The following is a 56344-nucleotide window of genomic DNA, read 5'->3' on the forward strand; positions in this document are numbered from 1 at the left end:
GTAACCGTCCGAGCAACACATCTTCCTGATGCCATCGGTTAAGGCGATGGTGTCCACCTAAATTTAAGTGGACACCATTTTTAGCCTTTTTAAGCGGACGCCCATGCCACAAGAACGCCGTTCCTATTCCAAGTCCTTCAAGGCCCAGGTCATTACTGAGTGCGCCCATCCTGACACTTCAATTGCCAATGTCGCCTTGACCCACAACCTCAATGCAAACCTCGTCCATAAATGGATTCGGGTGCATGCGCAGAAAAACCTGGCACTGCAAACTGCCTTCATCCCGGTCAAGACTTCGCCGCCGGTGCCGATGCATCAGGCCCTTCCTGCCACGATCCGAATCGAAGTGCCGCATCCAAAAGGTGTAGTCGTGGTGAGTTGGCCAGCAGAAAATGCAGCGGCGTGTTCTGCTTTCCTACGAGACCTGCTGCGATGATCCGCGTCGATTCCATCTGGCTCGCCACCGAGCCCATGGACATGCGCGCCGGCACTGAAACCGCGCTCGCACGAGTCGTGGCGGTGTTCGGTGCGGCGAAGCCGCACTGTGCCTATCTGTTCGCCAACCGCCGCGCCAATCGAATGAAAGTGCTGGTGCATGACGGCGTGGGGATTTGGCTTGCCGCCCGGCGTTTGAATCAAGGACGCTTCTTCTGGCCGGGTGTGCGACACGGCTCCGAAGTTGAGTTGGATGCCGAGCAACTTCAGGCCCTGGTGCTCGGTTTACCTTGGCAGCGCGTCGGTGCAGGCGGAATCATCTCGATGCTTTAACATCTGCCATGGCGTGCTTGCCAGCGCAATTGGCCCATCAGTCTATCGTCGCCATCAGCCCTCTCTGGCAAAATCGGCGGCATGACTTTGCATCCAAATCTCGATCAATTAAACCCTGAACAACTGCGTGCCCTGGCGGCGCAGTTGATCCAGCGCGTCGAGACAATGGACAAGCAAATCACTCATCACAAGTCGGTCAACGAGAAACTGGCCCACGAGATCGCGCTGCTCAAACGCTTCAAGTTTGCCAAGCGCAGCGAGCAGTTGAGCCCGGATCAAGCCAGCCTGCTCGACGACTTGATCGATACGGATATCGCCGCTATCGAAGCCGAACTTGAGGCGCTGCAACCGGCACCTGTCGAAGCCAAAGTGCGCCAGCAACCCAAGCGCGCACCGCTGCCACCGCAGTTTCCTCGCACACTGATCCATCACGAACCGGACAACAGCCACTGCCAGTGCGGCTGCGCCCTCAAGCGCATCGGCGAAGACGCCAGCGAAAAGCTCGACTACACGCCCGGCGTATTCACCGTCGAGCGTCACATCCGTGGAAAGTGGGCCTGCGAGCAGTGTGAAACGCTAATCCAGGCGCCGGTACCGGCGCACGTCATCGACAAAGGCGTCCCGACCGCAGGCCTGCTGGCCCACATCATGGTGGCCAAGTTCGCCGACCATCTGCCGCTGTATCGCCAAGAGAAAATCTTCGGCCGCGCCGGGCTGCCCATCGCCCGTTCGACACTGGCGCAGTGGGTGGGTCAAACCGGCGTACAACTGCAACCGCTCGTGGAAGCACTGCGCGAGGCAGTGCTGGCCCAGCGAGTCGTCCATGCCGATGAAACACCCGTGCAGATGCTGGCACCGGGTGAAAAGAAAACGCACCGAGCGTATGTCTGGGCCTACTGCACGACACCATTCTCGGCACTGAAGGCGGTAGTCTACGACTTCAGCCCGAGCCGTGCTGGCGAACATGCGCGCAACTTCCTGGGCACTTGGAACGGCAAGCTGGTCTGCGATGGCTTCGCAGGCTACAAGGCCGGCTTCGAAGGGGGCATCACCGAAATCGGCTGCATGGCCCATGCTCGCCGCAAGTTCTTCGACCTGCATGTGGCGAACAAAAGCCAACTGGCCGAACAGGCGCTGCACTCAATCGGCGGCCTATACGAGGTTGAACGAAAGGCCAAAGAGATGAGCGATGAAGATCGCTGGCGATTACGTCAAGAAATGGCGATTCCTATCGCGGAGAAGTTGCATGAGTGGATGCTGGCTCAGCGCGAACTTGTGCCCGAGGGCTCGGCCACAGCCAAGGCTCTGGATTACAGCCTGAAACGCTGGGTAGCGCTGACGCGCTACCTCAATGATGGTGCTGTGCCCATCGACAACAATCGGGTCGAAAATACGATCCGGCCTTGGGCCCTTGGCCGTTCGAATTGGCTCTTCGCCGGATCACTGCGCAGCGGTAAACGAGCGGCGGCAATTATGAGCTTGATTCAATCGGCACGCATGAATGGGCATGATCCGTTCGCGTATCTCAAGGATGTACTGACGCGGTTGCCGACACAGAGGGCCAGTGCAATTGACCAATTACTACCGCATCAATGGGCACAGGGCTCCTAACACGCTATGAGCTACATTCAGTCCGACGCGTCTGAATCTAATGGTGTCGATGGAGGTATTTGCCATGCGGGTTTTTTGTCATCCTGACTGTCGAAAATACGCCGCGCCTTGCGGAAATCCTCAACGTTCTCGACAACCCAAGTCCAGATAGGTGACATGCGGATCAACAGTCCCATACCCAGCGGCGTCAGCTCATACTCGACACGTGGCGGAATCTCACCGAACTCCCGCCGAACCACTAGCCCATCCCGCTCCATGGAGCGTAGCGTCTTGGTTAACATCCGCTGAGTCACCCCAGTCATCTGCCTTTTTATTTCGGCATGGCGCATCGTGCCGTAAACCCCCAGGGCATGCAGAATACCTAACGACCAGCGGCTACCTGCGTGAGCAAGCACTTCTCGTCTGACGCCATCATCGTCTTCTCTAAGCGTTCGGCAAATTGTTTCTGCCTGGCTGAGAGCCTCCTGATCGGTCATTTCATTCTCTGGTATCACAGGTGTGCCTTCTTACGAACGTTGCCTAATCGTGCAAGCATTTGTTCATCTTACAGGCAACAGGTCTCAGGAGAAATCATGACCGAAGTGACCCAGCTTTCCCCCCAATCCATTCTCGTTCTAGGCGCCGGTGAGCTTGGGCTGCCGGTTCTGCGCAATCTTGCGCGAGTAGCAAAGCGCGCGCCCGGCTCCACAATCAGCGTCCTGCTCAGGGATTCGACCATCAACACTCAGGTGCCCGAGAAAAAGGTCGAAATCGATGAGCTTCGAGATCTTGGCATCCAGATGGTGGCCGCAGATCTCGTGAATAATTCAATCGATCAGTTGGCTGAAGTGTTCGCACGGTTCGATACCGTAATAGGCTGCGCAGGCATGGTTGCAGGCCGGGAAACCCCGATGAAGCTGGCTACAGCAGCTCTCAAGTCCGGTGTGAAGCGCTACTTTCCTTGGCAGTTTGGTGTCGACTTCGAGGTAATCGGTCGGGGCAGTCCTCAAGATCTGTTCGATGCTCAGCTTGATGTACGCGAATTGCTTCGCGCCCAGGATAAAACTGAATGGGTAATCATCTCGACGGGTATGTTCACCAGCTTTCTATTCGAGCCAGTATTCGAGGTGGTTGACTTCGAAAACGATACCGTGAACGCGCTAGGCAGTCTTGAGACCAGCGTGACGCTCACGACTCCAGAAGACATTGGTGCGTTGACAGCGGAAATTGTTTTCTTCGAACCTCGCTTCCGCGATCAGATTGTGTACCTCTCGGGAGATACAGTGACGTACGGAGAGGTTGCGAGCCTCCTCGAACGTGTACTGGGTCGCCCGTTCAAACGTAACGTGTGGACTGTTCCGTACTTGCTCCAAGAATTGGAGAGAGACCCAACGCATCACATCAAGAAGTACCGCGCTGTGTTCGCCCAGGGCAGAGGCGTGGCCTGGCCTAAAGCAGGCACTTTCAACGCGCAGCAGTCGACTCAAGTCACGACCGCTGAGGAGTGGGCCCGTGCAAATCTGGCAACCTCATCAGCATAAGGGCAGTAGCTGAACGAACGTTCTCGCGCTCGGAGTTGACCTGCTAAAAAGCTCCTCAGTCTGATAATGGGCGCTGATAACCGAAGCTAAGGCGCGGAGAATGGGTCTGGTAATCCAAGACGACCGAATCTTTATCTTATCCGCACCATCTGCCGAGGTCTGAGGCGTCCCACTTCACTATCTATTGAGTTTTCTAAGCGCGAATTCCGAACCACGGTGACTTAACCAAGCGCTTACTAAAGCCTTGCAAATGAGCGTGGTTTTGAGGAGCACGGGGGAGAATGGTGTGGTCAAGGTGTGTCTGCCGGACGCTTACCTAAAGGACTTCGCCATGCCCCAAGTTATCAGCGCCGCTTACTACCGACCTAGATTCGCCAGGAGCGCTTGCGCATGGTTAATGATTGACGGCATTGGAATTGAGCAATGGCTGTCCACTCATCTCGAATGGTCAGACGTCGCAAGCCTTGGTCTTTCTCTGATCTGGCTTATCGACGAAGACGAAGGCGCTCTTGCGAACCGTCGCATCATCCCGGCGGAGGATGGAAGCTCCACAATAGTGCCGTTGCTGGTCTGTAGCGATGACATGAATTTCGACTGTATCGTCTTGGTCGCTGAGCAGGTAATCGAAGGTGACACCGTACACTGGCGGCGCTTTGGTCGTAGTATTTCGGACAAACTGGAAGTTGGAATCTCGACAAAATGGATTGCGGAGAGCAAGCCGATAAGCTTTGCGTTGGAGGACTTCCAAAACGCATTGGAGCAGTTCACTCAGCTGTCGAAGACGAAGCCAGACAACCATAGCGATGCACCCTTAAGCCCTCAATAGCCTAGCTTACGTTGCATCATTCTTATCGCTATCCGGCCCACTACCATGCTGAAATGTTGCGAGCACGTAGCCCGAATTAACAGTGGTCATACATGCTTCCAGAGGACACGCTGGAGCAGCCATCCTAGTAGAATTCGTCGATCTGATTACCGCCCCCTTTGAGATGTTCTATGAGCTCTGAATTAACTGAAGAAGAAATGCGTCGTGCCCTATTCGGTACGCCTCAGCCCGAAGACCAGGTGTCTGCGCCTCAAGTACAGGAGCCTGAGCCAGAAATGGTACCTACAAAGCCAGCAGAAGCTCCCCAAGTGAAGAAGAAAGTGGCGAAAGCATTTACGCCAAGGCTGAGGGTCACGTTACGTGTTGGAAACGAGTTTGAAGGGAAAATGATCGAATTGATTCACGAGGCTGATACGTTGAGCTCGTTGCTTGCTGAGCAAGAGGCTGTGAAGGCTGCTAGGAAGAAGTACAAGTACGTGGATGTCGTATCGGTTAAATCGATGTAGACGACGCAACTGGGCCGATGAGCTCTCTATCTCTAACGAGCGCCCTCCTTGGCTCTGCTCTCTATCTGCATCAACTCGGTGGCGTTGTCGACGAACAGCCCGTCACTTGTGGGTAAGTCTGGCAAACAAGCATAATTTTATTTTTGGGCTCAAAGCCATGATCAATCATGCAGCGTTGCACTTCTGCAGTGCGCCCGATGCTGGCGACGTCCAGATTCGACCCAAGTGGTTTCGCATAGCCGCACGCATACATCACTGGCAGGGCTTCACTATCGTTGGCTACCTCGAATTCGAAATGGCGTGATGCTCCCGCTTTACGCCATGAGACCTGCATACGTTCATCCCGACCAGAATTAGGCTTGATTGGATGAAATGCTTCATCTTCTACAAACGGTAACGCTTCGAGCTGCGACAAACTAAGCGGACGACCCTGCCTTTTTTCGACGCAGGCTGGCATATTCTCCATTATTTCACAGTATTCAAAGCCGTCCTTGCGAGTAAAACCGAGGCGCTGCATACATTGAAAGTGAATTATCTGTTCGTTTATTGGGAAATGGTTTTGTGGCCCTGCCACAGGGTCGCCACATTCTGCCATTGCGGCTCTTACACCATCTACAGAGGTCGAAGTGCGTTCCCATCGGGTGAATTCCGGTGATGGGGGGCAGCCGGTGAGTAAAAGTACCGATGAGATCAGGACTGGGATGGTTATGATCTGAGACTTGCTGAACATATTTTTTCCTTAATTTATGTCAGGCCACACGAATGATGCCCAAATCCTGGGGGCACCCACTGAGTTGAAAGGCTCAGCAGCGCCGCAGTTGCCTTCCATCAACGTTACGATACGTACCGCGCAGGTTAATCATTCTTCGACTTCTGACTCCCCCGGGAGCGCCTTAACAAGTTCTAGGCCCTGATTACGGACGCTACCGGCCAATAACAGTCGTTCAGGAGAGTGCACCCATGGAGTTCGCGGAGATGATGCAAGACTTCAGCGAAGCGGGTGTATCGATCAAGCAGCTGCGATCGAAATCGGACAAAGGGATTGCCAAAACTGATGACGACCAGCACCGCCGTGACCCAATGCGCGACTAGTCGCATCACCGGGACAAACTCGAAGCCCCAAGTCTGCCGCAAAACGCTGGTCGCGGATTGAAGCAGAGGCATGCCCAACGATGATCAGCTTCTGCTGCAGATGGCGTACGAGATGCCAGGCCAAAGGTTCGCGGATCTCCAAGCAACCTTGGATCTGATGGAAACCATTCGAACGCTGTGTAACTAGGGCCTCTCGAAGCGCTGTAAAGCCATCAACTCCGATGACCGACTTGTGAACACGGATAGGATTATTCAGCCCAGGACGACGCTCGTTGGCGCTTACATTCGATCGAAGGATTACAGGGAGATCATCCCTATAAGCTTCGCAGGCAAGAGACCAGACCGGGCTATCAGACAGTGGGGTCATAGGATCCGAGTCGGCTCGCATTATCTATAATTGGCAACATAGCCCCATGCGCGGTCAGAATTCAGGTGCACCCTATAAACCAATTTTTTAACGTGTTAATCACAGCAGTTTACAGTGTAGAAATTTGGTTTACAGGCCAGAATTTTCAACGTGCGTACAGGGTCAGCAAATGCGTTTCGTTAGAAATTTGACGGTGACGGACGTTTGCAGACGCCTGTTGTACGAGACGGGTGGAATTTCAGACGGACTGATCCCCGCAAAAAAGCCCTAGTGGTTTGACGTCAAAGCGTAAGCAGCAGCCTGCGGCTGCAAAGGAAAGCGATTTCTCCTTGGCCCCCGGCTCACCCATTCCAACCTCAGCTTCACACCAGCCCCTCAAACCGTGTGATCTAGAAGCCGTAAATATCAGATGTAAAAGCCGGTGGGATCCTTTGAGAAAAGCGGTGCCTGGGCCACTGCAGTTTTTCTCTTGCTCTCAAATATAAGAACTCCGTCTCGCTTAAAAATTTTCAAGAGGGGGGGGTGAATAAGTTGTCGCAAATTTGAATCTTTTGTCGCATTAATGAACTTTTGTCTGGCGCCGTCCGAGAAACTCACCGATCCGAACTATCGAGGATGACTTCAAATGGATACGACCAAGGCGGATCACGTTCAAGTGCCGAGCCTCACACCGGATAGTGAACAGTTGCCTTAGCTAAACGGTACCGTGAGCAGCAAACTGCGATGACTGGGGGATTGATGGGGGCATATTTGACGCGTTGTACCGCGCTCCGACGAGACCAGGAAATGGCTGCCATGCCCCAATCCGCCCGGCCAAATCCGACGGTTGTTGAGTGTCAGCGTCAACTGGACACTTATGACCAAGTGCGCGAGCGGGTGTCGTCAGCCAACTCAACGCTAAGTGAGGTGCCAAATTTCCACCTTTCACACGCCCAAATCAGCCGCAAACAGGACGTCTCGGAGCGCCGGCACGACTTGATTGCCTAGTACGAGGCGGCGAAGCAGGTACTGTTCGACGTGCTCTCTGAGGCGACCACGCAATTCAACATAAGCGTGCGAGCTCTGACCATGGCCGTGGGGCCACTGGCGCATTAGCGCTTGCCTTAAAACCTGAAAAGCCTCGTCACCTACTGCACTCGGGTACAGGCGCTGCATCTCATCGAACCCGGCGCTGCGCTTATAGCTAGCCAAGGCCTCACCCAACACCTTGCTCAGAGACTTGCCGAAGACCTGCCAAGACTGTTCCCAGAGCAACTTTACTACCTCATCCTGCACGCTAACCTCATTTATTATATTTCGCCGTTCCCAGCCCACAGCTGGTTGCCCTTCACTTTCTCAGAGCAAGCTGATGAAAATCGAATTCGATCTTAACCAGAACGATTTAGAGGCCCTCCTACATCACTGTCAGTCGCACACGCCTGAAAGCGGTGATCCTCGGGAAGACCGACGTTTGGAGTACGCCCTCGCAGTTCTAAAAGAAGCGCTACTCGAAGCTAACGCACTGAAGTGACCATGAAGCCCGCCCAATATATCAATAACCAGAACTACTTCGATCTAGGCATCGTGAATCGCTCAGCAACCTGCACTTTGCCTGACACGCAAAAGTGTCAAGACAGACTTACCCCGGTCAAAAAGTTTGCGAGATTGCGATGTGTTTTGTAATGAACGCAAAAGCAACGTCTTTTGGCAGAAATGACGATCCCCGGCCAGCCCCTTGCCTTGCCTACCGGCAAGACCTGCAAGGGCCGGAAAAACCAAAGATCAAAGCCCAAATCAGCCTTCATATACCGCGTGGTGACCCATGCTCAGCAGTTGACCGAGCTCCACCATCAAGCCCACTCGCTACCGATCCCCAAGTGCGTGTGCTCGGGGTCATCGCACTATCAACTCGGGCCAGGGTTGGGAGGAGAGTTATTGGCCCATTTGCGTGCCGGTAGTCCCGCACGCCTCTGCGGCTAATGTCTGTACTTCGGCATAGGACAGACCCTAAGATCTAAAGCCATCAAAAACCCATGGAGTGTTGATCTTGCCAAGCGTATTTTTTTCATACTGCCATGCCGATGAAGCGCTCCGTGATCAGCTGGAAAAGCAGCTATCGATGCTCAAGCGCCAAGGCGTTATCGACACCTGGCACGACCGCAGGATCGGCGCAGGTCAAGAAATCGATTCAGCCATCGACAACCACATCAACAGTGACGAAATCGTCCTTCTCCTGGTTAGCCCGGACTTCATCGCCTCAGATTATTGCTACAACATCGAGATGACTCGCGCTATGGAGCGCCACTCGGCAAATGAAGCGATCGTCATTCCTGTGATTTTGCGCGCGTGTGATTGGCACCATGCTCCCTTCGGCAAGCTGCTTGCCACGCCCGAGGATGGTAAACCCGTCACCCTTTGGCCTGACCGTGATGTAGCTTTCCTGCAAGTAGCGCAAGCGGTACGCAAAGCTGCAGAACGATGCCGCCAGGATATGACCAGTCCTGCATCGCAAATCTCGCGCGCGGCGCCGGCCACTCCACAGCCCCCCTCCCAGTCAGCGATTACTAGCCCCCGGTCGAGTAACCTTCGAGTTGCAAAAAGCTTCACCCAGCGGGACAAAGATCAGTTCTTGATGGACACCTTCGAGTACATCGCACGCTACTTCGAGAACTCCCTGCAAGAGCTTCAAGCCCGTAATCCTGGCTATGAGGGCGTGTATCGTCGAGTCGACGCCAATCGCTTTTCTGCGGTCATCTACAAGGACGGGCGGGATGTTGCTAGGGGGACGGTGTTTACAGGAGGTCAGATGGGTGCCGGGATTTACTACAGCCAAGGCGATACGTTCGCGGGCAATAGCTACAACGAATCTCTTTCGGTAAATGCAGATGATCAAACCCTGTACTTGAAAACTCTAGGCATGTCCCACTATTCCGGACACGACCAGAAGCTGTCTCAAGAAGGTGCTGCGGAGGCGCTCTGGGGAATCGTCATTACACCATTGCAACGCGGGAGGTAACCCTTCCTGATCAACCTCAGAGGCGTAGTCATGCCGTAAAGGCGTGACGAGCACCTAGTGTGCTGACCGCTTCGTATGATGTTTAACATCACTTGGGGCGCTTCGAAGAAATAAGGGCATCGAAGGCCTCTTGGCGGGAACATCCCTCCCGCATCCTCGCGATCAGGAATTCCGCATCCAACCCCGCGGGGTCAAAAAACTCTCTGGCATGCCGGACGATGTCCAACCAGAGCTCAAAAGGGACTGCTGTGCTATCACCATTTCTGTACCGATAACTTGGACGCTGAAGCAATAACGGCACTCTTACCACTAGGTCGTCACACAGCCGTTGAAAAATTTGGAAGGGTGTGTCGCTCATCCCGATTATGGAGGGATGGGTGAGGCGGCTGATCGATTGGATAGCGGACTCGGTATCGACGGTGTGCAGGTTCGATAAAAATCGTACATCGGCCTCGAACGCCGCTGGCCCGATTGACGCTAGTAGTCGTTCAACAGATTCGAGTTCTGAAAGGTTGTCACGCCCCAGCGTTCTTACGTGCTGCTCCATCATTCTCCTCCCGCTGACTAATTCCCTGCTTTCCACACTCAATAGACCACTTTGACCTACTGGAGGAGCATCGCGGGCATTTGGGGAATTGCTTTTATTCGTCATCGAGTGCCGATCGATGTTGTTCGACGTGAGCGACTTCGCGCTCCCAAGCCTCTAAAAAATCAATCCAATCATGCCAGTAGAATCCTGCCTCCACACGAGCTGCGGGCCCCAGAGCCACCGCAAAGCGGGATTTCCAAGGTTCTGGGATATCTGCGTTCCGAATAATCCAGCACCCTACAGGATGAGCCTCCCTAGGCAGCCAAACCAGCTCAGCGTGGTCGAGATGGCAGGCGCTCAATGGAACTTCACGATCAAGTCGTTCAAGCTCATCCAATCGTTCCAGGATCGCCCGTGCGCTTTGATCGCCTGGTACCAGTTCAGCGAGCTGCCATAGCGCCTTCCTTCGTTCTCGTTCTCGTAGCCAGATATCACTCATCACGACGCCCTGGGAGCACGTAAGTACTCATGGTTAGTTGAGTTGGTGCGGCGCAGTGTCAGTTAGCCTTATCCATGGATTGCTAGTCCAGCTACGCCACCCAAGCGAAGGTCGGACGGGAGGTAGGGAGTCAGCTTCATAAGTTAGCGGCCTCTCGACTACCGCAGCCGAAACGCATGTCCAAACGACATTGGCGGAAATTAACGAACGTTGATTCCGTGCTTCGCGAAATCGCTGAGGAGTGTTTTGCGACTCAGCATTGCAGGAAGCTTGAAAATGTTCCTGTATCCGTACCAGAGGCCCATTGGCATGATCACCAGACCAAGGCCAAATGTGGCCGTAGCAGCGATAATGGCCGCAGGAATTGAACCGAGCGAGAACACCACGCCTTTCAATACTGTCGACCTAGCGATCAAGCGGATGTCATCCAAATCGTATTCGACTTTTCCGTTTTTGTTTTCAAACGCTAGCACCACAATGGACTTTTTGGAGGTTCTTTTGAAATACCAGGTTCGTGGAATCTCGGTCGCCATCGCACCATGAGTTTTCAGGTATTTCGGAACGACTACCTGCTTAAAATAGAAGGTTTCGCCGTTTTCATCTTCAAGTCGCACTCGACTGTAAAGAGCATCAAGATCGCCTTGCGCTTGTACGTCATAATTCTTTATTGTCACTGTTATTTTTTCGAGGTCAGCCATTTTTCATCCTTATGCGCATTGGTTCTCTACAGGCGCGGCTATCTAAAGATCCATCGAACGCTGCCTGATGGCGTCGTTCATGCGGTAAACGTTGGGAATGAAGTTGAGGTTAATTGTCCTTTTCTTCATCCGGCTCGGTGCTACAAATAATCGGGGCCTCTAGACTTTCAACAGTCGTGCTCGCTTGTGATCACGTAGTGATCTCCTCCGACAGTACGAACCAGCTTGAAGCCATCCCTCTCGTCGACGCATTGCACAGGATGCGTCGCAACTGTCATACCGTTTTCAGACACTCCCGATTGGTCGCTGTAGACAAGCGCGACGTATCGCTCCCCTACCCTTGCAGCATTGAAAAGATAAGCGTCGACAACGACCGCCCAGTCGACGTGCTGCGCCCGGATGACCTCTGGGGGCATATCTTGGAGGGCGCCCTGACGCTCCTCGACCACCCGGCGGTCTGGCACCCAATCACAATTAGACATCTGCTTGATTCTCGACAATTGATAAAACTATTACGAACGACGAGCGATTACACCGCCTCCTCTTCCAGTAGGCTCGCTGTACGCGGTGCGATTTAGTAAATAATTGGAAGAATTGAGTGAGCCTCCAACCGTAGTCACGCTGCGTACGCAAAACCATACCCAAGGCTGTGCATGCTGAGCCCGCAGTGCCCTAACACGCCGCTGATTGGCGCGCCGGCCAGTGCAAGCGAGATCACTGACAGCAACCGGTACAGTTTTATACATCATATGACGTGTAACTGTACAAGGCAACGTGGCTACATCCTCTCTTTTGAGGACATCATCTTGTTGAAGCCAGCACTGGCAGCGGTCGTTCGAGCAGTTCGAGGGAATCTAGGCTTCACTCAGGAAAACCTTGCCCATGCAGCATCGCGCACATACCTGAGCAAAATCGAGAACGCCGAAAGCAGCCCCACCATTGATAAATTCGTGGAACTTGCCGAGGCTCTCGGCATGAGCCCTTTGGCTTTCATGGCACTGATTCTCTCGACACGGGATAAGACCCCCTCCTCGGCTTTGCTCGCAGAGGCAGCAGAGGAGCTGAAGGCGCTACAAAAACGCGTCAGCGACGACGATATTGCCGCGCACCTTGCTGGAATTGATCTAGTGAAGCGGCCTGCTGCTAGACCACTGAATCTGGTAAAGCTGAAACAAGTGCAGGAGTGCAAAGAGATTGGCTTGAGCAAATCAGAGACCGCGAGGCGGCTCGGGATAAGTCGATCAACAGTGGGGTTTCTTTGGGAGCGATCGGTGCCAGTTGAAGGCTGAGTCAGAGAGAAGCTTGAAGCATGCTAGGGCATACCAAGCCTAAGGAGTCAGCCACCGTTACAACGGAAGATGGTCTGCAAACTTGGCCACAATCACGTGGGCCAGCAAGCCGGTGGTGGGGATGCCCTTGTCGATCACCTGTGCCGGCAACGGTGCTTGCGCTCTACTCCCTAGCAGTAAGATCAGACCGACTCTTCACAATCACCGTGGCAAAAGACGTAGGCCTAGCGTCTGACTTCCACCTTGTAAAACAAAGTCTCAATCATCAGTCGACGTCGGTCGGACAACACAGCACCATCGATCTGGCTTGCCAGTCGCACGTAAAATTTGCATTCCCGCTGGTTGGCCAGGTCAGAAATTGGACGTGCGGCTTGAAGAAAGTCTTCATAGGAGCGCGTCGTTTTGGCCATAAGTGCAGTGAAGTTTGGCAGCGCTTCCGCGTCTGCTGTCCGCGTCGATGGCCAGGCCGGCTCGAAGCTAACGGAGTCATCTTTCAGAAATACTGTGAGGAACATTTCTGCTTTGCCCGCCTCATTAGCCCAGCAAGGCGGGAGATCGCCACCTTTGCCTTTGTTGAGCTTGTTTTGGAGGAACTGAACCTGCCCCTTCAAATCGCTATTTGTTTTCTGCAGCGTCGCAGGGTTGGCACCTTGCTTTTCTGCCAATGCGAAGGCGTCAGCATTTTTCACCACTTCTGAAATTTGCTCTGCCGTCAGGTCACCTTTCTGCCCCATGGCGGACTTCAGTGATTGCTGGGTCTCTTGAAGAGCTGCAACTCGCTTAACGACGTCAGTGGGCCGAACACCTCCATCGGGGTCAGCCACCAATTTTTTGAGCTGCTCAAAAGACATCATTGTCTCAAGAACCAACCGCTTGGCCTCCTCTCCTTTAGAACCACCGCTCGCTTCTTGCAACGCCTTGTCGATAGCAACCATCGTTGAGAGTTGCTCATCTTTTTGAGTCAGCAACACCTTCAGCCGGCCAGCCTCTTCTTTGGCTTTGGACGCGTCGATGAGCTTTGAAATGATTTCGTCAGGATTCTTCATTCCTATGGATTTCAGCCGTGCTCTGAGATCATCAGTCGCAGCCTTGATTGCCAGTTCGCGCTCATCAAGACTCTGCACGCTGGCGAGCTTGCCCGCCATCTCGTCGTTTTTCTGGGTAAGTTGCCAAACCTTGTACCCCATGAGCAGCAATAGGATGAAGCAAAGGATGATCCATATTTCGGTGAGCGATAGCTGGAAAACCTGATCATTTTTAGAACTCATCAAGCAGTTCTCACGTCAGCCACGCCATCACTGGTACGCGTTGAATCGACCACATTTTCGCCGCTAGAGAAATGGGCTACCTCATTGATCACGCCTGGAAGAGACACCGGATTGGCGCCCTGCTCAATCGCGCTTCTTAGCTCATCAAGCATTTGAGATTGAGCCGCTCCCAATTGTTGAGTACTGAGCTCAATGTGGCTAACGAGCGTTCTTTGCACTTCGTTGCTGGCTACAACTGCATCGACTAGGGGAGCCAGGTTCGTCTGCATGGAGTCAGCAAGTGTCTCGACATTTTTCATGCCGGTTTCACCGATGGTTTTTAGAGACTCCGCCACTTCACGCGCAAACCCTTCTACAGCTCTGTTATCCGTTACACTGAGGCGCAGCTCATCAATTTTCTGAACGATTTGAGAGAACACCTCCTGGTTGGCTTTCATGTCAGCCATGAATTCCTCCCGTTGATCGTCCAAGGAGTCCAGATACTCTTTCTGAATGCGTTCAACTCGCTCCATGACGTCATGACTCTGAGACTTCATCGATTCGATCAGTCGGTCTTGGCTTTCGACGATCGAGCCGACTGCTACAACGGCGTCGCCGATAGTCTGCGTTTTGGTATTCAGACTGCGGATCGCAGTGCCGACCATACGAGCAGAAGTTTTGACATCCAGGGCTAGCGCGGAGATGTCCTCGTTGAGGCTATCCGTAGCGCCGGATAGGGTAGTTATCGCGGGATTGAGTTTTTGAGTGAACAGATTATCCGGGAAAATCGTGTGCTCCAGCCGCTCACCCGCTTTCTTGCCAAAATCGAGCGCGTGCCCCTCCATAAGCGTTAGCGTAAGCGCGCTCTTCTCAGAAAGCCCAGCGATGGTGTCCAGCATCTGCTCGCTGGCCTCGCTGGCATGGCTAAGCATGCGCTCAAAAGCTTGGTTGCTTTGAGCGGTCGCGTTGCTGAAAAAAGCATCCATGGAATTAGTGCTGTGTTGAGCGATAGCCGTAATTTGCTCATGAACGCTCTGCACTGCTTCCTTGGAAGCTGCCATCACTTGGTCTCTGAAGACGGCAAGCTGTTGACTCGAAGCGTCAAAAGCCATGGTCAGCTCTTCAGCTGAGCGTACTGCGCGCTCCTCGACACTCTTGACCGCATCGTTGGTATCGACTTTAAAGCCTGTGTGCATCACTCGGGCAAGCATACCCAAAGCAGTACTGCACATGGCTGCGCCGAAACGCATGGCCATGCCATACAGGTTGTCACCCATCGACTCGATGTCGAGCAGGCAGATGATGATGCTGACGACGGTGAATAGAAACCCGAGGTAGTAAACAGAGTCTGCAAATTTGGCGAGGGTGAGTTGAGTATTCCACTTTTCTCTGACGTGAAAACCCACTACCCAATAACCGACCATCACAATCAGCGGGATGATGAATCCGAGCCAGAACGGCTCTTTGAGTGCAAAGCTCGCTGTAGCGAGTAACACCTTGAGTACGAACGCGATGAAAAAATACGTTTGAACTCGCTGCACCAGCTTCTGAGCGTCCAATTTACAGTCCCTCCATGGAGCTGATTCCGTCCACCGACGCTTCGTTGGCATCGAAGTAATTCGCCCAGAAATCTCCGAGGCGATTGGTTTGAGCGGTTTTATGTTCGTTGGCAAGTAGGTTGATCGTCACCACCGCCCCTTTCAATCCTGGTGCCTGCGCATTTCGACCATATGGCGTTTTGGCGAACTCTCCAAAAGACATCAGAGCGCCTTTGTACATCGAAAAATCAGGCATGTTCGCGAGCATGTCCGAGTAGATGATGAGCTTGCGATCGCCGTCTACGTTCGCATGGGAAAAGCCGTTGATCCCCACCAACTGAAGCATCTGAAAAATCGGGGAAAGCTTGCTGTGTTGGTCGAGGGGAATTTTGCGTACAACCTCGTGCAACGGATTCTCAAATTTTTCGTTAAAATCTCGATCTACAAATTTCTTGGTCGCTGTTAACTGACTTCGGTCTTTCCACTGTCCCGGGTTGCAGCGTTCAAAAATCGGCTTTTCATTTTGCTCAAATTTCTCCCCGAGCAGAAAAACGGACAGCAGATATCCCTCAGGAATGTCCGTCGCAATCATGCTTTTGAGGCGCTGGGTGAGAGCAGCCTTCTGAGTGAACGGAAAAGGAGAGGTGTTATCAATCAACACAACGACATGGCCCTTTGGGCCCTTGGTCGGACACAGGGTAACCTTGTCCATAGTGTCTTGCGCGAGCTTGAAATTAACGTAGGCCCATGCTCCAGCCGATAGCGCAATGAGGATCACTACAGCCAAAATCCATGTGCCAGCGTTACTCTTGCGTTTGGCGTAAACCGACATAACTAATTTCCTTACACCAAATCTTGCAATGGTTGAAGCTGGATATTTTGCTGATTGAACGAGGCTTGTATCTTTCCTCTCATCGGCTCGACCTGGGCCACCATCCTGCCCAGCAGGCTCTCTTGCTCTTCGAGTTTTATCTCGTCACGCGAGACATCGAAATCTGGCATCTCAAGCTCACCAAACACGACTGGCTGATCAAAGTACTCGGGCGCAGGGCTGCCTGATGGACGCGCCATCATATTTTCGTTCTGATAAAACCTGGTCAGGCTCTGCAACGTTTCGTCAGCCATAACCAAAGTTTCAGCAACCTGCTTTTTCACGATTGCCTTCTGATTCATGTTGTATCTAAACGCGTTGATCTCTTTTTCGGCCCCCTGTACGGCGTTGTCAATTTTCTGCAAAACGTCGGTTTTCTCAACTTCTAGCCTGCTACGCAACTCGTCAACGAGCTCGATATAAACATGATGGGCTTCAGAATATTGCTTCCAGACGGGTGCATATCCTGGGTAACTATCAAGTAGCCGGTAACCCTTCCATAAGCCGACAACTCCAAAGAGGAGTGTCCCGAAAAACAGAACCAGGGATTCTAAGTCTTGGATGGGAAATGTACCTGACAGAATATTCTGAACTGCGAGTGGCAACGGATTTTGGGAGCCATCTTCACTTACGCTTAGCACATGACGAACAGCGGAAATCAATATCGCGAGCGCCAGCGTCACGGTCGCGGCAAATGAAAAGGACACCCACCCCCAGAATCGAAAAGTAGCTTTGACGTGGTTCTTGTAGCGAAATACAAAACCGCACAAGAAGCAGATGAGAACGTTGAAAAAAGAGAGAGCGAAGGCCATCGAGAAACCGCTGAGCAGTCCCCCCTCAAGACCAGAGCCAAAAAACGTCGCATTGAGCGCACCTTCTGCGACGCAGCATGCGATGACGATCAAGACTTGCAGGAAAATATAGGCGCCGCTTGGGGTTTTCGCAGAGATGTCTAATAACCGATGCTCTTTACGAAAGGCTGTCAAAATTTGAAACTTCGTCTTCACATCGGTGGCGAAACTTGTCATACGCCCTTCCTCACGAGTGAGGTGATGATCAGATGAGCGCACAAACTCATTCCCCAGCTCAATCGCGCGGTTCATGTCCACCGTAATATCGATGGAGTCAAGACGATTTTGGATCTGTTTAATGCGCTGCTCACCGTACTTTACAGTCTGCTCGCGCATCCTTCCGAGCTCTCCCCGGACAGCATGCTCAGCATGAGTCAACTGAGTGGCACTATGTGCGGGAATCCCTTTGGCACCGTTTTCCTTAGCGATCCTCTGAAGATCGAGTTTCTTCTTCAGCTTTTCAGGGTCGATTTTGGGAATGAGGGGCTCGGTAGCCTCTGTTTCTTGTCGTGAAAAAAAAGCGACAATGGCTGCGAGGACTTTTTTAAGAAAACGCATCGAAAATATCCATACTCATTTATTTTTAACGTCGCTTCACATTCCACCGAGCAAGCGAAGCGAGCAGCAGGCCGCCGTTTCGTGTTTTCAGAGGGGGGATTCGGTTGCGCTCGTTGTCCGTAACGCATGAGGCCAGCAAGTAGCCATCATGATATCGAAATGATGACCTCAGCAGTTCCCGGTGGCAAGTGCGAAACGGACATTGTCGACTGATGGCTGCAAATAATGAGCCGCTCGTAGGGGCGCTCCTCGCATCAATGTCTTTTAACTGTCGTCCAAGAGGAACGGTCGTCAAGGGTTCAGAAATCGGTTACTCGACAATACATATCAATATTCCTTGACCAACACGTTCAGTTGAGCAAAACCTCCAGCCCCATGCCTATTAGGAAAACCCTGCCCTTCTGTCCTATACCACTGCTGTCAGCCAAGGACGGGGCGTGAACAGTTGGCTAATTCATGCCAAACGTCACTCAGCAAGTCACTCAAAAAAAATCGTTGGAATTTTTCCTTCCAGCACTACTCATTTGGCTATGAGCATAAGGAGGAACTAATGATCCAAACTGATATTTTTGTCATCGAATAGTGGGCTAGGCTAAGCGGCATGCATTAACAGAGGCCTTGATATGAGTTTGGATAAGCAATCCCGCACCATCCACCTCCATTGCCCGACCTGTGCTGGCACGACGTTCGAAAGCGAGTCGCCCGAAAGCCACAGCGTAACCTGCACTGGTTGCGAGCGCGTGATCAGCAGGGAAGAGTTGCGCCGCGAGAACGAGGAGAACATCCAAGTACATCTTGGCGAGATCAAAAAGGAGGTTTCGAAGGCAATGGCTGAAGATTTGCGTAAGCGTCTTCAAAAAGCGTTCAAGGGCAGCAGAGGGTTCAAGCTCAAATGATCAACGTCACCTTCGAATCCGGAGACATCATCGCCACCCTGGCTCTGTTTTTTTCCGTGTACGCCACTTTCAAAACCGTTCAGTTCAACAACCGACAGCAAGAGGTCATCAAGAGCCAAGCGCAACTGAATGAGCTGCTCCTGAATAAAGAGACCGCTGGTGTAGAACTGGACAAGCAAGCTGACCTAGGGGCGACATTCTTGAAGCTGGGCAATAGCAAATATCGGCTAAAGGTCTTCAACAAAGGAAAAGCCCCTGCGCACCATGTAACGATTTACTTCCCCGAAGGAAACGAAGTCATCCTTGAAAGTGACATTGCAAGCAAATTTCCGCTTCAACTGCTCGATGTGCATCAGTCGGTAGAGCTAATTGCCGCCGTTCATTTGGGTACAAAATCAAAGCACTTGGTAAAGCTTGAGTGGGAGGATGGGCGTACGGGCAGGGTCGCGAAGGAGTTATGGGCTACCTTGTGAAAAATTGGCAGCCGTAGGTAATCACCCTCAATTCAGCAGTGTGCAAGTCAGCACGCTACTTCGAACCGTCACCAGCCATAGCTCCCGATTGATGGAGGGCTACTGGATTCGCGGCAGATCGGTTCCCTCAAGTAGACCCCAGCGGAGATCATGGCAGCCCGAGGGCGTTGGACAAATGGGAGATGCGGGCATAGGTTTTGATGGCCTTTTGCCACCCTTGCAGCTGCGTGGCCTGACCGTTCCGGGCACCCTCTTCGCAGACAACACAACTAACCAGTTCAGGGAGGCTGGGGTGCTGCAGAGCGCTTGGCACTGAGCCAGGGAAGCCCAGTTCGCGCGGTCAATCTAGGCATGCCTGGAGCTGAGTTGCCAACGGTAAGAATTCCACTTTACAGTACTCGTTTCGCTCACTAGGGCTTGGATCATGGAACAGCCAAAACGGACTTTGCACGAGCTCAAGATTGCACTCGCGATCCTTCGTATGAACGCTATAGCGGGGTCTTCCCGCCATCGGGTGATCAGTTCAAGTGCGCTGTTTTTCTGCTGGAGAAAAAGTCCACCTGATACCCTGATTGAGGTGCTTCGGGCCCGCATAACGGGACGATACGCAATAGACACCTTTGAAGATCTTCTGAAAAGGGTTGAAGACATCAGCCTTGGACAAAGGGCCGTTGATGTAGAGGCATTTCTAAGCGCCCGGATGCCCAGCGGAGCTAAAATTTCGTCAGCAGTCAGAAATACTGATTACAAGAGAGCTTTAGAGGAAGCAGTCGATATTCCACAGGAGCTTCACCCGCCCCAAGAGTGCGGGATACACTCTAGAGAGGCCCCTGACGGCTTGCTGTATGACTTCAGCTCCGAAGTTTGCTACAGCCGGAACCCTGTACAACAGATTTACACGACCTATCCAATCTTTTACGGGACGGATCGTCTGCAGGAGCCTGGCCGCACAGTGAAATTTAGTGGGTTCAGAAGCGAAGGCACGATCGCCTACGGCGTCGCTGAGGTCTCTATCCCTCATATCCACCGTGAGGGTAAGCTTGAACGACCTTGGCTTTGGCCTACCCAGACAAAGGGCAATCCCAACAAACACATCGTCGTCCACAGTAGTGCGCTCCTGGATTTGGATGCATGGTTCACAAGCGCCAAGGAGTATCTGAGCCATCAAGGAATAGGTCAGGATCCCTCGAAGAAAGAAGGCCTGCTATTCATCCACGGCTATAACGTCGGCTTCGACGCTGCGCTGTGGCGTGCAGCACAGCTCTGCCACGACCTAAAATTCCCAGGCCTGATGCTGTGCTTCTCCTGGGCGTCACTGGGTACGCCGGCGGGCTATCCCGCCGATGAAGCGACTGTAGATTGGTCAGCAGCCAATCTCAGGCAGTATTTGACTCATGTGACAGAGCAGCTGGGGTTGTCAGCCCTGCACATCGTCGCACATAGCATGGGTAATAGAGCGCTCCTGTCAGTTCTGGAAAATTGGAAGCACAAGCCTGGCACGACCCCTATCCACCAAATCATCCTGGCGGCCCCAGACGTGGACACTAGCCGGTTCAAACAAATTGGACAGGTTTTCGATACCTTTGAACAAGTAACGCTCTACGCCTCCCGGCATGATAGAGCGATTGCAGCGTCCAGATTCGTTCACAGTTATCCCCGAGCAGGGGACGCCAATCCGCCATTGGTCATGAGCTCTCTGTCCACCGTGGATGCATCTGCTGCGGGCAAAGACATGTTCGGCTTAGGCCACAGCTACATCGCCGATGTGTCCAAGGTGTTCCGTGACTTGTTCTACGTCGTCAGGCACCGGCACAAACCTGACCAGCGTGCGGGCATCACTAAGCGAGAGGAAGGTTACTGGGAGCTCACATAGCCCGAGCGACGGGGCCGCATATTTGACCTCCTTCGCTGCATATCGACTTGGCCGTGGCTGGTTCCGAACAGTCTGATCTTGATGAATAATCAGGTAGGAAGTAAGGGGTCGACGAGCACACTGGATGCGGGTGCCGTGCGGAGGCACAACTCGATGCAGCGCTACTGACAGTCATCCCAAGTTCAAGCCAACGCTGGGTAGCGCTGGAATACATCTAAGCAGGACTGGAAGATCGAGCCGATCCGGCATCATCGTTGAAGAAACTCCTGACGCGTCCCATTTGCATGCATCAACTCAACATGGAGGTTCTGTCGCCCGACCACCACCGCCAGCAGCGGGCGCCGATCAGTACGGCCGTTGGCCAGAATCTCCCATTCATCCAGGTCAATCTGTGAAGGGCTCGGCACCTCTTGCGGGTGGGTGTGCCACTCTCCGATGTATCTAACCAAGCCATTGGTCTCCTGCCAGCGCTTGTCTGCCAAACTCTTGTGACCATGGATCATTCGCTCGAAGAAATAGCGCAACCGGCGATCCTGGCGAGTCGGCTCGCTGGCCTCCAAGACTTCGAGATGTTTTCCGCGTACATGCCCAAGAAGAATGCCTCCGGCCTCCGTTCCATCATCGCTCTGAATATGGCGCTCGAAAATCTCCAAGACACTTTGGCTGAAGTATACAAACTGCTCATCTTCTGGCCTTCGCCATGTAGTCATGAACCGCATGCTCCTCTTTGTCCGAGATTTCCAACTCGAACCATTCCTTCATTTTCAACGGGTCAGAAATGATCCATTTGTCCTCGCAAGCGAGAAGAATTTTGTCCGAAGGTAGTTTCTTCCAGCAGTCCTGCTCCGAGTTGGTCGCAAGAGCTTTGATCGCCGTGTAATTTCTCGCCTCCATACTGTCTACGATCTTCAGATACTGATCATCCGGGATGGCGTAGAGCGGAAGATCAATATGGGCAAAAGTCGAGATTTCTATGCGCAAGCAGGTCGCTTTTGAAGAAAGCTCCCAGCCTTTTTCATCGCACAGCGGCTTCAGGACATCCGATACCGCAGCCCGGAAATCTTTGATCGCCATGGTAGGTCGGTTCTCCTCCGTCACAATGCTCATCGGCAAGTAAACGCCGTCATCGACGTCGGACTGCTGAGGAGGGGTTTGGCATGGACGGTTGAGTGTTTTGTAAGCCCAGGAGCCCTGAATGAAGAACTTGGGATTGCACTCCTTGCCTTCATAGCCCCGCTCGCGAAGCGCTCTCGGCAGCTTGGAGGGTGTCACGGTTGCAGACCGTCTCTGTGAAACCTCCGGTAACGACCAAAAGCAGCCAGAGAACATCAAGCTGTGGGTGATCAAGAATGGCTGGCTGCCCAAGACTGCTGAGCGGCTGGAGGTCTTGGCTGAAAAGGCGTTCGCTTTGCGTTCAAACCCGAAGCTGGATAACCCAGAGCATGCCGAGCAGAGCTATCAGCGCTGGACTGATACGGCTAAGTCAGCCTGATAAAGGTGTGAGCAGGCGCCGGATTTGGCACCAACGTGATATTTGGCACTCCTGATAAACCAGAGCAGAATCAATATGTTGCGCTATTTTTCGGTGCCAAAGGCTGCGCTAAGGAAAATGGGGATTTTCTTCATTCTTACGCAATATGCAGGCTATTTGGCATTCAAAATCGTCTCTAGCCCGCATGTTTACTGGGGATGCCAAAGACAGCGCCCCACAGTGCCAAATCCACCGCGTCCTCACAACACGCCACCACTGACGGGCAGTAGCTATAGGCAAGCGGTGCGGGCAGCCGTGAAGGATGGACGCCCGCAGGGCCAAGACTGGCCCTGCGGGGGCCAGGCTTGGTTGACGACAGCCTGACCGCAAGGGCACGGCCAAGGCCAAGGCCTCATCAAATAACTGCCAGATGAACAGCACACGCCCTTACACGAACTTAAGTGCATTTGTGGCCAGTAACGCCATGATCATCACGAGGTACCGCTACACAAGCCCACAAAGGTGGATAACACTACAACCCAGGATTGAAATCAGAATCGCGAGTGGGTGCCCGGAAATAACCCCTGCCTTTCTGCAGCACCCGATCTGCTTCAGGAATATCAAGCTGGATGATCGGCGGCGCCACGCCCTTCGTTACATGCAGCCGAGACTCTCGGGGAGGTTGTAGAGCCTCCATAAACCTCAAAACGAGCTCAGTACCAGGATCATCGGGACTGGCTGCGAGCTCACGTGCAAACTCGCGCAGCTCCACCTGCCCTGAGGCGCTTCCAATGTCAAAATTCCGTCCCAACACTTTCCTCGCAGCCTTGGCAAGAAGGAGCGTGGTTTCTTCAGCACTATTCATCAATTCTTCTCCAGTCTTGCTTTCAGCCTAGCATGTGAGGTTAGGCTGACGTAAAGGGGTCAGGCTCGAATACCTCAGCACGCACCTACTCGGCGACATAGCCCTTCCGTCGATACGGGTCATTGCGCTTGATAATCACCGCTGCACCTTCACGCTTGAGCAGCATGTACCCTTTCCTGTCTAGCCAGCGAAACGGAGTAATTGGCAGGGCTTTGAATCCGATCGATTTAAACCCCAATTTCTTGTAAAGCTGAACCAGATCTTTACCACCATTAGCCGCAGCATGGAGGAACAGCGATCCATCCAAACCTGCCCGATAAGAAGCGATAATGGCTGCGTCAAATAGTGCTTTTCCAACTCCTGCCAGGTTCAGGCTCCCAAAGTACTCATCGTAAAACTCAGTAGGAGCCCCAGAGATATACCAGGTGTACGTTTTGGTACCGAATGTGTCTGCATTGCAAAGGTACTGCGGCACCAGAGTCATCACTCCGACCGGCACCTCCTCCCCCCGATCGTTACGCGCAATCATCGTCAGGCCATACGCCGGATGCGCACTTCTGGTTCTGAAGTGCCCATAGTTATGCACACTCAGCAACTGGAAGCTTCTATTCCAGTTCCAATTCAGATCAGCGCGGATGTCTTTATTTCCACCTTGCGAAGCAGTGCGATAATTCCTTTTGATGATCGGTTGAACGTGGTCATGCCACCAAGAAGCGTGATCGGCTGTCATAGGGACAAGCTCGACCTCGACCTGCCCCATGGATTTACCAACGGGCGAATAGGCTTCCACATAAGAGACGTAGGGTGGAACCCTGGCTGGATCAGCGTAAATAGCTTCGAGCACTACATCTGATTCGTCGAGCGCAGAGAACGGGGGGACTTCGTTTGACGATGACAATGCCATATTCCTATTCAACAGCCGAACGGCTATGGGGCCATTCTGGCGACCTAAAAATGGATGCGTCAAGGCACGAAACGCTCTGAATCGATCGTTTCGGTGAATCCTGCATCTAACTGTCAAGCGATTTCCCTATGATATGAGCATCATTTCATGATGTGCTCAGCGGGATTTTCCCCATTGAGGATTGACAATCAACAACTCAGAATCCAGGACTGTCCGCGAAATCAGCGACAAGGTTTCCAGCGACGGGCGTGCTCGGATAACCCTGCTGAGCTCCTGAGTGTCGATCTCCTTCAGCCTTAACTGGGTCTTGAGCCGACGCACCTTCGCGCCCTCCACCGCCTCAATAATTTCCTCCCCCAGCCTTACCACTCCCTCATCATCCAAAGGCTCCGTTGCAGTCATGTTGACCTGCCCATTGAGGAACCCACTCAACTTACTGAATTTGACTGAGACTGGATCATCTGAGCAGCGATATGCCGGGCCACGCCGGTTAAATACGACATAATGACTCTCTTCATCTGTAATCTCCCCGATGTCCGAAGGCTTAAATGCCATAGAATTATCGAGGATCGCATCATTCAGATAATGGGCATTTAACTCTGCACATTCATGGAAGATCGGGGCTGTGTAGGCAACAAGATTCCCTTTGCTTTCGAGCTCAAGGAGTAAATTGTGCTGATCTGATCGCTTGAGAGAATGCAGATGCCAGCGATAATACGCCCCACCCATAAGGTCGTGCTCTTTGCAATTTGTCCGCGCCATGTAATGACTCAGCTTAAATTGCAAGAAAATCGGAATACCACCGACAATCTTAACATCATACCCTCCTCCCGCCTGACCTTCAGCGTACAGCGTCGGGAATAGCGGTGCAGCGGCGATCGAGCTTCCCAGCAGCTTCACGACCTCGTTGGTCACTGCATAGCCATAAGAAAACTCGGAGATGTTAGGCGTCATGGATAATCCTTATCTTAGTTCATGCTCTGCCACGGTTTTAGAGTGACCGCGCGACGACACCGCCGCTTGTTCTTCCGGGATACCAGGCAGCTAGGCTGCCCTGTTGAGATTCGTCGATGCGCCGGTAGATATCGACGTACTCATTGCCATACGTTTTTCCGTGTTCTTTAGTAGGGATCACGAAGATGCTGTCATAGCTCTTTACACCATCAGCGTAACCAATTTCCCACGGACACCAGCGTGACGCCAAGGCATTGGGCGTTGCCAGGAATAGAAATAGGTCAGCCTCCAGAATCCTGCTTTTGATCATCCTGGCAGTGTTGCCATTGGTGCGCTCTGGCATCTCACTGTCCATCCAGTCGACGTACAGATGGAGACCTTGATCTTTGAAGAACTTCAACAATCCCTCAACCGCTATTCGATCCTTATGGCTATGGCACAAGAACGCTGTTCTGTAGCCGAGCGTACGGGCATTCTGAGAGTTCGAGGCGGTGGTGTAATAACGACTGCGCGAGCCTGCAGATCGTAAGGTACCGAGATCAAGGGGCATTGCTAGCTATCCTGTGGTGTTGCCGGAACGGGTCAGTGGTATCTACTCGTATTCTAAGATGACGGCATTGCTAAGCTGTCGGGATGGCTAGAATGTCCTTATTGCTAAGCCATCCGGGTAGCCTAATCGTCCGGGTTATGGGGCCGTCCGGACTTTTAAGCTGCAGGCGCTCCTAAGATGCGCGTCGCAGCTATGATCGAAGCGAATACAGATCCATGAAAAATGATCAGCGTCTTGGAGAAGACAGCCTTGAAAAAGTCCATATTTCCATTTTTGACGTCAAGCGCCATGGCAAAGTCGACGTTATCCGGCTCCAGTAATCTGATCTTGTCGTAGAGACGTCGGTAGTTACGCTCCAAGGCCAGGAAATAACCATCCAACCCCCACAATGCGATCGCTGGCACAAGAGAATACTGGGCGAAGCCCTTGCTGTCTTGAGCAGCTGCGAGCGCAAAAAGTCCAGAAATCAGCAGCACCGACCAGCCTTTAAGGAGGAAGGAGTTTGTGGACAATCGGTTGACAATACCTTGGACGAACTCCAGGTGCTTAAGCTTCCTATCCAATTTAGTAGGCTCGATTTGGGTTAGCATGGAACTGACGAATTGCCGAATTAAAGCTTGTGCCATCATCAGAATTAGGGCGAGACTTCAGCCAATTCATGAATCTGGAAGACGAGACAGACTTCAGATGCTCTACAGGCGCAGTATGAAAAATTGGGACTGATGTGCTGAGCGACTCCATGGCCGCCTCAAGCATAATGTCTTTATTCCGCAATCGCCATATCATATGACTAAACATCAGCTCCATATGAATCCAAGGTGAATGCGTCATGTTCTTCCCTTGAACAGAGTTCTTGGTGGAAACAGAGCGATCCGTATTTAGAAACAACAGAGTGGAGGACTGCATGATCATTTTCTGCAGCGCGCCCGCCAATATCATATGAACATGGGCGGCAGATCGGTTAGCGCGCTCGTAGTCAAAACTCTCGCCTGGCACCGTTCTAGAGTACTTCTCATTAATCACCCTAAGCAGCTCATAAGACGACCCCCAAACAACGGAATCTACAAAAGCATTGACGCCTTTTTGTCTCAGCTCGTGGGCAAGCTGAATGGCCAAATCCTGATCATCGAAGGAATGTGAAATAAAAACATCACAGCTCACCTCTGGGAAGAGATGATTAGCAATTAGTTGCGCATCAATACTAGTACCGTCCTTCATGAGGTACGATTTCAAGCTAACAATTTTTCTTGAAATTGCGCTCTTATGCGCATCAACAACCACTGACGAAACCGGCAGACTCACGCGATCCAAACTTAGATCAAAACCAAAATGCATTATTAAATTCCCTTTAAATCATCATTAATACGAAACTTCGGAGCAGTCGGTTGACGTTCGTGCTTATGGCTGAGCCCAAGCCCAGATGAGAACAACCCTACATAATCAAGGAGTTCATCATCTTCGTTTTCGGCCAAACCCTTAATTTCCGCCGCCGCTCCCCCTGGACTTTTCAATGCAAGAACTGTAGCTAGCGGGCATTGCTGCTTGAAGAGTTCGTACTCCGTCACAATCCCCTCCTTGCCACCAATGAAAACCGCACCGTCGTAGTGATAGGTGCTGAACATCTGGTTTCTCATGATATCAAGGCTAGCTTGCAGATTTTCGCCAACCGGGGTGGCAATGAAATTGGCAAATTGCAGGTTGTCTTCAGGGAAGCTCTTCGAGAAATGCTTACTTTGGAAAATTGTTACGGCATTCTGGTTCTCAATTCCCAGGTCTTCACACGCAGCCAAGATCAAGGGCGAAATGGACGGATGACCACCGAAAACCAGATGCTTACGACCCAGCACCGAAAACAGGAATGAGCGCAGGGCGGCCTGGATCAACACCGGATCGCACTTTTTATAGAATGGACTCTCGATGTCGGGAACGCTGGCGGATAGAAAAATGCTGCTCATTGTTTATTCCAAAATTGTGATTGGCAATGCGCCATGGTGAGTTGTGGAGAACATCTCCAGTCAACAGCTGTGAAGCAGTTGTTCAAGTCACCGCACATGATTCAGGCCAATCAGTAAACTCCCATCCCGCGTCATCCGTAGATATCAAGCGAACCTGTTGGGTAACACACGCCTGCAGCCAGTCCATGTGAGCACGCCATTTGCGCTCTTTAATGCCCACCTGGTTGTAAACGACCGCTACGGGTGGATGGTGCAAATCAAGAGTTGCCTCGTGCAACGCATAGCTCGTCGGCACACCCATTTCGGGATACACGACAATCCGCTTCCCTCCGACAGAGACAATCAGGCTACGGCGCACAGAGTATCCTTGGATCTCCCCGCCGCACTCCGCAATTGAATTGCGCAGCTTCCCCACCAACCGGGAGTAGCGCTGCGCGACGCTCTTGGTTCGCAACATCTCGACCATATCGATGACGCTTTTCAGCTCGGCTTCCTGGAGCTGCTCCAGAGCATTCAAGGATTCCGGGGTTAGCGAGATCTCACCGCAGGCGGTTTGCTTTGCCTTAGACTCCACACCTGGCCAACCTACCCGCAGCACACACAGACCCCGCAACGTGGCCCTCGCGAATTCCTGAATTGTCCAGCGGCTATCGAAGTAATTCTTAGTATCCAGGTAGACGATCACATCCGAATCGCAAAGGCGCTGCCAGAGCACCTCTTGGAAGTGCTCACCCGGGAGGATGTCGTGGGTGTCGAGAAACACATCGTACTGACGGGCGGACAAGGCCGCGTAGAGCTGCAGGGCGGCATTTGTGGATTCGACGCGACGGTAGCTGAGGAAGACCCGCCGCTGCTTCGGAACGAGCGAGGCAGCCTCCAGCAGAGCAACTGCGAGGCTTGCGGGGCCCGCTTTCATGTCGAGGCCGTTGAGACCGCCCAGCTTGCCCGGAAACTCTTGGGGCAGTCGGGTCTTGCAGGTCGCTACGGGAACCAGGGGTATGCGGCGCTTTATGAGCTGCTCTACCGAGGCTTCCTGGTCTGCACCAATCTCGAAACAGAGCGCTGCACAGCAACGGTCGATTGATGGGCGGAAATCACTGAGGCGCCCCTCGAACAGGCTTACGTCCTTGCCAAGCGTCAGGCCCAGTTCTCTCAGGCGGGCCGATATTTGCTCCCTGAGAACTGCCGCAACCTCCTCGGGGAGGTTACCCAGAAGTGCCAGGCAATAAAAAGGAACCTGGTCTATCGCTTGATCAACCACTTGGTCTTCCATGAGCTGCTTCCGTAACGTACAGGCATTTTGATGGCCATATGCTAACCAAAATGGCAGGGCTTGTGCTCGGAATCTTGCATCGGAAATGTCGAGCTCCGGATTTCGTGCGTAGATTGGTATGCCTGGAGCTGGAGCAGGCACTGGCATTGAATTCGCAAAACCTTGAGCCTGGGCGGTGGGGGGGGGGCGGCTCAGCGGCGCCGTGCTGATGGCTTCTAAAGGTTGAAGGCTGGCAAGGGGCTGCGCGGGGGAGTGAGCGTCCTGAAAAGCGAGCTTGGACTGGAAGCCAGGATGAAAACGTAAACCCATACGGCCCAGTATTCATAGGGTTTAAGAGGTGCTCAGCCCATTCTCATAAGGGGACTAGCGGGGAGAAACGGGTTTTCTGAGGGAAAGGGGTTTACGTTTTTGAATCGAGGGAGGGCCTGGCATAGGGGGTTTACATTTTTTTAAGCGCTGATGCTATACTGAAATCCAGAGTACATGATCACCACCTCCGAAATCCCCGTAATATGGGGATTTCAACAAAAAATCAGAAGCTCAGGCTGAATCCGGAAGAAAATCCTGGCCGTTTACGTTGAGAGCCGAGGAAAAACAGAACTCTGGTAAAACGGTCGCAGATCACCACGGCACCGCGGGCCAGGGCCGGACGAATCACCTCGGCCAGGTGCTGGGCACGGGCAGCGAACACCAGCAGCAGCTCGGTGTCCGGGTTCATCTGTTCTTCGCCTGGGGCCAGCAACACGTCACGGATGCGCTCGGCCAGGGGTGTACCGCCGGGCTCACGGGTCAACACCACCTCGACACCTTCAGCGCGCAAGCGGCCGGCCAGGTAATCGCGGTTGGTGCTTTTGCCGGCGCCTTCGGGGCCTTCCAGGGTAATAAACAAGCCAGTCACAGGCAGTCCTTAGTCAGAGTCATTGCGGGCTTTGTGGCGCGGCGGCATCCGGCGCGGGCTCGGCGGGTGCATCAGCAGGCGGCGCCAGGTCTTCCGGCGGTTTTACCAGCGGTGCCGGGCTTGAGCGGTAATCGGCACGGCGCTTGAGCTGGAACTCACGCACAGCGGCATTATGCGCACCCAGGTCATCGGAGAAAATATGGCTGCCGTCGCCACGTGCGACGAAATACAGGCTGCTGCCCGGCACCGGGTTCAACGCGGCATGGATCGCCTCGCGGCCGACCATGGCAATGGGAGTCGGCGGCAGGCCGGCCACCATGTAGGTGTTATAAGGGTTGGCTTCCTTGAGGTGCGCACGGGTCAACTTGCCGTTGTAGCGCTCGCCCAGGCCGTAGATCACGGTGGGGTCGGTCTGCAGCAGCATGCCGATCTTCAGGCGGCGTACGAATACCCCGGCAATCTGCCCGCGTTCTTCCGGCACACCGGTCTCTTTCTCCACCAGGGAGGCCATGATCAAGGCTTGATAGGGGTCGGTATAGGGCACGTCGGCGGCGCGCTTGCTCCACTCCTGGGCGAGGACATCATCCAGGCGGTTATAGGCTTTCTTCAGGAACTCGACGTCGGTCATGCCGCGCACGAAGCGGTAGGTATCCGGGAAGAACCGACCTTCGGGGAACACGCCAGGATGGCCGAGCTTGTCCATCACTTCGCTGTCACTCAGGCCCGCCAGGGTCTGCACGATCTTTTCATGCTTGGCCAGGGCCGAACGCACCTGGCGGAAATTCCAGCCCTCCACCAGCGTCAGGCTGTATTGCACCACTTCGCCGCGCTGCCACAGGCCGATCAGGCCTTCGGCGGTCATGCCCGGGGTCATGCGGTATTCACCGCTGTGCAGCGGTTGACCGTCCAGGTTGAAGCGCCAATACAGGCGCAACCAGAACGCGCCGTCGAGCACGCCATCGGCTTCCAGGCGATTGAAGGTCCCGGTGGGCGTCGCCCCGGCCGGCACATCGAGCAATTGCTCCTGGGTCAGATTCAACGGCTGCTTCAAGGCAGCGTCATATTTCCACGCGGAAAACCCCAACAGCAAAGCCGCCGAGAACAGACCGATCAGCAGCAGTACAACCAGTTTTCGTATCAACTCAAATATCCAATAGCGCGCGAACAATGCCCTGCAGTTTACGGGTGAGCGGCCCAACCGACCAGCTCATCGCAGCGCACCCACGCACCGGCCAAATGCCATATACGCTGTTGCACATAAAGACTTCGTCAGCCTCCCGCAATTGCTCAAGGCTGATGTCAGCCACGGCTACCGGGATGCCCAGGGCGCTCGCCTGAGCCAGAATCTCGGCGCGCATGACGCCTGCAACGCCGCAACGATTCAGATCGGCGGTTAGTAACAAGCCATTACTTACCAGGAACAGGTTGCTGAATACGCCTTCGATGACACGCCCGGACACATCCAGCATCAACCCTTCGGCATATTCGGCATCCTGCCATTCCGCACGGGCGATCACCTGCTCGAGGCGATTGAGGTGCTTGAGACCGGCCAGCAGCGGCTGCTCGGCCAGGCGGGTGGCGCACGCAAACAGACGAACACCGTCGGCTCCATGGGCCTGGGGATAGGTAGCAGGCGGATTGCCCTGCAAGATACGACGCACTGGCGCCTCGGGGTTGATGCCATAACCGCGCAGGCTGTCGCCGCGGGTGAGGATCAGCTTGAGGACACCGTCGCCGAGAGCGGCGCCATAGGCCTGCACTTCGCTGCGGACCAACGTCTGATCCACAACGAGAGCGAGGCGCCTGCAGCCCTCATCCAGGCGTTGCAGGTGACGGTCAAGCAGCACGGGCTGCCCGGCCTTGACGGCGATGGTCTCGAACAGGCCATCACCGTACGCCAGGCCGCGATCTTTCAGGGGCACGCTGTCCCCTGGCTGACCGTCGACCCAGCTGTGCATCACTCGGCGAACCGGCGGAACACCAGGGAACCGTTGGTGCCACCGAAGCCGAACGAGTTGGAAATCGCAACGTCGATCGGCATCTGTTGCGGCTCATGCGGCACGAAGTTCAGGTCGCAGCCTTCGTCCGGCTCATCGAGGTTGATGGTCGGCGGAGCGACCTGGTCCTTGATGGCCATCACGCTGAAGATCGCTTCTACCGCGCCCGCCGCACCCAAGAGGTGGCCGGTCATGGACTTGGTAGAACTGACCGCCAGCTTGTAGGCGTGCGCGCCGAACACCGACTTGATGGCTTCGGCTTCCGCCAGGTCGCCCGTCGGGGTCGAGGTGCCATGGGCATTGATGTACTGCACCTGGTCCGGGTTGACCTTGGCATCGCGCAAGGCGTTGGTGATGCAACGCGCAGCGCCGGCACCGTCGGACGGTGGCGAGGTCATGTGATAGGCGTCGCCACTCATGCCAAACCCGATCAACTCGGCATAGATGGTGGCACCACGCGCCTTGGCGTGTTCCAACTCTTCGAGCACCAGGGCACCGGCGCCGTCGGCCAGTACAAAGCCGTCACGGCCCTTGTCCCACGGACGGCTGGCACGGGTCGGCTCGTCATTGCGGGTCGACAGTGCACGGGAGGCGCCAAAGCCGCCCATTCCCAGGCCACAGGCGGCCATTTCAGCACCACCGGCGATCATCACGTCGGCTTCGTCATAGGCGATGTTACGCGCCGCCATGCCGATGCAGTGGGTACCCGTGGTGCACGCGGTAGCAATCGCGTAGTTAGGCCCCTGCGCCCCCAAGTGGATGGACAGGAAACCGGAAATCATATTGATGATCGAGCCAGGCACGAAGAACGGTGAAATTCGACGAGGGCCGGAATCATGCAGCGTGCGGCTGGTTTCTTCGATATTGGTCAAACCGCCAATACCCGAACCCATGGCCACGCCGATGCGCTCACGGTTGGCGTCGGTCACTTCCAGGCCAGCGTTACGCACTGCCTGGAAACCGGCTGCCAGGCCGTATTGAATGAACAGGTCGAGCTTGCGGGACTCTTTGATCGAGAGATATTCCTCGACATTGAACCCCTTTACCGAGCCGCCAAAACGGGTGGAATAGGCAGAAAGGTCCGTGTGTTCGATCAGACCAATACCACTGCGGCCAGCCAGAATGCCCTGCCAACTGCTCGGCACATCCGTACCCAGTGGCGACAACATACCCATACCGGTGACTACGACGCGTCTACGCGACACAGCACTCTCCTTTTTCTAATGACGACACTTTGCTTCAGAGCTTACTTTTCATCAGCGCTAAAGAAAAAACCGCACGCCGTTACAGCAGTGCGGTTTTTCCCTAACAGCAGGCGACGACTACAAACTATTACGCCTGGTGGTTCGTAACGTAGTCGATAGCAGCTTGAACAGTAGTGATTTTTTCAGCTTCTTCGTCCGGGATTTCGGTCTCGAATTCCTCTTCCAGAGCCATCACCAGCTCAACGGTGTCAAGGGAATCGGCACCCAGGTCTTCTACGAAGGAAGCAGTGTTGACCACTTCTTCTTCTTTGACGCCCAGTTGCTCGGCAACGATTTTCTTGACGCGCTCTTCGATGGTGCTCATACCTTGTTTAACTCCTAATGGACAAATTCAGGCAGCTGGCCAGTGGGTAAGTGTATAGAAAGCCTTTTCAGCTTTTCAACTGAAAGCTTCACCCTGTACCCGGTTTGCCACCTGCCTATAAATTAAGTTGCAGCTTTATAACGGATTTTAGACAGCTCGTATGACATTTTTTTGAAGCGATCCGTCACAATTTAGCTCATGTACATCCCGCCGTTCACCGGGATTGTAGCCCCAGTCACGTATGCCGCACCGTCGGATGCCAGGAAAGCGACCACATTCGCGATCTCTTGAGCCTGGCCCAGACGGCCCAGCGGAATCTGCGTCAGCAAGCCTTCACGCTGTGCTTCCGGCAGTTCGCGGGTCATATCGGTGTCGATGAACCCTGGGGCCACCGAGTTGACCGTAATCGACCGCGAACCGACTTCACGCGCCAATGCACGGCTGAAACCTTCCAGGCCGGCCTTGGCGGCTGCATAGTTTACTTGGCCTGCGTTGCCCATGGCACCCACTACGGAGCCAATATTGATAATTCGACCCCAACGGGCCTTGGTCATGCCGCGCAAAACCCCCTTGGACAGGCGAAACAGACTGTTCAGGTTGGTATCGACCACGTCGTACCATTCGTCGTCTTTCATGCGCATCATCAGGTTATCGCGGGTGATACCGGCGTTGTTCACCAGAATTGCCGGCGCACCGAACTGTGCGGTGATCTCGGCCAGTACGGCAGCCACGGACTCATCGCTGGTCACGTTCAGCTCAAGGCCGGTGCCTTGAACGCCGTTTTCCTTCAGGGTCGCGGCGATACGCTCGGCGCCCGAGGCAGAAGTGGCGGTGCCGATCACGACGGCGCCCTGACGGCCCAGTTCCAGGGCGATGGCCTGGCCAATGCCACGGCTCGCGCCGGTAACCAGTGCAACTTTACCTTGCAGACTCATGCAGGCTTCTCCTAAGTTCGGGGATCAGGCCAGCGCCGCACGAGCGGCAGCGAAGGCATCCGGGGTATTGAGGTTGGCAGTCGACACGCCGTCGGCGCAGCGTTTGTTCAGGCCAGCCAGGACTTTGCCCGGGCCGCACTCGACCAGCTCGGTGGCGCCATTGGCGGCCAGGGTCTGGACCGACTCGACCCAGCGCACAGGCTTGTAGAGTTGCTCCAGCAGGTCGCGCTTGAGGGTGTCGAGGTCGGCGGCCACGGCTGCGCTGACGTTCTGCACCAGCGGGATCTGTGGCGCCTGCCAGTTGATGGCAGCGATGGACTCGGCAAAACGCTCGGCAGCCGGGCGCATCAGCTCGCAGTGTGACGGCACGCTCACCGGCAACGGCAATGCACGCTTGGCACCCCGCGCCTTGCAGCCTTCGATGGCACGCTCGACGGCCGCCCTGGCACCGGCGATCACCACCTGGCCTGGGGAGTTGAAGTTTACCGCGCTGACCACTTCGCCCTGGGCCGCTTCGGCGCAGGCTTCGATCACGACGGCATCGTCCAGCCCCAGGATAGCGGCCATGCCGCCCTGCCCGGCCGGAACGGCTTCCTGCATCAGCTGTCCACGACGCTCGACCAGCTTGACCGCTTCAGCAAGGGTCAGGCTGCCCGCCGCCACCAGGGCGCTGTATTCGCCCAGGCTATGACCGGCCACGAAAGCCGGACGCGCACCGCCTTCGGCCAACCACAAGCGCCACAGGGCTATCGAAGCGGTCAGGATGGCTGGCTGGGTTTTATCGGTTTGATTGAGCTGCTCTTCCGGCCCCTGTTGGGTCAGCGCCCACAGGTCGTAACCCAGGGCCTCGGAAGCTTCCTTGAACGTGTCCAGGATCAGCGGGTATTGCGCGCCCAGCTCGGCCAACATGCCGAGGGACTGCGAACCCTGCCCTGGAAAGACGAATGCGAGGGATGTAGACATGTAACAAGCCCCTAATGATCTGGTCGTCGGAAATGGTCGCTCCTCGGTGGGAGCGCACGAAACTGACAGATTGGATGGTCAATTGAACTGGCCGGTCACATTTAAGCATTCCCCGGCCGATTCGCCTAAGGCAACAGGTCCTCGAGACGGCCGTGCAAGCGTTGCGGCAGGTTTTCCTGGATCTCGATCACCGCCCGCGCAATCGCACTCTGGAAGCCTTCGACCCCGGCCGAACCGTGGCTTTTCACCACGATGCCCTGCAACCCCAGGAAGCTCGCACCATTATGCCGCGCCGGGGCCAGATCGGCCTGCAGGCGACGCATCAACGGCAGCGCCAGGGCGCCCACCAGGCGCGATACCAGGTTACGCCTGAACAAGGCCTCGATACGCGAGGCGATCATGGTCGCCAGGCCTTCACTGGACTTGAGCAGGATATTGCCGACAAACCCGTCGCACACCACCACATCCGCCTCGCCTCGGTACAACCCATCACCCTCGACAAATCCGATGTAGTTCAGGCCTCGCGCACCTTGCAGCAAGGTGGCGGCAAGCTTGACCTGCTGGTTGCCCTTGATGTCTTCGGTGCCGATATTCAGCAAGGCCACCCGCGGCCGGGCCACGCCCAGCGCTTCGGCGGCCACCGAGCCCATCACGGCAAACTGGAACAGGTGCTCGGCACTGCAATCGACGTTCGCCCCCAGGTCCAGCAACTGGCAATAGCCCTTCTGCGTCGGAATCGCCGCCACCATTGCCGGCCGATCAATGCCAGGCAGCGTCTTGAGCACATGCCGCGACAACGCCATCAGGGCGCCGGTGTTGCCGGCACTGACACAGGCTTGCACCTTGCCATCACGCAGCAGCTCCAAGGCCACCCGCATCGACGAGTCAGGCTTGCCACGCAGGGCTGTCGCCGGTTTCTCATCCATGGTGATGGTTTCGCTGGCTGGCGTAATCGTCAGGCGCGCGCGATCCACCGCCGGATGGCTGGCAATCAATTCTTCAAGGAGGGAGGGTTGACCGACGAGGGTCAGATGCAGCGAGGGCGTGGCAGACAGGCTGGCAATGCAGGCCTGAACAATGCTGCGGGGACCGAAGTCCCCGCCCATTGCGTCAATCGCGATGACTTGAGCAGACAAGTGATTACTCGTCAGCGCCCTTGTCGATCACTTTACGGCCACGGTATACGCCTTCTGGCGATACGTGGTGACGCAGGTGAATTTCACCGGTGGTTTTTTCTACAGACAGAGTGCTTGCCGTCAGGGCATCGTGGGAACGACGCATGTCACGGGCAGAGCGGGATTTTTTGTTCTGCTGAACAGCCATAATTGATTAACTCCTAAACGTTTGGGTCACGCTTTAACTGCGCCAATACACTGAACGGGTTGGACCGCGTTACCTCGTCCTCGCTCGGTTCGGACTCGTCATCGAGACCCGCCGGCTGCTGGCATTCTTCCGGATGATGAGCAGGCACAATGGGCAAGGCGAGCAGAAGCTCCTCCTCGATCAGTGCATGCAGATCCAAAGGATCTTCGCCCAGTTCCAGCACGTCATAACCTTTCGGCAACGACTGGGTATTCGCACCCTCCTTTACCACAGCATAACTGCACTCGCTGTGAATCGGCAGGGTGACCAGCTCAAGACAACGCTGGCAAACCATTTTGACCTCGGTGTCGATAAAACTGTGAATTACCACAGATTTACGTTCATCTCGTTCAAAAACGAATTTGGCCTGCACCGTACCGACAGTGTCGGAAAGCGGGTCGCAGAGTCTCTCCAAATCGGCCAGCAGCAACTCACCTTGAAGGGAAGTGCCACGATCAGCCAATTTGCGCGGGTCAACGTGAGGTGGAATCGGGTCATTCAACATAGGCGCAGCATTATAGGGATGCACCCAGCCATGTCAAAGGAAATTCAGCCCTGTGCGTCGGCCGGTCGCCCCGCTAGAATCGGCGGCTGCCTTGAGGAGACGTATATGCTGCCTTTATTACTCGCTTCCAGCTCGGTTTATCGCCGGGAATTGCTCAGCCGCCTGCACCTGCCATTCATCTGCAGCTCGCCGGATATCGACGAAAGCCATGCTGCACATGAGTCCGCCATCGAACTGGTCAAGCGCCTGGCCGAAGCAAAGGCCCGCGCCCTCGCCGCCAGCCACCCGGGACACCTGATCATCGGCTCAGACCAGGTCGCCGCGCTGAAAGGCCGCATCATCGGCAAGCCTCACACCTTCGAAAATGCGCGCGAGCAGTTATTGGCCGCCAGTGGCAAGCGTGTCAGCTTCCTCACCGGCCTGGCCCTGTTGAACAGCGAGACGGGGCACTGCCAGGTCGACTGCGTGCCCTTTACCGTGCACATGCGCGAGCTGGATGCAGCGCGCATCGAGCGCTACCTGCGGATCGAGCAGCCGTATGACTGCGCGGGCAGCTTCAAGGCGGAAGGGTTGGGCGTGAGCTTGTTCCAAAGCACCGAAGGGCCGGACGCAACCAGCCTGGTCGGCTTACCGCTGATTCGGCTGGTGGATATGCTACTCAGCGAGGGCGTGCAAATCCCTTAAGAACACAACCAAATGTGGGAGGCGGCTTGCCCCCTCCGACATTTATCCATACTGACTAAAATCTCAGCGCAGCGCCGGGCCCTGGAAGCCCATGTACAGCGCCAGCTTCTCAGCCACGCTGGCGCCGAGCTTCTTGGAGAAACGATCAAACGGCGACTCTTCAACGGTGAAGTCCACCAGTTCTTTCTCGCCGACCACATCCCGCGCTACCGAACTGGCACTGCCCAAACCATCGATCAGCCCCAGCGGCAACGCCTGCTCGCCCGACCACACCAACCCGGAGAACAACTCCGGATGATCTTTGTCCTTCAGGCGATCCCCACGGCCCTGCTTCACGCTGGAGATGAACTGGCGATGGGTGGTATCGAGCACTCCCTGCCAGAACTGGGTTTCATCGGCCTTTTGCGGCTGGAACGGATCAAGGAACGACTTGTGCTCGCCCGAGTTGTAGGTACGACGCTCAACCCCCAGCTTCTCCATGGCACCGACAAAGCCGTAGCCAGCCGCCGTCACACCAATGGAGCCGACAAGACTGGCCTTGTCGGCGTAGATCTGGTCAGCGGCACTGGCAATGTAATAGGCACCCGAAGCCCCCAAATCGGAAATCACCGCGTACAGCTTGATATCCGGGTGCAGGCCGCGCAGGCGGCGAATCTCGTCATACACATAACCCGATTGCACCGGGCTGCCGCCTGGGCTGTTGATGCGCAGGATCACGCCCTTGACCTTGGGGTCTTCAAACGCGGCACGCAGACTGCTGACGATATTGTCGGCGCTGGCAGGTTCCTTGTCGGCAATCACCCCCCGCACTTCGATCAACGCGGTGTAGTTGGCGCCACGGGTCGCGCTCTTTTCCATGTCCATCAGCGGGCTGAACAGCGCCAGCATGAGCAACAGGTAAGTGAAGGTCAGCAACTTGAAGAAAATCCCCCAGCGCCGCGCACGGCGTTGCTCCTGGACACTGGCCAGCAGCGTCTTCTCCAGCAGTTTCCAGCTCTTGTCGTCACCGCTTTCAGCCTTTTCAGGCGCTTTCCACTCGTCACTCATGCCATCAACCCCAGCAAAGACTTATTGGGCCCGACCGAGCCAGGCCTGCAATTCAGAAAAATGATCAATCGTGACCCTCGGCTCGTATTGCTGCAACGCCTCGGCGGACTGGGCGCCATAGCTGACTGCCACGCTGTCCATGCCGGCGTTGCGCGCCATCATCAGGTCGAAGGAAGCATCACCTACCATCAGCGCCTCACGCGGCGACACACCGCAATGGGCAAGGATCTGCTCCAGCATCAGAGGGTGAGGCTTGCTGGCGGTTTCATCTGCGGCACGGGTGATGTCGAAATAATCTTCAAAACCGTGGGCACTGAGCACCCGATCCAGGCCGCGACGGGCCTTGCCGGTGGCGACGGCCAGGTGATAGCCCTCGGCGCGAAAAGCCTCCAGCGACTGCGCCACACCCTCGAACAACGGCGAAGGTGTGGCTTCCAGCGCAATGTAGTGATCCGCGTAATGCTCGCGGAACGTCACCAGTTCAGCGTCGCTGATCTCGGGGTACAAGGTGCGGATCGCCTCAGGCAAGCCCAGGCCGATAATGCCTTTGACCGCCAGGTCAGTGCACAACTCGAAGCCCGAGCGGGTCGAAGCCCTGTGCATCGACTCGACAATCCGACCGATGGAGTTACACAGGGTGCCGTCCCAATCGAAAATCAGCAGCTTGTAGTCAAGGTGCGACACTCAAACGCTCCACGGTCTTGGCCCACATTTCATCGACCGGCGCCTGCAGCTTCAGCTCGCCGCCGTCAGGCAGCGGCACGGTGAGCATGTAGGCGTGCAGGAACAGGCGCTTGCCGCCCAGGTCGCGGATTTCCTTGGAAAAACCCTCGTCGCCGTACTTGGTATCACCGGCGATGCAGTGACCGGCGTGCAGGGTGTGCACACGAATCTGGTGGGTACGCCCCGTCACCGGCTTGGCCTCGACCATGGTGGCGAAATCACCAAAGCGACGCAGCACCTTGAACAGGGTCAGGGCTTCCTTGCCCTCCTCGTCCACTTCGACCATGCGCTCGCCGGAGCGCAGGTTGCTCTTCTGCAACGGCGCGCGGACGCTCTTGATCGAGCTGGCCCAGTTGCCGCGCACCAGCGCCATGTAGCGCTTGTCCACGCCATCGCCGCGCAGGGCGGTGTGCAGGTGGCGCAACATGCTGCGTTTCTTGGCGATCATCAACAGGCCGGAGGTGTCGCGGTCCAGGCGGTGAACCAGTTCCAGCTCCTTGCAATCCGGGCGCAGCTGACGGAAGGCTTCGATCACGCCGAAATTCAGGCCGCTGCCACCGTGAACCGCAATACCGCAGGGCTTGTTGATCACAATCAGCTTGTTATCTTCGAAGACAATCGATGCCTCAAGGCGCTGCAACAGGCCCTGGGCCAATGGCACGGGCTCATCGCGCTCAGGTACGCGCACGGGCGGCACACGGACAATATCGCCCGCCTGCAACTTGTACTCAGGCTTGATGCGGCCCTTGTTCACGCGCACTTCGCCTTTGCGCAAGATGCGGTAGATCAAGGTCTTGGGCACACCCTTGAGCCTGGCCAGGAGAAAATTATCGATGCGTTGGCCGGCATATTCCGGCGAGACCTCGAGCAGCTGGACGCTGGGGGTCTGGGGGGCGGTAGTCGTCATGGCGGCGATGATAACAATTTTTTATGGAATTGAAGCACTTAATCATTACTGCTATAGTCGCGAACGCCGCCAAAAGCGGCCTGGGCAGAGGACTAGCGGCAAACTGCCGGCCCTGACCATCGCAATTCATCAGGACGCGAGGCCGTCCTACGGGGCTTTCGCCACCCTGGAAGGCTCGAGATTGTAACAAGCGCAGGTGACATGAGGCCTGAAGCGAGTGCAGAAAGCAGAGTGAATACTCGCGTTCTGCGCCGATATTTACGGCCAGTTCACAAAGTGCAGTCAGTCTTGAGCCAGACCACGGCGAATGCTTCGGAAACAACGCCTGTTAAGAGCTGAGTGAGAGCGCAATCGCCCCTTACTCAGTCTTGTTTAGCCATGAGCGTGGACTCCCCATTGGAGAACACGGTAAATGCCAACCCGCTGCGGATTCTGCGCGCGGCAGCACCCGAATTATCAGGGATACGTGTAGGGTGGAGATGCACAACCGTCGGACCGTGTAGCACTAGGCTTATATTTAGACGCTTCATCTCGTCCACAGTCGCCGGTTGATTCCTCCTCCTGACCTTAGCTTTTGTTGAAGTGGTGCCTTTGTCACCACCGCTAACAAGCAGGACGCGTCCGTCGCGATACCGGCCCAATTGGCCGATTTTGCTGGACACTGGAGTGGCCAACCACTCTTGACGCACCTGACACCGACCGTGAGAAGTCGTGTGTGCCGAACGCCGTTTCCGGCAGCCCGGAAACCGACGGTACAACATGAAAAGAATGCTGATTAACGCAACTCAACCCGAAGAGTTGCGTGTTGCACTGGTAGATGGCCAACGCCTCTACGACCTGGACATCGAATCCGGTGCACGCGAGCAAAAGAAGGCCAACATCTATAAAGGCCGTATTACTCGCATCGAACCAAGCCTTGAGGCTGCCTTTGTCGATTTCGGCTCCGAGCGCCACGGCTTCCTGCCCCTCAAAGAAATCTCCCGCGAATACTTCAAGAAATCCCCCGAAGGCCGCGTAAACATCAAGGACGTCCTGAGCGAAGGCCAGGAAGTCATCGTTCAGGTCGAAAAAGAAGAACGTGGCAACAAGGGCGCCGCCCTGACCACCTTCATCAGCCTGGCCGGCCGTTACCTCGTGCTGATGCCGAACAACCCACGTGCCGGCGGCATCTCCCGTCGCATCGAAGGCGAAGAGCGCAACGAACTGCGTGAAGCGTTGAACGGCCTGATCGCACCGGCCGATATGGGCCTGATCGTGCGCACTGCCGGCCTGGGCCGCAGCAGCGAAGAAATGCAGTGGGACCTCGACTACCTGCTGCAACTGTGGACCGCCATCAAAGAAGCCTCCCTGGATCGTTCCGCGCCGTTCCTGATCTACCAGGAAAGCAACGTGATCATCCGCGCCATCCGCGATTACCTGCGCCAGGACATCGGCGAAGTGCTGATCGACAGCGTCGAAGCCCAGGACGAAGCCCTGACCTTCATCCGCCAGGTGATGCCGCAGTACGCCAGCAAGATCAAGCTGTACGAAGACAGCGTGCCGCTGTTCAATCGTTTCCAGATCGAAAGCCAGATCGAGACCGCTTTCCAGCGTGTGGTCGAACTGCCTTCCGGCGGCTCCATCGTGATCGACCCGACCGAAGCCCTGGTGTCCATCGACATCAACTCGGCGCGCGCCACGAAGGGTAGCGACATCGAAGAAACCGCCCTGCAGACCAACCTGGAAGCGGCTGAAGAAATCGCCCGCCAGCTGCGCCTGCGTGACATCGGCGGCCTGATCGTGATCGACTTCATCGACATGACCCCCGCCAAGAACCAGCGCGCCGTGGAAGAGAAAGTCCGCGAATGCCTGGAAGCCGACCGCGCCCGCGTACAGGTCGGCCGCATCTCGCGCTTCGGCCTGCTGGAAATGTCCCGTCAGCGCCTGCGTCCATCCCTGGGCGAGAGCAGCGGCATCGTCTGCCCGCGTTGCAACGGCACCGGCATCATCCGTGACGTTGAATCGCTGTCCCTGGCGATCCTGCGCCTGATCGAAGAAGAAGCCCTGAAAGACCGCACCGCCGAAGTCCGCGCACAAGTGCCGATCCCGGTTGCCGCTTTCCTGCTCAACGAAAAACGCAACTCGATCACCAAGATCGAACTGCGCACCCGTGCTCGTATCGTGATCCTGCCGAACGATCACCTCGAGACGCCGCACTTCGAAGTACAGCGCCTGCGTGACGACAGCCCGGAAGCCCACAGCGGCCAGTCCAGCTACGAAATCGCTGCCGCCGCCGCCGAAGTGGAAGAAGTCCAGCCAGCCGCCGCGACCCGCACCCTGGTGCGCCAGGAAGCCGCCGTGAAAACCGCGCCAGCCCGTGCCAACGCACCGGTGCCGGTTGAAGCCGCTGCCCCGGTTGCCGCACCGGCCGCCCTGCCTGAGCCGAGCCTGTTCAAGGGCCTGGTGAAGTCGCTGGTCAGCCTGTTCGCCACCAAGGAAGAGCCTGCGGCACCGGTCGTGGTTGAAAAACCTGCGACCGAACGCCCAGCACGCAACGAAGAGCGTCGCAACGGTCGCCAGCAGAGCCGTAACCGCAACGGTCGCCGTGACGAAGAGCGCAAGCCGCGTGAAGAACGTGCGCCTCGCGAAGAACGCGCACCACGTGAAGAGCGTGCACCTCGCGAAGCGCGTGAAGAAACCCCGGCCGTAGCCCGTGAAGAACGTGCACCGCGTGAAGAGCGCGCACCACGTACCCCACGTGCGCCGCGTGAAGATCGCAAGCCGCGTGGCGAGCGTGAAGAACGCGTGCGTGAACTGCGCGAGCCATTGGATGCCGCCCCTGCCGTTGCAGGTGTTGCAGCCACTGCCGCTGAAGAGCGCCCAGCTCGCCAGCCGCGTGAAGAGCGTGCCCCGCGTGAAGAGCGCCAGCCGCGCCCACCGCGTGAAGAGCGTCAACCACGTGCCGAGCAAGCCGCTGCCGCCAGCGAAGAAGAAGTACTGGCCGGCGAAGAGCAATTGCAGGAAGACGGCCAGGACAACGCCGAAGGCGATCGTCCACGCCGCCGCTCCCGTGGCCAGCGTCGTCGCAGCAACCGCCGTGAGCGTCAGCGTGATGCCAATGGCAATGTGATCGAAGGCTCGGAAGAGGCCGGCGAGAACGCAGAAGCCGCCACCCACGAACCGACCGGTGCCGAACTGGCTGCCGGCCTGGCCGTTACCGCAGCGGTTGCCAGCTCGGTGATCAGCGCACCGGCTGAAGCCCAGGCGCATGAACAGGCTGAACGCGCGACTGCCACTGTTGAAGAAACCGCTGCTGTAGAAGCGCCAGTTACCGAGACCCCAGTGGTTGAAGCACCGGTCGTTGAAGCAACTACCCCTGTCGAAGCCCCAGTGGTTCCGGAAGTGGAAGTGGCACCGATCCGCGACGCCCAGCCAGAAACCGAAGTAGTTGCAGTTGAAGCCGCTCCGGTTGTTGAGCCTCAGCCAGTAGTTGAAGCCGCCGCTGAAGCCCCGGCTGTCGAAGAAGCTGCCCCGGCAGTGCGTGAAGTTCGCGAAGAACAGACCGCCTTCCAGTGGACTGCCGAACCTGCCGCCCCGGTTGAAGCACCAGCGCCTGCACCGGTGGTAGAAGAAGCGCCTGCGCCGGTTGCCGAAGCAGTGGTTGCCGAGCCTGCGCCAGCCGTCGAGTCTGCACCGGTGGTTGTTGAAGCACCGGTGGTAGCCGAAGTCGAAGCACCCGTGGTAGAAGCGGCACCGGCCAGCGCCCTGACCGAAAACGGCCGTGCGCCGAACGACCCACGTGAAGTGCGTCGTCGCCGCAAGGAAGCTGAGGCAGCTGCCGCCGCTGCTGCTGCCGCTCCAGCCGTAGTCGAAGCTGTCGAGGCGCCAGCCCCGGTTGCTGAAACCGTGGTTGAGCACACTGCTGCTGAAGCAGTGGTAGAGCACAAGGCCCAGGAAGAAGAACACGAGCCTAAACCCCTCGCCTGATTCCATCCGCCACTAAAAAGCCCCGCCTGAGTGATCAGGCGGGGCTTTTTTATAGATCGAAAACAACGAAGATCAAATTTAGTCTGGGTTAAAAATTAACCGTTTCGGCAGATCCACATCCCACAGAACACCCGCATCTTCCACCTGCACTTCCCGCACCCGGGCACGTGCGAACAATGGCTTGCCTCCACGATCCCCGGTCAGCGCCATCAGGTCCGGACCAAAAGCGCGACCAAAGGCCACTGGATGCCCATAGTCACCCGCCTGCACCGGCACGCTGATGCCATCCTCCTCCAGCGCGTCAATCACCCGTTCAATGCTCGATGATTGGATAAACGGCATATCCCCCAACACCACCAGCCAGCCATCCGCCGAGGCGCTGGCCGCGACGGCTGCGGCGATGCTCTCGCCCATGCCGGCTGACTGCAACAGTAAGACCTGGCAGCCATACACTTCGGCCAACCGAATGACCTCCGTGCGATCCGGCGAGGTCACCAGCCAGCGCGCCACCAGGCGATCCGGCAAATTCACCAATACCTGCTCGATCACCGGACGCATCACCCCATCACGGCCCAGGCAATCGGCCAGCAACTTATCCTGGTCAGCCCCCGCTTCGGCTCGGAACCGGCTGCCCTGCCCCGCCGCCAAGACAATCGCCGTCACCATTACTCAGCAACCACCGGCAGGGGCTTTTTCTGCATCGGCGCCACGCCGTTCTTGATCGCGACAATTTCCGCCATCAACGACAAGGCGATCTCCGCCGGCGTATGGCTACCGATATGCAGGCCAATCGGCCCATGTAAACGCGCAATCGCATCCGTCGACAAACCCAGCGCCGCCAGATTCTCGCGACGCGTCTGGCTATTGATTCGCGAACCCAGCGCACCGATGTAGAAGGCACTGGAGTTCAGCGCCGTCAGCAACGCCATATCATCAAGGCGCGGATCATGGGTCAGGCAGACAATGGCCGTGCGCTCGTCGGTCTGGATATTCAGCACCGCCTCATCAGGCATACCCGGCACGAAGCGGCCGTGCTGCTCTTCCCAGCCGTAGACAAACTCGCTACGCGGATCGCATATCAGTACTTCGAAATCCAGCAGGCGCGCCATTTCCGCCACGTAGCGCGACAGTTGCCCGGCACCGATCAACAGCAGGCGCCAGCGCGGGCCGTAGATAGCCCGCAGGCGTTCGCCATCGAAGGTGACCACATCGGTCTTGTTCGCACTGCTCAACGTGACTTCACCGGAGACCAGGTCCAGTTCCCGCGCGACAATTTCATGCGCCTCGCAACGCTCCAGCAACTGCGCGACCCAGGCCCAGTCTTGCACCCGCTCCTCGGTCAAGCGCAGGGTGCCGCCGCATGGCAGGCCGAAACGCGCCGCCTCGTCGCGCGTCACGCCGTAGGTCACCAACTGCACCGGCGGCCCGTCGTGCGTCAGACGGCCATCCTGCAAGCGGGCGATCAAGTCGTCCTCGATGCAACCGCCGGACACCGAGCCGATCACCACGCCATCCCCCCGCAACGCCAACATGGCGCCCGGTGGACGCGGCGCGCTGCCCCACGTCTGCACAACGCTATACAACACCACCTGCTGCCCGGCGCGGCGCCATTCGAGCACGCTGCGCAGGACATTTAAATCAACACTGTCCATAACTTCTCCTGCCAGTCTGCGTTTGGAACGTACCGTGTGGCGCGAATTTCATCGAGTCATTGACTGTAAGTCAAAATATTCCAAAAAAGTAATCCTCCACAAACGCAAACGCCCCGAACCAGTCGGGGCGTTTGCGGATAGCTGTCAGCGTGGGTTCACGCCATCAGCGGCTTACTTGATCACCGGTGCAGGGCCTTCGGCCACGCCCAGGTCATCTTCTTCACGGGTGTCGGAGATACTGCGACCACCGGAAGCCAACTCGCTTTGCAGTTGGTCGGTGTCCAGTTCCTTGACCCACTTGGCCACAACGAGGGTGGCAACGGCGTTACCCACCAGGTTGGTCAGTGCACGGGCTTCGGACATGAAGCGGTCGATACCCAGGATCAGCGCCAGGCCGGCAACCGGCAGGTGGCCGACGGCCGACAGGGTGGCTGCCAGTACGATAAAGCCGCTACCGGTCACGCCAGCAGCACCTTTGGAGGACAGCAGCAGCACCAGCAGCAGGGTGATCTGGTGGGTGATGTCCATGTGGGTGTCAGTCGCCTGGGCGATGAACACGGCCGCCATGGTCAGGTAGATCGAGGTACCGTCGAGGTTGAACGAGTAGCCGGTCGGGATTACCAGGCCGACTACGGATTTCTTCGCGCCCAGACGCTCCATCTTGATCAGCATGCGTGGCAGTGCGGACTCGGAGGAAGAAGTACCCAGTACGATCAACAGTTCTTCACGGATGTAGCGGATCAGTTTGATCACGCTGAAACCGTGGGCGCGGCAGATACCGCCCAGCACCACCAGCACGAACAGCAGGCAAGTGATGTAGAAGCAGATCATCAACTGGCCCAACTGCACCAGGGAACCTACACCGTAGGCACCGATGGTGAACGCCATGGCGCCCAGGGCACCGATTGGCGCGAGCTTCATGATCATGTTGATGATGTTGAACATCACGTGGGCGAAGCGATCGATGAAGTCCAGCACCGGCTTGCCGTAGGCACCCAGGCGATGCAGGGCGAAACCGAAGATCACCGAGAACATCAGCACTTGCAGGATGTCGCCGTTGGCGAAGGCGCCGACGATGGTGTTCGGGATCACATTGAGGATAAAGGCGACAATACTCTGGTCTTTACCGGCAGTGACGAAGCCCTGGATTGCCGCAAGTTTCGAAGGCTCCAGGGTTGATACATCAATGTGCATGCCGGCGCCCGGTTGCACAACGTTCACCACGATCAGGCCGATCAGCAGTGCGATGGTGGAAACGATTTCGAAGTACAGCAGCGCGTAGCCACCGGTTTTGCCGACCGATTTCATGCTTTGCATGCCGGCGATGCCGCTGACAACGGTGCAGAAGATGATCGGGGCAATGACCATTTTGATCAGCTTGATGAAGCCGTCACCCAGTGGCTTGAGCGCCACACCGGTCTGCGGGTAGAAGTGACCGAGCAAAATACCGATAACGATTGCAACGATCACCTGGAAATACAGGGATTTGTAGATTGGCTGACGAGTCGTCATTGCAAAATTCCTCAATCGTCCCGTGTGGCAAATATCCGCCATTGCCCACGACACTTGAATTGCGAACCCTCCTGCACTGGAGGGATTTGTTGTTTGCGAAGCCTGTAGCACCAGGCCTGCGCTGTAATCCTTATCGCAAACGCCGTGCCACTTTGCTGAAAACCCCTGGGGGCCTTAAGACATCAGGGCTGCGGATTTCAAAGCCCCCTCCGAAGAGCCGAATCGGCTGGCGGATTTCCGCCGCACTGCCCAATCCCGTCCTACAATTTGGCGGATATCCGCCTTGTTGCCCTGCCGGGTGATGACTACCATCCGCCCTTCCATGGACGAGGGCCCCGCATGCGTGAACGTACCATCGCCAGCCATTACGCCCGGGCAGCCCTGGGCGGTGCGCGTCGAACCGGTTACGACTATTCGGGCCTGTTGCAACAGCTGGGCATCACCCCGGAACTGTTGACCGAACCTCGCGCCCGCATTGCGCCCGAGCAATTCACCCGGCTGCTGCAAATGCTCTGGCTGGCACTGGACGATGAGTACCTGGGGTTCGCCGACGGCCCGAGCAAACGCGGCACCTTCGCCATGATGTGCCATGCGCTGATCCACTGCCGCACCCTGGAGAAGGCTCTGGAACGCGGCTTATTATTTTATAGCCTATTCCCACAAGGCCCGCGCTGGCAGCTGACACGAGAAGGCGAAATGGCCCGCCTGAGCCTGGATGATTCTCACCTGTGGGACCCGGATCACTTCCTCAGCGAATGCCTGCTGGTGATCTGGCACCGCCTGGGCAGTTGGCTGATCGGCCAGCGCATTCGTTTGCACCAGGCCACGTTCAGCTACCCGATGCCGGCCCACGCCGCTGAATATGACCTGCTGTTCCCCTGCGCCCAGGTGTTCGGTGCCCAGCACAGCAGCCTGGTGTTTCCCGCCCGCTACCTGAGCCTGCCATTGTTGCAGGACGAACGTACCCTAAAGCATTTCCTTGAGCGTTCCCCCGCCGACCTGCTGTCACGCCCGGATGAAGGCGACAGCTTGAGCAGCCAGCTGCGACGCTTGTTGAGCCGCGACCGCACGCCTTGGCCAGACCTGGAGGCCGTCGCCCAGCACTTGCACGTCAGCCCGCAAACCCTGCGCCGACATTTGCGCGAAGAAGGCACCAGCTTTCAGGCGCTTAAGGATGAATTGCGGCGGGACATCGCCATCTACCACCTGGGGCGGGCGGATTTGTCCTTGCAGGCGATCGCCGAGCAGCTGGGGTTCTCCGAACCGTCGGCGTTTCATCGGGCGTTCAAGAAGTGGACGGGACTGACACCGGGGGCCTATCGGGCGCAGGAGAATTAGAGGGGTGTTGTTTGTGAGGGCCTCATCGGGGTGCAAGCCCCCGATAGGCATAAGTATCTACACAACTTCAGTAGGATAACGCGTAGCAGGGGGCTCGGCTCAAGATGTGTAGATACTTATGCCCGGACAGGGCCAGCCCAGCCACTGAAGATCACACAGACGGAAAGTGAATCTTGAACGCCGCTCCACCCAGCGGCGAATCCCCCAGGGTCAGTCGTGCGCCGTAGCTTTCTATGATGTCCTTGACCACCGCCAACCCGATCCCCTGCCCCGGATGCTGACGGTCCAGGCGCTCGCCCCGTTGCAGAATCCGTGCACGCTGGTCCGGCGGCACGCCGGGGCCGTCGTCCTCGATGCACAACTCGAGCCCTTCGGAATTTTCCACCAGGCTGACGCGCACTTCACTCAGGCACAACCGATAGGCGTTTTCCAGCAGGTTGCCGAGCAATTCAAGCAGGGCGCCCTTCTCGATCGGTACATCGCATTCGTCCGGCAGTTCAAAGGACACCGCGACGCCCTTGTCGCGGTAGACCTTGCCCAGGGTATCGCAGAGGCTTTGCACTACCGGTTCCAGGCGCACCTGATGGCGCACCAGGCCGCTTTTGCGCAGGCTGGCACGCTGCAGCTGGTAGCCGATCTGCTGGCTCATGCGTTCGATCTGGGATTGCAGCACCCAGGCCTGGTCGCGATCTTCCGGACGTTGCGCCATGTCTTCGCTCACGCTTTGCAACACGGCGAGCGGCGTTTTCAGGCTGTGGGCCAGGTCATCGAGGGAGTCGCGGTAACGTGCCCGTTGTTCGCGCTCGCTGTGCAGCAGGCGGTTAAGGGAGCCGGTGAGACGCAGCAATTCGCGAGGGTGTTGCTCGGAGAGGCTTTCGCGGGTACCGCCTTCGATCTGGTCAAGCTCCTGGCTCAATCGCCGCAGGGCCTGCAGACCCCAGGTCAGGCCCAGCCACAGCAAGGTCAGCAGCACCAGCAGTGCCGCGCCGAAGCCCAGGTAGAGGTTTTCGCGCAGGCCTTCGAGGGTCAATTGGTATTCGCGCACCGGTTGCAGGGCCACGATACTGAACGCCGCACTCTTGCCGCCGAGCAGCCTGACCTCGACGTCATAGACGAAGAACTCCTGCCCGTCGGCCTCGCGAATCCGCGCAAACTCATTGCCGCGCCCGTCATAGCGCGGCTTGTAGTTGATGTTTTCGTCCCGGGTGGCCCGCGAACGCCACACCAGGTGGCCTTCGCGGTCATAGATATAGCCGAGCAACCGGCTATCGGTGAGGTTGAAGCGCTCATCCGGCAACTGCGCCGGCATCAGCAGGCGATTGTTTTCCACCCGCGCGGCGGAGATCAGGGTGGTGACGTCCGACGCCAGGCGCTGCTCGATGGAATCCTGCAATGCCAGGCTGAACGCGCCCTGCATGGCGGGCAACAGGCCCAGCATAAACAGCACGGCCAGGGTGGCGGCCGCCAGCATCAAGCGCACACGGAGCGAGCGAATCAACGGCAGCGCTCATTGAACAGGTAGCCCAGGCCACGCACAGTGTCGATCGGCTTGAACCCCGCCGGGCCTTCCAGCTTGCGGCGCAGGCGGCCGACCAGCACTTCAATCACATTCGGATCGCGCTCATCGTCGTCGGGGTAGAGCTGCTCCATCAGACGGTCCTTGGCGACGACCTGCTGGTGATGGCGCATCAGGTATTCGAGGATGCGATATTCATAGGCGGTCAATGCCAGGGGCTGTTCATCGAGGGATGCCTGCTTGCGGTTGAGGTCCAGCAGCAAGGGCCCGGCGACGATGGTCGACTGGGTAAACCCGCTGGAGCGGCGCAGCAAGGCGTTCATCCGCGCCTCCAGCTCTTCGAACTGGAACGGCTTGACCACATAGTCGTCGGCCCCGGCGGCCAGGCCTTCGACCTTGTCCTGCCAGTTGCCACGCGCGGTGAGGATCAGGATCGGAAAGGTCTTGGCCTGGCTGCGCAGTTGGCGGATCAGGTCCAGGCCGCCCATGCCGGGCAGGCCCAGGTCGATGATCGCCAGGTCATGGTTGAATTGACCGGTCTGGTACAGGGCCTCTTCGGCATTGGCCACGGCCTCGACCACGTGGCCGCTGTCGGTCAGGCGGGTAAACAGGTGATGGCGCAACAGCGCCTCATCTTCCACCACCAGCAATTTCATAAGGCTCTCCAAAGCAAATCAACTGTCCGACAGAGGGATATCATAGCGGCCCTGCAGGTCTTGCGGGCGCAGTTTAATACCGTTGAACCGGCCGCTCAGGTGTTCATAGCCGGCGCGATAGCTCGGCTGCGGGGTGGCCTGGCCAAGGGACTGCCCCCAGGGCGTGGGCTGACTGCCAGCATCTTCGATGCTGACGCGCTGCATCAGGATGCTGGACTTCTTGGTTTTCTCACGACCGAATGCGGCAAAGGCACCATCGGAGGCCTGAACCCCGACGGTGGCACTGAGCATGGTTAAGGCCAACATCAGCTTCTTGATCGCAGTCATGGTGTTACCTCATTACGCGTTTGGCTGTGAGGCCAGACTACGCAAGCGCCCCTGAACTCCCCCTGAACAGGCTTTGAACCTCGCCTGAATCACGGCGGGCTATCCTCTTGCCCATCAACTCGGCAAAATACCGCCCATGACGCCCCTACCCGCTTGCTGCACCCCACTCGACGCCCATTGGCCGCTGCCCGACCCCTTGCCGGGCACGGTGTTTCTCAGCACCCGGTTCGATCCTGCATTGCTGGCACCTGGCGACTTCCAGCATTGCGCCGTGCCGCCACCGGCGAGTATCCAGCGTTCGGTGGCCAAGCGTCAGGCCGAGTTTCTCGCCGGCCGCCTGTGCGCGCGCGCGGCCCTGCAACAGCTCGATCAGATCAACTGCATCCCGGCGATCGGCGAAGACCGCGCACCGGTGTGGCCCGCCCACATCAGCGGTTCCATTACCCACAGCACCGGGCATGCCGCCGCGATTGTCGGGCACAAGGCGCAATGGCGTGGGTTGGGGATGGACCTGGAGAACCTGCTGAGCCTGGAACGGGCGGAGCGCCTGGCCGGGGAAATTCTGACGGTGCAAGAGCTGCAGCGTATGGCTGATGTGCCGCGAGAACAGATCGCCTTGCTGGTGACGCTGACGTTTTCGGTCAAGGAGAGTTTGTTCAAGGCGCTCTACCCGATCGTGCAGAAGCGCTTTTATTTTGAACATGCCGAGGTGGTGGAGTGGTCAGAGGCCGGGCATGTGCGCTTGCGCTTGCTCACCGACCTGTCCAGCGAGTGGTGCCACGGCAAGGAACTATCGGCGCAATACTCAGTGAATGATGGCCAACTGTTGAGCCTGGTAGCCGTAGCAGCTGTCGAGCCTTAGCGAGGCTGCGCCACGCGCAACTCGACGTTAGATCAGTAGCGCGGCCGACGCAGCCTCGCTTGCGCTCGGCAGCTGCTACGGATTTGCTCGGCGTGGGATAAGACGTCAGGGTTTGTCTTGATCTCTGGGCCAACTCAGGCTGAAGCAGGCGCCGCCCAGGTTGTTGCTCTTGCTGATCAACGCTCGCCCGCCGTGCCAATAAATGATGCGCCGCACAATCGACAACCCCAGGCCATGCCCGCCCGAGGCACGGGTGCGGCTGTCATCCAGGCGCAGGAACGGCGTGAAGATACGCTCCCAGGCACTTTCCGGGACACCGGGCCCGTCGTCCTCCACATCGATGCGACAGCGCACCTGGCCCACCTGATAACTGATCAACACCTGGCCCTGGGCGTGGCGCATGGCGTTGCTCACCAGGTTTTGCAGGGCGCGGTGCAAGTAGCGCGGTTCGGCATCGACCCAAGCGTCATCCCAATGTGCCGACGACAGGCAAATCCCCCTGGCCACAGTCACTTGCGGGCGCAGTGGCGATAATTCGCCGATCACTTGATCAAGCAGCGCATCGAGATCGACCCGTTGGAAAATCAACGCCGGCGCACCCTGCTCAAGCCTTGCGTAGGTGAGCATTTCATCCACCAGGCCGTCTAGGTCCTGGATATCACTGTCCATGCCTTCCAGGTACTTGCGCCGCGCTTCAGGCGTGGCGGCGTCGCCGATCATCTCCAGGCCGAAGCGCAGGCGTGCCACCGGTGTTCGCAGTTCATGGGACACCGCGCGCACCAGTTCGCGCTGGATTGCCAGCAGTTGCTGCAGGTGCTCGGCCATGCCATTAAAGGCCGCCGCCAGGCGCCCCACCGAGTCGGCACCCCGGGCCGGCACACGCACCTCGAGGTTGCCTTTGGCGATGCGCGTGGCGGCGGCTTCCAGGCCTCGGAGCCGGCGCTCAAGCTGACGCACCAATAGATAGACAATCAGGCCGATCAGGGTCAGGCCGATCAAGGCGATCAGGACCAGCCATTGCGCCGGGTACGGGCTCATCTGGTACAGCGGGCCGAGCTCCAGCACCCAGGGCGTGCCGACCATGCCGGCAAACACGCGGATCGAATCGCCGCCCTTGCCCAGGGCCATGACCGTATCGCCCTCCGATACACGGCGGCGTTGGTCGTCGTCCATATCGGCCTGATCCAGGGTCATCAGGTGCATTTCGAAACCAAAGCCCTTGGCTTCCTTTATATCCGCCAGCCGTTGCGGCTGCTCGGCCACGGGGAAGCGCACCAGTTCATCGGCCAGCAGGTAAATGGTCGCGCGGGCCAGTTGCTCGCTGATCTGCTGCACCTCCCCCGTCAGCACCCACTGTTCCTTATCGCTGACCAGGCGCAGCACCCGGGCGGCATGGGGGCCGGTCTGCTCCACCAGCACCTGGCCGCGTTGCAGGCGGGTGCGCTGGCTGAGGTCCAGTTGGGCATCGGTGAGGCCGCGCAATTCCAGGGGGATGCCGAGCAAGCGCTCCCACACGGCCAGGGCGCGCTGGCGTTCGATGGGGCTCATGGGCTGCAGGTTATCGCCCATCAAGGCAAAGGTGCCGTGGGCCAGGCGCTCGCGGTATTGGCCGCTGCGCACCTCGTTGAGCAGGTGCAGGGCCAGCACGCCGAGCAGCGCCACCAGAATCAGCGCCGCGCACATGCCGCCATAGATACGCAGGAAGATCGAGTTCACAACGGCATATCGGCAGCGGCTTCAGGGACGAACAGATAGCCTTTGCTGCGGATGGTCTTGATCAGCCGTGGGTGGATCGGGTCATCGCCGATTTTCGGGCGAATCCGTGAGATGCGCACATCAATGGAGCGGTCCTGGCCGTCGTAGCCTATGCCGCGCAGGGCGATAAAGATTTCTTCGCGGGACAGGATGCGCCCGGCATTCGCCACCAGCAGCCACAGCAGGTCGAACTCGGCACTGGTCAACTCGATACCGTCACCCTGCAGCCAGGCTTCGCGCAGGGCGTTGTCCACCAGCAGCGGGCCGAATTGCAGGCGGCGCTGGCTTTCCACGCTGGCGGGTTCGGCCGGCTCACTGCGGCGCAACAGGGCCTGGATACGCGCGAGCAACAGGCGCGGGCGCACGGGTTTGCACACGTAGTCGTCGGCGCCCATGTCCAGGCCGAGCACTTGGTCCATGTCGTCGGTGCGGGCGGTGAGCATCAGGATCACGCCGTCGTAGCGTTCGCGCACTTTGCGGCAAATGCTCAGGCCGTCTTCGCCGGGCAGCATCAGGTCGAGAATCACCAGGTCCGGTTGCTCGGCGAGGATCCGCGCCGCAGCCAGGGCGCCATCACCTTCCACGGAAACCCGCAGGCCGTTGCTTTCCAGGTAATCGCGGGTCAACTCGGCGAGTCGCTCGTCGTCCTCGACGATCAGGATGTGCCAGGCTTCTTGCTCCACGGGTGATCCTCGTTGTTATAAAGGGATGCGTTGGCCGAGGAGGCCACACCTTATTTGTAATGTTTTGAGGGCATAACAGAGGCCGATTGTAGTCATGCCCAAGCCCTCTCGCACAAGCCGGGAAATCCATTCGGTGATCGCGCTTTTCTGTGATAGGGTTCGCGCCCTCAAAAATCCAACCGGCTGTTTTCAACTTGGAATATTCAGTGACAAACGGCCGAATCCAGCAGTGCTGCGGCCTACACGGGTGTTCCACGTTTCATACACATTTTACCCACAACGTTATCCACAGGCAGTACGTTGCTAAGCCCCCCAAAACGCATTATCTTGTAGCTCGGCGCTAAAAAAACCCTACATGTAGGGTTTTCAGCGAAAAGACCCAACACAAATCAGACAAGAAACTCAAGCCCTTTCTTGCTCCTGTTGGGTCTAATCCAAGCATTTTTTGAAAGCCCAAACCGCTCAAGCGGATGGCAGCCGTTTTCCAGCTCCAACAGCGGAAAACGGTACGGGTGTTGCAGTGCTTGAACCTGGCAACTGTCACCCACCAGGAATACGGCCAAGGGCGTTTGAGCCCCGAACCGAAGACTTCGGCATGGAAGCGGCGCGATCAGCTCCCTTCCTCCTGTCCCGAAGTTGTTATGCCAGGCCCAGGCCTGCTGTAAGTGCTTCAGGACGGAACGGTGGGCACCGTGATGGTGCCCAAATAAATATAGAAATGTGGAGACAACCCCCCATGCAAACCGACACAACTCGCGAGAACCCGCAAGGCTCCGTGCCGCAGGCCGCTGATTCGAATATGGATCTGTCCGCCACTGCACCTGGCCAATTGCGCGTGATCAAGCGTAACGGGACTGTCGTTCCTTACACCGATGACAAAATCACCGTCGCCATCACCAAAGCGTTTCTTGCAGTTGAAGGCGGCACCGCTGCTGCCTCGTCGCGCATCCACGACACCGTTGCCCGCCTGACCGAACAGGTCACCGCGACCTTCAAGCGTCGCATGCCGTCGGGCGGCACCATCCACATCGAAGAAATCCAGGACCAGGTCGAACTGGCCCTGATGCGTGCCGGCGAGCAGAAAGTGGCCCGCGACTACGTGATCTACCGCGATTCGCGCGCCAAGGAACGTGCCGTCCGCACCCCGGCCGAAGAAGCCGCCGTGCAAGCGCACCCGTCGATCCGCATCACCCTGGCCGACGGCAGCTTCGCCCCGCTGGACCTGGGCCGCCTGAACACCATCATCACCGAGGCCTGCGAAGGCCTGGAAGAAGTCGACGGTGACCTGATCCAGCGCGAAACCCTGAAGAACCTGTACGACGGCGTGGCCCTGACCGACGTCAACACCGCCTTGGTGATGACCGCCCGTACCCTGGTTGAACGCGAGCCGAACTACTCGTTCGTGACCGCGCGCCTGCTGATGGACACCCTGCGTGCCGAAGGCCTGGGCTTCCTGGGCGTGGCCGACAGCGCCACCCACCACGAGATGGCCGACCTGTACGCCAAGG

At 56.8% G+C, this 56344-nt stretch carries 58 protein-coding genes and 1 pseudogene (1 of these 59 cut by a window edge); 18 read left to right on the forward strand and 41 right to left on the reverse strand.

Going from position 1 to position 56344, the window contains the following annotated elements; translation table 11 throughout:
- Positions 1 to 103: 103 nt before the first annotated feature.
- The 3 genes from BFQ01_RS32315 (at position 104) to BFQ01_RS16770 (ending at position 2379) form a co-directional block, all read left to right on the forward strand.
- A complete protein-coding gene (locus BFQ01_RS32315; protein ID WP_003173944.1) occupies positions 104 to 436 on the forward strand; it encodes an IS66-like element accessory protein TnpA in 333 nt (110 codons plus the stop codon).
- Positions 433 to 768 (forward strand): IS66 family insertion sequence element accessory protein TnpB, encoded by a 336-nt coding sequence (gene tnpB, locus BFQ01_RS32925; RefSeq protein ID WP_003177794.1) that lies wholly within the window; start codon positions 433 to 435, stop codon positions 766 to 768. The genes BFQ01_RS32315 and tnpB overlap by 4 nt, the downstream gene beginning before the upstream one ends.
- An 81-nt stretch (positions 769 to 849) precedes the next feature.
- On the forward strand, positions 850 to 2379 hold the full coding sequence (locus BFQ01_RS16770) for an IS66 family transposase (protein WP_042944682.1): 1530 nt from the start codon (positions 850 to 852) through the stop codon (positions 2377 to 2379).
- Between the two features lie 17 nt (positions 2380 to 2396).
- Here the strand turns inward: BFQ01_RS16770 and BFQ01_RS16775 are convergent, their stop codons facing one another.
- Positions 2397 to 2855 carry a winged helix-turn-helix transcriptional regulator gene (locus BFQ01_RS16775; protein WP_003429427.1) on the reverse strand — a complete coding sequence of 153 codons (459 nt, stop codon included), beginning with the start codon at positions 2853 to 2855 and terminating at the stop codon, positions 2397 to 2399.
- A gap of 96 nt (positions 2856 to 2951) precedes the next feature.
- On the opposite strand from BFQ01_RS16775, the gene BFQ01_RS16780 reads away from it, so the two are divergent.
- The 3 genes from BFQ01_RS16780 to BFQ01_RS16790 all read left to right on the forward strand — a co-directional run bounded on the left by BFQ01_RS16780 (position 2952) and on the right by BFQ01_RS16790 (position 5231).
- Positions 2952 to 3899, forward strand: coding sequence for an aromatic alcohol reductase (locus BFQ01_RS16780; protein ID WP_003173940.1), 948 nt, complete (start codon positions 2952 to 2954; stop codon positions 3897 to 3899).
- A 331-nt stretch (positions 3900 to 4230) separates the two neighbouring features.
- Positions 4231 to 4725 carry a hypothetical protein gene (locus BFQ01_RS16785; RefSeq protein WP_065926198.1) on the forward strand — a complete coding sequence of 165 codons (495 nt, stop codon included), beginning with the start codon at positions 4231 to 4233 and terminating at the stop codon, positions 4723 to 4725.
- A gap of 170 nt (positions 4726 to 4895) precedes the next feature.
- Positions 4896 to 5231 (forward strand): hypothetical protein, encoded by a 336-nt coding sequence (locus BFQ01_RS16790; RefSeq protein ID WP_065926142.1) that lies wholly within the window; start codon positions 4896 to 4898, stop codon positions 5229 to 5231.
- Positions 5232 to 5301: 70 nt separating this feature from the next.
- On the opposite strand, the gene BFQ01_RS31605 is transcribed toward BFQ01_RS16790, so the two are convergent.
- Positions 5302 to 5961 (reverse strand): hypothetical protein, encoded by a 660-nt coding sequence (locus tag BFQ01_RS31605; protein WP_082463614.1) that lies wholly within the window; start codon positions 5959 to 5961, stop codon positions 5302 to 5304.
- A gap of 230 nt (positions 5962 to 6191) precedes the next feature.
- On the opposite strand from BFQ01_RS31605, the gene BFQ01_RS32930 reads away from it, so the two are divergent.
- Positions 6192 to 6323, forward strand: coding sequence for a hypothetical protein (locus tag BFQ01_RS32930; RefSeq protein WP_256097745.1), 132 nt, complete (start codon positions 6192 to 6194; stop codon positions 6321 to 6323).
- 1291 nt (positions 6324 to 7614) lie between these two features.
- Here BFQ01_RS32930 and BFQ01_RS16795 read toward each other — a convergent pair.
- Positions 7615 to 7965, reverse strand: a complete 351-nt coding sequence (locus BFQ01_RS16795; RefSeq protein WP_065926143.1) for a hypothetical protein — start codon at positions 7963 to 7965, stop codon at positions 7615 to 7617.
- Between the two features lie 751 nt (positions 7966 to 8716).
- Between BFQ01_RS16795 and BFQ01_RS16800 the strand changes: the two genes are divergently transcribed.
- Entirely contained in the window at positions 8717 to 9685 is a 969-nt protein-coding gene (locus BFQ01_RS16800) for a toll/interleukin-1 receptor domain-containing protein (protein ID WP_065926144.1), read from the forward strand.
- An 88-nt stretch (positions 9686 to 9773) separates the two neighbouring features.
- Here BFQ01_RS16800 and BFQ01_RS16805 read toward each other — a convergent pair whose 3' ends face one another.
- The 3 genes from BFQ01_RS16805 to BFQ01_RS16810 all read right to left on the reverse strand — a co-directional run bounded on the left by BFQ01_RS16805 (position 9774) and on the right by BFQ01_RS16810 (position 11411).
- Positions 9774 to 10232, reverse strand: coding sequence for a hypothetical protein (locus tag BFQ01_RS16805; RefSeq protein ID WP_065926199.1), 459 nt, complete (start codon positions 10230 to 10232; stop codon positions 9774 to 9776).
- 94 nt (positions 10233 to 10326) lie between these two features.
- A complete protein-coding gene (locus BFQ01_RS32590; RefSeq protein ID WP_176718752.1) occupies positions 10327 to 10713 on the reverse strand; it encodes a hypothetical protein in 387 nt (128 codons plus the stop codon).
- 200 nt (positions 10714 to 10913) lie between these two features.
- Complete coding sequence (locus BFQ01_RS16810) at positions 10914 to 11411, reverse strand: hypothetical protein (RefSeq protein WP_065926145.1); 498 nt, start codon at positions 11409 to 11411, stop codon at positions 10914 to 10916.
- A gap of 653 nt (positions 11412 to 12064) precedes the next feature.
- Here BFQ01_RS16810 and BFQ01_RS16820 point away from each other — a divergent pair.
- Positions 12065 to 12700, forward strand: a complete 636-nt coding sequence (locus tag BFQ01_RS16820; protein WP_256097747.1) for a helix-turn-helix domain-containing protein — start codon at positions 12065 to 12067, stop codon at positions 12698 to 12700.
- A gap of 224 nt (positions 12701 to 12924) precedes the next feature.
- Here the strand turns inward: BFQ01_RS16820 and BFQ01_RS16825 are convergent, their stop codons facing one another.
- From BFQ01_RS16825 to BFQ01_RS16840, 4 genes are read right to left on the reverse strand one after another with little or no spacing between them, the layout of a single operon-like run.
- Complete coding sequence (locus tag BFQ01_RS16825; RefSeq protein WP_065889595.1) at positions 12925 to 13968, reverse strand: hypothetical protein; 1044 nt, start codon at positions 13966 to 13968, stop codon at positions 12925 to 12927.
- Complete coding sequence (locus BFQ01_RS16830) at positions 13968 to 15506, reverse strand: hypothetical protein (protein ID WP_065926147.1); 1539 nt, start codon at positions 15504 to 15506, stop codon at positions 13968 to 13970. Before BFQ01_RS16830 ends, BFQ01_RS16825 begins: the two co-directional genes overlap by 1 nt.
- A gap of 1 nt (position 15507) precedes the next feature.
- Positions 15508 to 16317, reverse strand: a complete 810-nt coding sequence (locus BFQ01_RS16835) for a hypothetical protein (RefSeq protein ID WP_065926148.1) — start codon at positions 16315 to 16317, stop codon at positions 15508 to 15510.
- A gap of 11 nt (positions 16318 to 16328) precedes the next feature.
- Positions 16329 to 17765, reverse strand: coding sequence for a hypothetical protein (locus BFQ01_RS16840; RefSeq protein ID WP_065889589.1), 1437 nt, complete (start codon positions 17763 to 17765; stop codon positions 16329 to 16331).
- 623 nt (positions 17766 to 18388) lie between these two features.
- Between BFQ01_RS16840 and BFQ01_RS16845 the strand changes: the two genes are divergently transcribed.
- The 3 genes from BFQ01_RS16845 to BFQ01_RS16855 all read left to right on the forward strand — a co-directional run bounded on the left by BFQ01_RS16845 (position 18389) and on the right by BFQ01_RS16855 (position 21007).
- Positions 18389 to 18661, forward strand: a complete 273-nt coding sequence (locus BFQ01_RS16845) for an ECs_2282 family putative zinc-binding protein (protein WP_065926149.1) — start codon at positions 18389 to 18391, stop codon at positions 18659 to 18661.
- The gene (locus tag BFQ01_RS32940) at positions 18658 to 19134 is read left to right on the forward strand and encodes a hypothetical protein (protein WP_232241696.1); all 477 of its coding nucleotides are present in this window, start codon (positions 18658 to 18660) and stop codon (positions 19132 to 19134) included. Before BFQ01_RS16845 ends, BFQ01_RS32940 begins: the two co-directional genes overlap by 4 nt.
- Before the next feature lie 424 nt (positions 19135 to 19558).
- Positions 19559 to 21007: an alpha/beta hydrolase gene (locus tag BFQ01_RS16855; RefSeq protein WP_065926150.1), complete on the forward strand. Its 1449-nt coding sequence runs from the start codon at positions 19559 to 19561 to the stop codon at positions 21005 to 21007.
- A gap of 248 nt (positions 21008 to 21255) precedes the next feature.
- Here BFQ01_RS16855 and BFQ01_RS16860 read toward each other — a convergent pair whose 3' ends face one another.
- Positions 21256 to 21717 (reverse strand): Mov34/MPN/PAD-1 family protein, encoded by a 462-nt coding sequence (locus BFQ01_RS16860; protein WP_370671264.1) that lies wholly within the window; start codon positions 21715 to 21717, stop codon positions 21256 to 21258.
- Complete coding sequence (locus tag BFQ01_RS16865; RefSeq protein ID WP_065926152.1) at positions 21689 to 22279, reverse strand: CBASS cGAMP synthase; 591 nt, start codon at positions 22277 to 22279, stop codon at positions 21689 to 21691. Before BFQ01_RS16865 ends, BFQ01_RS16860 begins: the two co-directional genes overlap by 29 nt.
- Between BFQ01_RS16865 and BFQ01_RS31610 the strand changes: the two genes are divergently transcribed.
- Positions 22266 to 22499: a hypothetical protein gene (locus tag BFQ01_RS31610; protein ID WP_083244890.1), complete on the forward strand. Its 234-nt coding sequence runs from the start codon at positions 22266 to 22268 to the stop codon at positions 22497 to 22499. The genes BFQ01_RS16865 and BFQ01_RS31610 overlap by 14 nt on opposite strands.
- Positions 22500 to 23010: 511 nt before the next feature.
- Here the strand turns inward: BFQ01_RS31610 and BFQ01_RS16870 are convergent.
- The 18 genes and pseudogenes from BFQ01_RS16870 to BFQ01_RS16955 form a co-directional block, all read right to left on the reverse strand.
- Complete coding sequence (locus BFQ01_RS16870) at positions 23011 to 23343, reverse strand: hypothetical protein (RefSeq protein WP_065926153.1); 333 nt, start codon at positions 23341 to 23343, stop codon at positions 23011 to 23013.
- 85 nt (positions 23344 to 23428) lie between these two features.
- Complete coding sequence (locus tag BFQ01_RS16875) at positions 23429 to 24247, reverse strand: GNAT family N-acetyltransferase (protein ID WP_141691283.1); 819 nt, start codon at positions 24245 to 24247, stop codon at positions 23429 to 23431.
- A gap of 156 nt (positions 24248 to 24403) precedes the next feature.
- Complete coding sequence (locus tag BFQ01_RS16880; protein ID WP_065926155.1) at positions 24404 to 25201, reverse strand: hypothetical protein; 798 nt, start codon at positions 25199 to 25201, stop codon at positions 24404 to 24406.
- A 37-nt stretch (positions 25202 to 25238) separates the two neighbouring features.
- On the reverse strand, positions 25239 to 25751 hold the full coding sequence (locus BFQ01_RS16885; protein ID WP_065926156.1) for a toll/interleukin-1 receptor domain-containing protein: 513 nt from the start codon (positions 25749 to 25751) through the stop codon (positions 25239 to 25241).
- A gap of 155 nt (positions 25752 to 25906) precedes the next feature.
- Positions 25907 to 26227 carry a hypothetical protein gene (locus tag BFQ01_RS16890; RefSeq protein ID WP_256097748.1) on the reverse strand — a complete coding sequence of 107 codons (321 nt, stop codon included), beginning with the start codon at positions 26225 to 26227 and terminating at the stop codon, positions 25907 to 25909.
- 88 nt (positions 26228 to 26315) lie between these two features.
- Complete coding sequence (locus tag BFQ01_RS16895) at positions 26316 to 27086, reverse strand: toll/interleukin-1 receptor domain-containing protein (RefSeq protein WP_065926158.1); 771 nt, start codon at positions 27084 to 27086, stop codon at positions 26316 to 26318.
- 2 nt (positions 27087 to 27088) lie between these two features.
- Positions 27089 to 27706, reverse strand: a complete 618-nt coding sequence (locus BFQ01_RS16900) for an SLOG domain-containing protein (protein ID WP_065926159.1) — start codon at positions 27704 to 27706, stop codon at positions 27089 to 27091.
- Between the two features lie 82 nt (positions 27707 to 27788).
- On the reverse strand, positions 27789 to 28979 hold the full coding sequence (locus tag BFQ01_RS16905) for a toll/interleukin-1 receptor domain-containing protein (protein ID WP_065926160.1): 1191 nt from the start codon (positions 28977 to 28979) through the stop codon (positions 27789 to 27791).
- 565 nt (positions 28980 to 29544) lie between these two features.
- Positions 29545 to 29877, reverse strand: a pseudogene (gene tmk, locus BFQ01_RS16910) (dTMP kinase); the annotation flags it as partial.
- Between the two features lie 19 nt (positions 29878 to 29896).
- Positions 29897 to 31018: an endolytic transglycosylase MltG gene (mltG, locus tag BFQ01_RS16915; RefSeq protein ID WP_065926161.1), complete on the reverse strand. Its 1122-nt coding sequence runs from the start codon at positions 31016 to 31018 to the stop codon at positions 29897 to 29899.
- Between the two features lies 1 nt (position 31019).
- Positions 31020 to 31835, reverse strand: a complete 816-nt coding sequence (gene pabC / locus BFQ01_RS16920; RefSeq protein WP_065926162.1) for an aminodeoxychorismate lyase — start codon at positions 31833 to 31835, stop codon at positions 31020 to 31022.
- Positions 31835 to 33079, reverse strand: coding sequence for a beta-ketoacyl-ACP synthase II (fabF, locus tag BFQ01_RS16925; protein WP_065926163.1), 1245 nt, complete (start codon positions 33077 to 33079; stop codon positions 31835 to 31837). Before fabF ends, pabC begins: the two co-directional genes overlap by 1 nt.
- 127 nt (positions 33080 to 33206) lie before the next feature.
- Positions 33207 to 33443 (reverse strand): acyl carrier protein, encoded by a 237-nt coding sequence (gene acpP / locus BFQ01_RS16930; RefSeq protein ID WP_003442511.1) that lies wholly within the window; start codon positions 33441 to 33443, stop codon positions 33207 to 33209.
- 191 nt (positions 33444 to 33634) lie between these two features.
- A complete protein-coding gene (gene fabG / locus BFQ01_RS16935; protein ID WP_065926164.1) occupies positions 33635 to 34378 on the reverse strand; it encodes a 3-oxoacyl-ACP reductase FabG in 744 nt (247 codons plus the stop codon).
- A 24-nt stretch (positions 34379 to 34402) separates the two neighbouring features.
- On the reverse strand, positions 34403 to 35341 hold the full coding sequence (fabD, locus tag BFQ01_RS16940; protein WP_065926165.1) for an ACP S-malonyltransferase: 939 nt from the start codon (positions 35339 to 35341) through the stop codon (positions 34403 to 34405).
- A gap of 125 nt (positions 35342 to 35466) precedes the next feature.
- Positions 35467 to 36477 (reverse strand): phosphate acyltransferase PlsX, encoded by a 1011-nt coding sequence (gene plsX, locus BFQ01_RS16945; RefSeq protein ID WP_074847485.1) that lies wholly within the window; start codon positions 36475 to 36477, stop codon positions 35467 to 35469.
- Between the two features lie 4 nt (positions 36478 to 36481).
- Positions 36482 to 36664, reverse strand: a complete 183-nt coding sequence (gene rpmF / locus BFQ01_RS16950) for a 50S ribosomal protein L32 (RefSeq protein ID WP_008152339.1) — start codon at positions 36662 to 36664, stop codon at positions 36482 to 36484.
- 13 nt (positions 36665 to 36677) lie between these two features.
- Positions 36678 to 37208, reverse strand: a complete 531-nt coding sequence (locus BFQ01_RS16955; RefSeq protein ID WP_027607804.1) for a YceD family protein — start codon at positions 37206 to 37208, stop codon at positions 36678 to 36680.
- A 105-nt stretch (positions 37209 to 37313) separates the two neighbouring features.
- Here BFQ01_RS16955 and BFQ01_RS16960 point away from each other — a divergent pair, with 105 nt between their 5' ends.
- Entirely contained in the window at positions 37314 to 37892 is a 579-nt protein-coding gene (locus BFQ01_RS16960) for a Maf family protein (protein ID WP_065926167.1), read from the forward strand.
- Positions 37893 to 37955: 63 nt separating this feature from the next.
- Here BFQ01_RS16960 and BFQ01_RS16965 read toward each other — a convergent pair whose 3' ends face one another.
- From BFQ01_RS16965 to rluC, 3 genes are read right to left on the reverse strand one after another with little or no spacing between them, the layout of a single operon-like run.
- On the reverse strand, positions 37956 to 38939 hold the full coding sequence (locus tag BFQ01_RS16965) for a S49 family peptidase (RefSeq protein ID WP_065926168.1): 984 nt from the start codon (positions 38937 to 38939) through the stop codon (positions 37956 to 37958).
- 21 nt (positions 38940 to 38960) lie between these two features.
- Positions 38961 to 39623: an HAD-IA family hydrolase gene (locus tag BFQ01_RS16970; RefSeq protein WP_065926169.1), complete on the reverse strand. Its 663-nt coding sequence runs from the start codon at positions 39621 to 39623 to the stop codon at positions 38961 to 38963.
- Positions 39610 to 40569 (reverse strand): 23S rRNA pseudouridine(955/2504/2580) synthase RluC, encoded by a 960-nt coding sequence (gene rluC / locus BFQ01_RS16975; protein ID WP_053140114.1) that lies wholly within the window; start codon positions 40567 to 40569, stop codon positions 39610 to 39612. The genes BFQ01_RS16970 and rluC overlap by 14 nt, the downstream gene beginning before the upstream one ends.
- Positions 40570 to 41337: 768 nt before the next feature.
- Between rluC and rne the strand changes: the two genes are divergently transcribed.
- Positions 41338 to 44535, forward strand: coding sequence for a ribonuclease E (rne, locus tag BFQ01_RS16980; protein ID WP_083244893.1), 3198 nt, complete (start codon positions 41338 to 41340; stop codon positions 44533 to 44535).
- Between the two features lie 78 nt (positions 44536 to 44613).
- Here rne and BFQ01_RS16985 read toward each other — a convergent pair whose 3' ends face one another.
- The 3 genes from BFQ01_RS16985 to BFQ01_RS16995 all read right to left on the reverse strand — a co-directional run bounded on the left by BFQ01_RS16985 (position 44614) and on the right by BFQ01_RS16995 (position 47699).
- Complete coding sequence (locus BFQ01_RS16985; protein ID WP_065926171.1) at positions 44614 to 45201, reverse strand: nucleotidyltransferase family protein; 588 nt, start codon at positions 45199 to 45201, stop codon at positions 44614 to 44616.
- A complete protein-coding gene (locus tag BFQ01_RS16990; protein ID WP_065926172.1) occupies positions 45201 to 46187 on the reverse strand; it encodes an XdhC family protein in 987 nt (328 codons plus the stop codon). The genes BFQ01_RS16985 and BFQ01_RS16990 overlap by 1 nt, the downstream gene beginning before the upstream one ends.
- Positions 46188 to 46358: 171 nt before the next feature.
- The gene (locus BFQ01_RS16995; RefSeq protein ID WP_065926173.1) at positions 46359 to 47699 is read right to left on the reverse strand and encodes a dicarboxylate/amino acid:cation symporter; all 1341 of its coding nucleotides are present in this window, start codon (positions 47697 to 47699) and stop codon (positions 46359 to 46361) included.
- A 339-nt stretch (positions 47700 to 48038) separates the two neighbouring features.
- On the opposite strand from BFQ01_RS16995, the gene BFQ01_RS17000 reads away from it, so the two are divergent.
- Positions 48039 to 49037: an AraC family transcriptional regulator gene (locus BFQ01_RS17000; protein ID WP_065926174.1), complete on the forward strand. Its 999-nt coding sequence runs from the start codon at positions 48039 to 48041 to the stop codon at positions 49035 to 49037.
- A gap of 151 nt (positions 49038 to 49188) precedes the next feature.
- On the opposite strand, the gene BFQ01_RS17005 is transcribed toward BFQ01_RS17000, so the two are convergent.
- From BFQ01_RS17005 to BFQ01_RS17015, 3 genes are read right to left on the reverse strand one after another with little or no spacing between them, the layout of a single operon-like run.
- On the reverse strand, positions 49189 to 50535 hold the full coding sequence (locus BFQ01_RS17005; protein ID WP_065926175.1) for an ATP-binding protein: 1347 nt from the start codon (positions 50533 to 50535) through the stop codon (positions 49189 to 49191).
- Positions 50532 to 51209, reverse strand: a complete 678-nt coding sequence (locus tag BFQ01_RS17010) for a response regulator (RefSeq protein ID WP_017138377.1) — start codon at positions 51207 to 51209, stop codon at positions 50532 to 50534. Before BFQ01_RS17010 ends, BFQ01_RS17005 begins: the two co-directional genes overlap by 4 nt.
- An 18-nt stretch (positions 51210 to 51227) precedes the next feature.
- Positions 51228 to 51536, reverse strand: coding sequence for a hypothetical protein (locus BFQ01_RS17015; protein WP_065926176.1), 309 nt, complete (start codon positions 51534 to 51536; stop codon positions 51228 to 51230).
- 136 nt (positions 51537 to 51672) lie between these two features.
- On the opposite strand from BFQ01_RS17015, the gene BFQ01_RS17020 reads away from it, so the two are divergent.
- On the forward strand, positions 51673 to 52398 hold the full coding sequence (locus BFQ01_RS17020) for a 4'-phosphopantetheinyl transferase family protein (protein ID WP_065926177.1): 726 nt from the start codon (positions 51673 to 51675) through the stop codon (positions 52396 to 52398).
- A gap of 105 nt (positions 52399 to 52503) precedes the next feature.
- Here BFQ01_RS17020 and BFQ01_RS17025 read toward each other — a convergent pair whose 3' ends face one another.
- Both BFQ01_RS17025 and BFQ01_RS17030 read right to left on the reverse strand, forming a co-directional pair.
- Positions 52504 to 54114 (reverse strand): ATP-binding protein, encoded by a 1611-nt coding sequence (locus BFQ01_RS17025; protein ID WP_065926178.1) that lies wholly within the window; start codon positions 54112 to 54114, stop codon positions 52504 to 52506.
- Positions 54111 to 54836: a response regulator gene (locus BFQ01_RS17030; protein WP_065926179.1), complete on the reverse strand. Its 726-nt coding sequence runs from the start codon at positions 54834 to 54836 to the stop codon at positions 54111 to 54113. Before BFQ01_RS17030 ends, BFQ01_RS17025 begins: the two co-directional genes overlap by 4 nt.
- Positions 54837 to 55572: 736 nt before the next feature.
- On the opposite strand from BFQ01_RS17030, the gene BFQ01_RS17035 reads away from it, so the two are divergent.
- Positions 55573 to 56344 carry the 5' portion of a ribonucleoside-diphosphate reductase subunit alpha gene (locus BFQ01_RS17035; RefSeq protein ID WP_065926180.1) on the forward strand. Its footprint extends 2123 nt past the window's final position, so only the first 772 of its 2895 coding nucleotides appear in the window; the start codon lies at positions 55573 to 55575; the stop codon falls past the right edge of the window.

The sequence above is a fragment of the Pseudomonas sp. 8 R 14 genome (assembly GCF_900005955.1).
Lineage (GTDB): Bacteria > Pseudomonadota > Gammaproteobacteria > Pseudomonadales > Pseudomonadaceae > Aquipseudomonas > Aquipseudomonas marginalis.

Coding starts and splice junctions, on each gene's coding strand:
- BFQ01_RS16820 (WP_256097747.1), top strand. CDS start 12,065: ATGCTGAGCCCGCAGTGCCCTAACACGCCGCTGATTGGCGCGCCGGCC.
- rne (WP_083244893.1), top strand. CDS start 41,338: ATGCTGATTAACGCAACTCAACCCGAAGAGTTGCGTGTTGCACTGGTA.
- BFQ01_RS16835 (WP_065926148.1), bottom strand. CDS start 16,317: ATGTCGGTTTACGCCAAACGCAAGAGTAACGCTGGCACATGGATTTTG.
- BFQ01_RS16990 (WP_065926172.1), bottom strand. CDS start 46,187: ATGGACAGTGTTGATTTAAATGTCCTGCGCAGCGTGCTCGAATGGCGC.
- fabD (WP_065926165.1), bottom strand. CDS start 35,341: ATGTCTACATCCCTCGCATTCGTCTTTCCAGGGCAGGGTTCGCAGTCC.
- BFQ01_RS16845 (WP_065926149.1), top strand. CDS start 18,389: ATGAGTTTGGATAAGCAATCCCGCACCATCCACCTCCATTGCCCGACC.
- BFQ01_RS16840 (WP_065889589.1), bottom strand. CDS start 17,765: ATGCGTTTTCTTAAAAAAGTCCTCGCAGCCATTGTCGCTTTTTTTTCA.
- BFQ01_RS16855 (WP_065926150.1), top strand. CDS start 19,559: ATGGAACAGCCAAAACGGACTTTGCACGAGCTCAAGATTGCACTCGCG.
- rpmF (WP_008152339.1), bottom strand. CDS start 36,664: ATGGCTGTTCAGCAGAACAAAAAATCCCGCTCTGCCCGTGACATGCGT.
- BFQ01_RS16985 (WP_065926171.1), bottom strand. CDS start 45,201: ATGGTGACGGCGATTGTCTTGGCGGCGGGGCAGGGCAGCCGGTTCCGA.
- BFQ01_RS32940 (WP_232241696.1), top strand. CDS start 18,658: ATGATCAACGTCACCTTCGAATCCGGAGACATCATCGCCACCCTGGCT.
- fabG (WP_065926164.1), bottom strand. CDS start 34,378: ATGAGTCTGCAAGGTAAAGTTGCACTGGTTACCGGCGCGAGCCGTGGC.
- BFQ01_RS32930 (WP_256097745.1), top strand. CDS start 6,192: ATGGAGTTCGCGGAGATGATGCAAGACTTCAGCGAAGCGGGTGTATCG.
- BFQ01_RS17015 (WP_065926176.1), bottom strand. CDS start 51,536: ATGACTGCGATCAAGAAGCTGATGTTGGCCTTAACCATGCTCAGTGCC.
- BFQ01_RS16995 (WP_065926173.1), bottom strand. CDS start 47,699: ATGACGACTCGTCAGCCAATCTACAAATCCCTGTATTTCCAGGTGATC.
- BFQ01_RS16880 (WP_065926155.1), bottom strand. CDS start 25,201: ATGACGCCTAACATCTCCGAGTTTTCTTATGGCTATGCAGTGACCAAC.
- BFQ01_RS16965 (WP_065926168.1), bottom strand. CDS start 38,939: ATGAGTGACGAGTGGAAAGCGCCTGAAAAGGCTGAAAGCGGTGACGAC.
- BFQ01_RS32590 (WP_176718752.1), bottom strand. CDS start 10,713: ATGAGTGATATCTGGCTACGAGAACGAGAACGAAGGAAGGCGCTATGG.
- BFQ01_RS17000 (WP_065926174.1), top strand. CDS start 48,039: ATGCGTGAACGTACCATCGCCAGCCATTACGCCCGGGCAGCCCTGGGC.
- tnpB (WP_003177794.1), top strand. CDS start 433: ATGATCCGCGTCGATTCCATCTGGCTCGCCACCGAGCCCATGGACATG.
- rluC (WP_053140114.1), bottom strand. CDS start 40,569: ATGACGACTACCGCCCCCCAGACCCCCAGCGTCCAGCTGCTCGAGGTC.
- BFQ01_RS16895 (WP_065926158.1), bottom strand. CDS start 27,086: ATGCATTTTGGTTTTGATCTAAGTTTGGATCGCGTGAGTCTGCCGGTT.
- BFQ01_RS16875 (WP_141691283.1), bottom strand. CDS start 24,247: ATGGCATTGTCATCGTCAAACGAAGTCCCCCCGTTCTCTGCGCTCGAC.
- BFQ01_RS16825 (WP_065889595.1), bottom strand. CDS start 13,968: ATGAGTTCTAAAAATGATCAGGTTTTCCAGCTATCGCTCACCGAAATA.
- BFQ01_RS17020 (WP_065926177.1), top strand. CDS start 51,673: ATGACGCCCCTACCCGCTTGCTGCACCCCACTCGACGCCCATTGGCCG.
- acpP (WP_003442511.1), bottom strand. CDS start 33,443: ATGAGCACCATCGAAGAGCGCGTCAAGAAAATCGTTGCCGAGCAACTG.
- BFQ01_RS16900 (WP_065926159.1), bottom strand. CDS start 27,706: ATGAGCAGCATTTTTCTATCCGCCAGCGTTCCCGACATCGAGAGTCCA.
- BFQ01_RS17010 (WP_017138377.1), bottom strand. CDS start 51,209: ATGAAATTGCTGGTGGTGGAAGATGAGGCGCTGTTGCGCCATCACCTG.
- BFQ01_RS16810 (WP_065926145.1), bottom strand. CDS start 11,411: ATGGCTGACCTCGAAAAAATAACAGTGACAATAAAGAATTATGACGTA.
- BFQ01_RS16790 (WP_065926142.1), top strand. CDS start 4,896: ATGAGCTCTGAATTAACTGAAGAAGAAATGCGTCGTGCCCTATTCGGT.
- BFQ01_RS16955 (WP_027607804.1), bottom strand. CDS start 37,208: ATGTTGAATGACCCGATTCCACCTCACGTTGACCCGCGCAAATTGGCT.
- BFQ01_RS16775 (WP_003429427.1), bottom strand. CDS start 2,855: ATGACCGATCAGGAGGCTCTCAGCCAGGCAGAAACAATTTGCCGAACG.
- BFQ01_RS16905 (WP_065926160.1), bottom strand. CDS start 28,979: ATGGAAGACCAAGTGGTTGATCAAGCGATAGACCAGGTTCCTTTTTAT.
- BFQ01_RS16870 (WP_065926153.1), bottom strand. CDS start 23,343: ATGAATAGTGCTGAAGAAACCACGCTCCTTCTTGCCAAGGCTGCGAGG.
- BFQ01_RS16805 (WP_065926199.1), bottom strand. CDS start 10,232: ATGGAGCAGCACGTAAGAACGCTGGGGCGTGACAACCTTTCAGAACTC.
- BFQ01_RS31605 (WP_082463614.1), bottom strand. CDS start 5,961: ATGTTCAGCAAGTCTCAGATCATAACCATCCCAGTCCTGATCTCATCG.
- BFQ01_RS16885 (WP_065926156.1), bottom strand. CDS start 25,751: ATGCCCCTTGATCTCGGTACCTTACGATCTGCAGGCTCGCGCAGTCGT.
- BFQ01_RS16785 (WP_065926198.1), top strand. CDS start 4,231: ATGCCCCAAGTTATCAGCGCCGCTTACTACCGACCTAGATTCGCCAGG.
- pabC (WP_065926162.1), bottom strand. CDS start 31,835: ATGCACAGCTGGGTCGACGGTCAGCCAGGGGACAGCGTGCCCCTGAAA.
- BFQ01_RS16780 (WP_003173940.1), top strand. CDS start 2,952: ATGACCGAAGTGACCCAGCTTTCCCCCCAATCCATTCTCGTTCTAGGC.
- BFQ01_RS16770 (WP_042944682.1), top strand. CDS start 850: ATGACTTTGCATCCAAATCTCGATCAATTAAACCCTGAACAACTGCGT.
- BFQ01_RS16860 (WP_370671264.1), bottom strand. CDS start 21,717: ATGACTACATGGCGAAGGCCAGAAGATGAGCAGTTTGTATACTTCAGC.
- BFQ01_RS32315 (WP_003173944.1), top strand. CDS start 104: ATGCCACAAGAACGCCGTTCCTATTCCAAGTCCTTCAAGGCCCAGGTC.
- BFQ01_RS16960 (WP_065926167.1), top strand. CDS start 37,314: ATGCTGCCTTTATTACTCGCTTCCAGCTCGGTTTATCGCCGGGAATTG.